Source organism: Sphingobium sp. WR1 (assembly GCF_059693745.1).
The window spans coordinates 57,672-115,342 of sequence record NZ_JCATID010000014.1; the positions used below are offsets into that span (position 1 = coordinate 57,672).

Genomic DNA, 57,671 nt, shown 5'->3' on the forward strand with positions numbered 1-57,671 from the left:
GGCGTTCGAAATATCTCATCACTGCGGCAGGGCGTGGCGGCAACCCCGAATTTGGTGAAGCCTATGGCCAACTCGACGCCTCGCTCAACATCACGCTGATGCCGGGCGTGTCCTTCTTCCTCGAAGGCGTGAACCTGCTCGATGCCACGCGCAAGGAGAATGCCAACAGCGTCTATCGCCGCACCATCATCGAAACCTTCGGCCGCAGGGTCTATGGCGGCGTCCGCCTGAAGCTGTGACGCCAGCCGCGTTCAACCGCCGGGCGATGCTCGCCGCGCTGGCTTCCCTGCCGTTGGCGGCGCGCGCGCCCGGTCGCATTCTCCATCGCGACGATTTCCGCCAAGGCCTCGACCAATGGCGGCTCGAAGCGGCGGGGAATGCCCATGTGGCGGCGGCGGGCGGGGTGCTCGACATCGACACGCCAGCCGGCCTCACCCTATGGTTTCGTGCTGCACTGGCCGGTCCGGTCGCGATCGACTATCAAGTCCGCGCGGTCGCGGCCGGCGGGCCGCATGATGCGGTCAGCGACGTCAATGCCTTTTGGATGGCGACCGATCCGGGCGCGCCGGACGGATCGGTGCTCGCCCATCCGCGCAATGGGGCGTTCGAGGCCTATGACCTGCTGCGCACTTATTATGTCGGTATCGGCGGCAACCGCAACACGAGCACGCGGATGCGACGCTATGTCGGCAAGGCTGGCGAACGCCCCTTGCTGCCCGAGCATGACCGGCTTGCCGAGGCGGACATGCTGGAACCGAACCGCTGGTTCCACCTGCGGCTGATCGCCGATGGACGGCGCATCGCGGTGGAACGCGATGGCGCAATCCTGTTCAGCATGACCGACGATGCGCCCTACAGGCGCGGTCATTTCGGGGTGCGCACGACGCAGAGCCATATCCAGCTACGCAATTTTTCGATCAGCCGGCCATAGACCGGGCCAAGAAGGAGGGGGCATGAAGGAGCAACTGACGGTCAGGCGGCGGGACATGCTGCGGCTTGGTCTTTTGGGCGGCGCGGCGGCGTTGCTGCCGCCCGAGACGGTGGCTGCAAGCCGTGGCGCGCATGGAGCGCCGCAGACGCCGGTGCGCTGGATCGACGGGGATGCGCCGGCGCTGAGTCTGGGCCAGACCTTCGGCGTGCCCTGGCCGCGCGGCGCCGTTCGGGCCAATGCGGCGCTCAGCCTGCGCGCGAGCGACGGCCAAATGCTTCCCTCCCAGCATTGGCCCCTGGCGACATGGCCCGATGGCTCGCTCAAATGGTCTGCTCATGCGCTGCCGGCGGGCATGGCGCAGCCCGCCGGTCTGGAAGTCCTGCCCGGCAAGCCGCAGGCTCCCGCTTCCCCAGTCTTAGTGTGGGAAGGCGCCGACGGCGTGGACATTCTGAGCGGCGCGACCCGCTGGCGCATTCCCCGGTCGGGCCATGCCGTCATCGCCGGCGCCTGGGCCGGCGATCGGCAGGTCATGACGGCCCTTTCGCTCGTCGCCAGTGTCGATGATTCACCCGAAGGCGGTCGGCGGACCCGCCTCACCGGCCGGATCGATCGGATCACGGTCGAGCAGAAGGGACCGGTCCGCGCCGTCGTCAAGCTGGAGGGCAGGCATGAAGGGCAGGGGCGGACGATGCTGCCCTTCACCCTGCGCCTCTATGCCTATGCAGGAGGCGAGCATCTGCGCATCGTCCACAGCTTCATCTTCGACGGCGACCCGGCGAAGGATTTCGTCAGCGGCATCGGCCTTGCCGCCACCGTCCCGATGACGGGCGCGCCGCACGACCGTCATGTCCGCCTGTCCACGGCCGACGGCAGTCTCTTTTCCGAAGCCGTGCGGCCGCTCACCGGCCTGCGCCGCGATCCGGGCGCAGCGGCGCGCGCCGCCCAGATCGCGGGCAAGGCGGTGGCGCTGGACGATATCTCTCCGGGTGTCCGTTCCCTGTTGGATCGCATTCCGACCTGGAGCGATTTCACGCTCGGTCAGTTGACGGCGGACGGTTTCGCCATCGCCAAGCGCACGGCGCCTGGCCATGCCTGGGTCGATTCCACCGCCGGCGCCCGTGCGCTGGGCCTGGCCTATGTCGGCTCACCACAGGGCGGTGTCGCAATGGCGGCGCGCTATTTCTGGCAGCGCCATCCCGCCCAGATCGATATTCGCGGTGCGGCGACAGACACAGCGGCGCTCAGCCTCTGGCTCTGGTCGCCCGATGCGAAGCCCATGGATATGCGCCCCTATCGCGGGGTGCTGGGCATGGAGGGCTATGACGCCCAGAATGAAGGGCTGGCCATCACCTATGAGGATTATGAGCCGGGCTGGGACAGCGCGACCGGTATCGCCCGCACCAGCGAACTGACCCTATGGGCCTGCGCCGCCACGCCGGAGGCCGAACGGCTTTCCGCCATGGCGCAGGCCAATGCCGTGCCCCCGCAACTGATGGTGACGCCCGCGCGCATTCACATGGCGGGCGTCTTTGGTCCCTGGGGTCTTCCCGACCGCTCCACACCGATCAAGGTCCGGATCGAGGACCAGATCAGCAATCTCGCCTTCTTCTACGAGGGTGAGGCGGATCGCCGCCGCTGGTATGGTTTCTGGAATCATGGCGACGTCATGCACACCTATGACGCCGACCGGCATCAGTGGCGCTACGACATTGGCGGCTATGCCTGGGACAATAGCGAGCTGTCGCCCGACCTCTGGCTGTGGCTGAGCGTGCTGCGGTCGGGCGATCCGAAACTGTTCCGTTTCGCCGAAGCAATGACGCGCCATACCGGCGAAGTGGACGTCTATCATCTGGGTCGCTTCAAGGGGCTGGGCACGCGCCATGGCGTCCAGCATTGGAGCGACAGCAGCAAGCAGCCGCGCATCAGCAACGCCATTTATCGCCGCATTTTCTATTATCTGACCGCCGACGAGCGGGTCGGCGACCTGATGCGCGATCTGCTCGATTCCGATCAGGCGCTCCGCCATGTCGAGATCGGCCGCAAGGTGCCGGGCGCCGAGCGAAAGCCGCTGCCCGACGGCGTCATCGACCTGAGCTTCGGCACCATGTGGTGTTCGGTTGCTTCGGCCTGGCTCACCGAATGGGAACGAACGGGCGATCGGACATGGCGGGATCGGCTGATGGCCGGCATGGACAGTATCGGGCGGCTGAAGCGGGGCTGGCTGGCGGGCAGCGCCCCCTATGATCTGGCGACCGGGCGTTTCATGGGGGAGGGAGACAGGATCAGCCTTTCGCATCTCAATGCCGTATTCGGGGCGCTGGAGGTGAATGCGGAACTGCTGCAACTGCTCGACGTGCCGCATTATCGCAAGGCATGGCTGGATTATTGCCGCTGGTTCAATGCGCCCAAGGCGGAATGGGAAGCGGAATTCCATGAGCCCTATAACGGACGCAACCTGAAGGAAGGCCATTCGCGCCTCACCGCCTATTTGGCTCGCGAAACCGGCGATACGGCGATGGCGCGCCGGGCCTGGGACGAGTTTCTGTCCGGCGAAGCGGGGCTTGGCCTGTCGCAGGGAGATCCGCGCGTGAAACTGACGGGGGCGAAGGTCATCGCGCCGACGGTCGAATGGCCGGATGTCTCCACCAACGCAGCGGCCCAATGGGGGCTGGCCGCGATCGAAAATCTGGCGCTCATCCCCGATGCGCTGCCGGCGCAAGGCTGAAGAGAAGGACAAGAGGATGAAAAGCGGCATTTCGGCTTTGGCATTGCTGGCGATCGCCTGGGGCAGCCATGTCCCGGCCAGGCCGGTGAGACAATGGACCGACGCGCTGACCGGGCATGAGATCGTCCAGATCACCGACCAACCGGGCGGCGCGGCCAGCCTCTATTTCCACCAGAACAGCTATACGCCGCAGGGCGACAAGATGGTCATTTCGACGCCGGAGGGGATCAGCGTCGTGACCTTGGCCGACTGGAGCATCAGGCCGCTGGTCAAAGGGACCGATCTGCAATTGCTCTTCACCGGCCGCAAGACGCGCAGCCTCTATTATGCCAGCCGTCGGCGCGACGATGGGGCGGGTGCGACCACCATCTTCGCCGCCGACATCGACAGCGGCACGGTGCGCAAGGTGGCGACCGTGGCGAAGGGATCGATAGGATCGATCAATGCCGACGAGACGCTGCTGCTTGGCCAGTGGGCAGCGAGCGACAGACCGCTCCAGCCCGACGGCACGGCCAAGGAACCAGAAATCAAGCAGCAGTTCGGCCAGGCCAACTATGCCGCGAACGGCCCGGACGGCAAGCCATTGAGCTTTGCCGAGGCGAAGGAAGTGCGCCTCAATGAGCGGCTGGAAGCGAAAATCCCGATGGAGATTTTCACCATCGACATTCGCACGGGCGAGCGCAAGATCGTGGTCGCGTCGACCGACTGGCTGAACCATGTCCAGTTCTCGCCCACCGATCCCGGACTCATCCTATATTGCCATGAAGGGCCGTGGCACAAGGTCGACCGCATCTGGACCATCCGCACCGACGGCACGGGGCAGCAGATCATCCACAAGCGCGCCATGAATATGGAGATTGCCGGGCATGAGTTTTTCTCGCCCGACGGCAAGTGGATCTGGTATGATCTCCAGACCCCGCGCGGCGAGGTTTTCTGGCTGGCGGGCTATGAACTCGCGACCGGCAGGCGCCAATATTATCATGTCGATCGCAATATGTGGTCGGTCCATTATAATCAGGCGCCCGACCTTCAGCGCTTTTCCGGCGACGGCGGCGACAGCGAGATGGTGGCTCATGCGCCGGACGGCAAATATCTCTACCTGTTCACGCCCAAGGCGATCCCGGACGTGGCGGGCATCCATGCGGACAATGCCGCCGACCTTATCGCGCCGGGCACGCTGGAGGCCGAGAAGATCGTCGACATGCGCCGCCACGACTATCGGCTGGAGCCGAACATCACGTTCACGCCGGACGGTAAATGGATGATCTTCCGGTCCAACATGGATGGCAGCAACCAGATCTATGCCGCGCGGCTCGCGCGCGCCGCATCCTCTGTCAGGCGATGAAGCGTGCCGTCAGCGCATGATCGCCCGGATAGATTTGCCGGACATAGGTGATCCGTTCCGCCGTGCGCCATGTCCAGCGCTCGACCGACAGGCAAGGCGCGCCTTCCGGCAGGTGGAGATGTCCGGCGATCGCGCGCGTGGCCGCGATGGCAGTGATGCGGTGCCGGGCATCGGTCCAGGGCACGTGGCCAAGCAGCCAGCGGCCGGGGCTTTCCACAACGAAGTCGACGTCCCGCGCCGCCGGGACGATCGCGAGGTTGACGAGTCTCTCTTCCAGCGCAAAAGGCAAACCGTCGGCGCGATGGAGGCAGGTCAGCGCAAGCACCGGGCCACCATCCATCGCCAGCAATTCCCGATCGCGCGATCCGGCCTCCCTTTCTGTCTGCTCCAGCATGTCCAGCTTATGGCTGTGGCCATGATCCTCGATCTCGGCGGCGATATCGGGAATGTCGAGCGCCGCGCGATGCACCTTGGGCGCGGCGACGAAGCTGCCCGCGCGCTTGCGCCGTTCGATCAGGCCCCGTTCGACGAGCGCGGAAATCGCCTTGTTCACGGTCATGCGCGAACAGTCATAGTCCGACATAAGCGCATGTTCGGGCGGGATGCGATGTCCGGCCTCCCAGGCTCCGGACATGATCCGGCTTTCAATGTCCTGACGGATACGGTCGTGCAGCGACGACGCCTTCATGCCAGAAGGTCGGCCAATACGCCGCGATAGCGGGCCGCGATGCGATCGCGATGGATATGGCGGCCTTTTTCGACCAGTCGGCGCCCCCGCCGCCACACGCTGCCGATGGCCGATCGACCCGCCGCAAAGAGAAGCCCATCCAGCAGGGCGTCGCCCTTTCGTCCGATCAGCGAGGGGTGCGCGTCGTCCAGCGTCAGGAAATCCGCCGGCGCACCGACCGTCAAGCCCACGGGCGCACCAAGCGCCTTGGCTCCGCCCCGAACAGCGTCGCGGTACAGCGTGCCGCCCGTCGATCCGCCCGCCGGGGCGAGAATGTTGCGTCCCCGCGCGACAAGCCGCTGGCCATATTCGAGCAGGCGCAATTCCTCGGTCGCGTCGATCAGGACGTTGGAATCCGAACCGATCCCGAAGACGCCGCCCGCAGCCAGAAAGTCAGGGGCGGAAAACAGGCCGTCGCCCAGATTGGCCTCCGTGATCGGGCAAAGGCCCGCCACCGCGCCGCTCGCCGCCAATGCCTGTGTTTCGGTCCCGGTCATGTGGGTCGCATGGACGAAGCACCAGCGGCTGTCGACGGGCATGTTGGCAAGCAGCCACGCGACCGGCCGCTGCCCGCTCCAGGCGATGCAGTCGTCCACTTCCTTCACCTGTTCGGCGACATGGATGTGGATCGGGCCGTCCGCCAGCGTCACCAGCCGACCCAGTTGATCCGGCGTCACCGCACGCAGGCTGTGGGGCGCGACGCCGAGGATCGCGTCGGGCAGCGGCGCGAGCAGGGTGCGGAGCCGATCCAGCAATCCGGCGAAATCATCCAGATCATGGATGAAGCGGCGCTGGCCTTCGCCGGGCGGGAGGCCGCCAAAGCCGGCATGGGCGTAGAAGACGGGCAGGTGGGTGAGGGCGATGTCGCTCTCCTGTGCGGCCGCAACGATCGCGGCGCTCATGGCGGCCGGATCGGCGAAAGCGCGCCCGTCCCGGTCGTGATGCAGATAATGGAATTCGCCGACGCGGGTGAAGCCGCCCTCCAGCATCTCCGCATAGGCGAGGGCCGCGATCGCCTGGAGATGGTCGGGCGTCAGCCGGTCGACGAAGCGATACATCGTCTCGCGCCATGTCCAGAAACTGTCGTCGCTGGCGCCGCGCCACTCCGCCAGGCCAGCCATGCCGCGTTGAAAGGCGTGACTGTGCAGGTTGGGCAAGCCGGGCAGGGCGACCCCGAGCATATTGTCACCCGCTTGCGGAGGAACGCCGGTGGCGAGGGACAGGATCATGCCGTCGCCGACAACGATCTGGACATCTTCCGCCCAACCATGGGGCAGGAGCGCCGATTCGAAGTGAAAGCTGTTGCACGGGTCTGCGTTCATCGGGTTGGCCTCCGCAATTATGTCTATACATTATCGAGGTTCGGTGCAATGCTTCGGGGCAGGGAGATTCGACATGCGATGCGATCGGCTTTGGAAGGATGCGCGGCTGGCGACGATGACGGGCGAAGGGCTTGGTATCGTCGAGCGCGGCGTCATCGCCGCAATGGACGGACGCATCGTCTATGCCGGTTCGGAGGCTGATGCACCGGGGTTCGATCCTAAGGAGACGATCGGGTGCGACGGCCGCTGGATCACCCCCGGCCTGATCGATTGCCACACCCATCTGGTCCATGCCGGCGATCGCGCCCATGAGTTCGAATTGCGCCTCGCCGGCGCGTCCTATGAGGAGATTGCGCGGGCCGGCGGCGGCATCGTGTCGACCATGAAGGCGACCCGCGCGGCCAGCGAGGCGGACCTGATCGCCAGCGCGCTGCCACGCCTCGACGCGCTGATCGCCGAGGGCGTCACCACGGTCGAGATCAAGTCCGGTTACGGCCTGACGCGCGACGACGAGATGAAGATGCTGCGCGCCGCCCGCGCGCTGGGCGATGTCCGGCCGGTTCGGGTTCGCACCAGCTTCCTGGGCGCCCATGCGCTGCCGCCTGAATTTGCAGACGATGCCGACGGATATATTGCGGCGCTGTGCGACGATATGCTGCCGGCGGCGGTCGATGCCGGACTGGTCGATGCGGTCGACGCCTTTTGCGAGGGGATCGGTTTTTCCGCCGCGCAAACGGCGCGCATGTTCGATGCCGCCCGGCGACTGGGGGTGCCGATCAAACTCCATGCGGAGCAGCTGTCGAACCTGCACGGGGCGCAGCTCGCCGCCGAGGCGGGGGCGCTTTCCGCCGATCATCTGGAGCATCTGGACGCAGACGGGATCGGCGCGATGGCGCGGGCGGGCACGGTTGCCACGCTGTTGCCGGGCGCCTTCTACTTCACGCGCGAGACCAGGCTGCCGCCGATCGACGGATTGTGCGCGGCGGGCGTTCCGATCGCGCTTGCGACCGATTGCAACCCCGGCACGTCGCCGCTCACATCGCTGCTGCTGGCGATGAATATGGGCGCGACCCTGTTCCGCCTGACCGTCGAGCAATGTCTGGCTGGCGTGACTCGCAACGCCGCCCGCGCGCTTGGGCTGGCGGAGGAGGTCGGCACGATCGAGGCAGGCAAAAGCTGCGACCTTGCCATCTGGGACGTCGAGCGCCCCGCGGAACTTGTCTATCGCATGGGGCTGAACCCGCTCCATGCCCGTATCTGGAAAGGCCTATGAGCGAGATCATCCTCACCCCCGGCGACACCGGGCTGACGCAGTGGCGTGCCATCTATCGCGGAGCGAAGCCGCGTCTGGATGCGTCGAGCGCACCCGCAATCGCCGCCAGCGCCGCGGCGGTCGAACGCATCATCGCCCGGCACAAGCCCGTCTACGGCATCAACACCGGCTTCGGAAAGCTGGCGAGCGTCAAGATCGGCGACGAGGATCTGGCGACGCTCCAGCGCAACATCGTCCTCAGCCATGCCGCGGGCACCGGCGATCCGTCGCCAGTGCCTGTGGTGCGGCTGATGATGGCGCTCAAGCTCGCCAGCCTCGCGCAAGGCGCATCTGGCGTGAAACCGGAAACCATTGCCCTGATTGAGGCGATGCTGCGTGCCGGGCTGACGCCCGTTGTGCCGTCACAAGGATCGGTCGGCGCCAGCGGCGATCTGGCTCCGCTCGCCCATATGGCCGCGACGATGATCGGCGTGGGGGAGATCGAGGTGGACGGGCAGCGCCGGCCCGCCGCCGAAGCGTTGGAGCGCGCCGGCCTGTCCCCATTGACGCTCGGCCCCAAGGAAGGGCTGGCGCTGCTCAACGGCACCCAGTTTTCGACCGCCAATGCGCTCGCCGGCCTGTTCGAGACGGAAATCCTGTTCCAGTCCGCGCTGATCACCGGGGCGCTCGCGACTGAGGCGGCGAAGGGGTCGGACACGCCCTTCGACCCGCGCATCCACGCATTGCGCCGCCAGCCGGGCCAGATCGAAACGGCCGATGCGTTGCGTCGGCTGATGGCGGGATCGGCGATCCGGGCAAGCCATCTGGAAGACGACGCCCGCGTGCAGGACCCCTATTGCCTGCGTTGCCAGCCCCAGGTGATGGGCGCCGTGCTGGACCTGATGCGGCAGGCGGCCACCACGCTGACGGTCGAGGCGAATGGCGTTTCCGACAATCCGCTGATTTTCCCTGAGACGGACGAAGCGCTTTCCGGTGGCAATTTCCACGCCGAGCCGGTCGCCTTCGCCGCCGACATGCTGGCGCTCGCCATCTGCGAGATCGGCTCGATCACCGAACGGCGCATCGCCATGCTGGTCGACCCGGCCTTGTCGGGACTGCCGGCTTTCCTCACGCCCAGGCCGGGCCTCAATTCCGGCTTCATGATCCCGCAGGTGACGGCGGCCGCGCTGGTGTCGGAAAACAAGCAGCGCGCCACGCCCGCCAGCGTCGATAGCCTGCCGACCTCAGCCAATCAGGAAGATCATGTTTCCATGGCCGCCCATGGCAGCCGCCGCCTGCTCGACATGGCGCGCAACGCCAGCGCGGTCGTGGGGATCGAACTGCTCGCGGCCGCACAGGGCTGCGATTTCCATGCACCGCTGACGTCCAGCGACGCGCTGGAGCAGGCGAGGGCCTGCCTGCGCCGGGAAGTGCCGATGCTGGAGGACGACCGCCATTTCCATCCCGACATGGAAGCGGCAAACCTGCTCGTCCGATCGGGCGCACTGATCGAGGCGGCCGGGATCGGCTTGCCGGGTCTGGCATGACCGGCTGGCTCGACATCCACCGCAGCGACGCGCCGCTGGTGATCGGCCTGCCCCATACGGGCGCTGATATTCCACCCGAGTTGGAAGCGCGTTTCGTGTCGCCCTGGCTGGCGCGCAAGGATGCCGACTGGTGGGTCGATCGCCTTTACGGCTTTGCGGCGGAGATGGGTGCGACGATCGTGCGGACCCGCATGTCGCGCAGCGTCATCGATGTGAACCGCGATCCGACCGGTCATTCGCTCTATCCGGGTCAGGCGACGACGGAGCTTTGCCCGACCACGACCTTTGACGGCGAGCCGCTCTATCGCGACGCGGCGCCCGATGCGGGCGAGATCGCACGGCGCCGCGAACGCTGGTTCGATCCCTATCATGCCGCGCTCGCGGTCGAGCTGGAGCGGTTGCGTGACGCGCATGGCAAGGTGGTGCTGTACGACGCCCATTCCATCCTGAGCCATATCCCGCGTCTGTTCGATGGGGAGTTGCCGCTGTTCAATATCGGTACGAATGGCGGCGTGACCTGCGACCCGGCGCTGGAAGCGGCCGTGACCGGCGCCGTCGAGGCGACCGGACGCAGCCATGTCCTCAACGGCCGGTTCCGGGGCGGCTGGACGACGCGGCATCATGGCCGTCCGGCCGACGGCGTTCACGCCATCCAGATGGAGCTGGCGATGCGCGGCTATCTGACCGAGCCGGCGCACCTGTCCCCCGACACTTGGCCGCCGCCCTTCGATCCCGCGCCGCCGCTGATCGGCGACCTCAAGACCATCATCGCGGCGTGCATCGCCTTCGCCCGCGCCTGAGCAGGAGACTTTCATGACCCGCCTCGACAACAGCCGTATCATCAAGCCTGCGACCGGAACGGATCTTTCGGCAAAGAGCTGGCTCACCGAAGCGCCGCTGCGGATGCTGATGAACAATCTTCATCCCGACGTCGCCGAACGGCCCGAGGAGCTGGTCGTCTATGGCGGGATCGGCCGCGCCGCGCGCGACTGGGAAAGCTATGACCGGATCGTCGAGGCGCTGCGGCGGCTGGAGGAGGACCAGACCCTCCTGATCCAGTCGGGCAAGCCGGTCGGCATTTTCCGCACCCATGCGGATGCGCCCCGCGTGCTGATCGCCAACAGTAATCTGGTGCCCAAATGGGCGGACTGGGAGCATTTCAACGACCTCGATAAGCGCGGCCTCGCCATGTATGGGCAGATGACCGCCGGCAGCTGGATCTACATCGGCACGCAGGGCATCGTGCAGGGCACCTATGAGACTTTCGTCGAGATGGGGCGTCAGCATTATGGCGGCGACCTGTCGGGCCGCTGGCTGCTGACGGCTGGCCTAGGCGGCATGGGCGGCGCGCAGCCGCTGGCGGCGGTGATGGCGGGCGCGTCCTGCCTGGCGATCGAATGCCAGCGCAGCCGGATCGAAATGCGCCTGCGCACCGGCTATCTGGATCGCGCCGCCGAAACGATCGAGGAGGCGATGGCGATCATCGCGGAAAGCTGCGCGGCCAAGACCCCGGTTTCGGTCGGTCTGCTGGGCAATGCCGCCGAAATCCTGCCCGAACTCCATCGCCGGGGCATTCGTCCCGACCTGCTGACCGACCAGACGTCGGCGCATGATCCGGTGAACGGCTATCTGCCCGCCGGCTGGACGGTGGCTGAATGGGTCGAGCGGCGTGAGCGGGAGCCGGACGCGGTGGCGAAGGCGGCCAAGGCCTCCATGGCGGTTCATGTCCGCGCCATGCTCGATTTCCAGGCGGCTGGCGTGCCGACCGTCGATTATGGCAACAATATCCGGCAGGTCGCGAAGGATGAGGGGGTCGCGAACGCCTTCGACTTTCCGGGCTTCGTCCCGGCCTATATCCGTCCGCTCTTCTGCCGGGGCGTCGGCCCGTTCCGCTGGGCGGCGTTGTCGGGCGATCCCGAGGATATCTACCGCACCGACGCCAAGGTGAAGGAATTGCTGCCCGACAATGCGCATCTCCACCGCTGGCTCGACATGGCGCGGGAGAAGATTCATTTCCAGGGGCTGCCGGCGCGCATCTGCTGGGTGGGGCTGGGGGACCGGCATCGGCTCGGCCTCGCCTTCAACGAGATGGTGGCGAAGGGCGAACTCAAGGCCCCGGTCGTGATTGGTCGCGATCATCTGGACAGCGGCTCGGTCGCCAGCCCCAATCGCGAGACGGAAGCGATGCGCGACGGGTCCGATGCGGTGTCCGACTGGCCGCTGCTCAACGCCCTGCTCAACACCGCCAGCGGCGCGACCTGGGTGTCGCTCCATCATGGCGGCGGTGTCGGCATGGGCTATTCGCAACATGCCGGCATGGTCATTGTCGCCGACGGCACCGAAGCGGCCGCACGGCGGCTGGAGCGTGTGCTCTGGAACGACCCGGCCACCGGGGTGATGCGCCATGCCGATGCGGGCTATCCGCAAGCGCTCGACTGCGCCCGCGACAAGGGACTGGACCTGCCGGGCATATTGGGATGAACGGGAGGCGCGTCGATGCGCCGTGCCTCAGCCCCTCCGTCGATAGTCGTCAATCTCGATTCCGTGGCGGTTGAGCTTGTCGTAAAAGGTCTTCCGCGGCAGTTGCAGGTTCGCCATGGCGGATCGCGCATCGCCCTGGACCTGCTCCAGCACCTTGCGCATGACCGCCGCTTCATAGCGCTCGACCCGCAGGCTGAGCGGCAGATGATCTTCGGCCTCGCCACCATCCATTTGCATACCGAGGAGGACGCGCTTGGCGTAGTTGGCGAGTTCCCGCACATTGCCCGGCCAGTCATGCTCGGCAAGCCATGCACGGACGTCGGCCCCGACCTGCGGCACGTCGCGTCCCAACTGCCCGGCCGCCTGATGCAGCAGATAGCCGAACAGCAATGGCACATCCTCCCGCCGGTCGCGCAGCGGCGGGATGCGTAGCCGCACCATGTCGAGCCGGTAGAGCAGGTCGGCCCGGAAGCGGCCTTCGGCGACGCTTGCCTCGATGCCGGGCTTGGTCGCCGCGATCACGCGCATGTCGAGCGGTTGCGGCTGATCCGCCCCGACGGGATGGATTTCCCGTTCCTCCAGCACGCGCAGCAACGACCCCTGAAGTCGCGCCGGGCTACTTTCGATCTCGTCGAGGAAAAGCGTGCCGCGGTGGGCGCGGGCGATCCGCCCCGACTGGGTGAGTTGCGCGCGGCCCTCCTGACCGAACAGGTCCGCCTCCGCGATCGTGTCGGGCAGCGACGCGCAGTTGATCGCGACGAACGGACGCCCCCGCCGCCGGCTCCAGCGGTGCAACAATGTCGCCACCAGCTCCTTGCCGGTCCCGGTCTCGCCCTCGATCAGCACGTCGACATCGGCGTCGGCGATCTGGCGCATATTTTCGCGCAGGCGGACCATGGCCGCGCTTTCGCCGATCAGCGGTTCGCCCGCCGCGCTTTCGTCCGCGGCCGCGCGCAGGCGGCGATTGTCGAGCACCAGTTGCCGCATCTCCAGCGCACGGCGCGCAGCGGCGATCAGATGATCGGTCGCGAACGGCTTGGCGATGAAGTCGAAAGCGCCCTGCTTGAGCGCCGACACGGCCATCGACACGTCGCCATGGCCGGTCATCAGTATGACGGGGATTTGATGGTCGATCGCGGCGATGCGGCGGAACAGTTCCAGCCCGTCCATGCGGGGCATACGAATGTCGGAAATGATCGCGCCGTCGAAGCCGGCATCCAGTCGTCCCAACGCCTCAGCCGCGTCGGCAAAGCAGCGAACCGGCAGGTCCGCGAGTTCGAACGATTGCGCCAGCGCCGTGCGCAGCGCGTCGTCATCGTCGATCAGCAGCAGGGAAGGGGCGTCGGTCATGCTTTTACCAATGTCATGCGGAACAGGGTGTGGAGATCGTCCGGGACGAGATCGAGCGCGCCGCCGAACTCGACCATGATGTCGCGCGCAATGTGGAGGCCCAGGCCCAGGCCGCCGGGCTTGGAGGTGGCGAAGGGCATGAACAGATCGTCGCGTAATGCTTCGGCTATGCCCGGCCCGTTGTCGCGCACCTCCAGGAACAGCCGGTCGCCGCGGTCGAGCAGCATCACGTCCACCCATCCGTCCGGCTGATCCGCAACCGCTTCCAGCGCATTGTGAAGCAGGTTCACCAACACCTGTTCCAGACGGATGCGGCCCGCGCGGACATGGATGGCCGGATCGGGCTGCGGCAGGGTCAGCCGCACGCCGGCGCTGCGGACCCGGTCCGCGACCAGCAGCCGGACGCCATCGATGGCGTCGGTGAGCGGCACTGGCCCGATCTCTCCGACACCCCGCCGGGCATAGCGCCGCAATTGCGCCGTGATGCTGCCGATACGGTCGGTCATGACAATGATTTCGCGCAGATTGGCGCCCGCCTTGTCGGGTTGATCGCGGTCCAGGAACAGGGCGGCATTTTCGGCGAAGGTACGGATGGTCGCGACTGGTTGATTGATTTCATGCGCGACACCGGCGGAGATGGTGCCGAGCGTCCCCAACCGGTTGGCGTGGGCCAGTTCTTCGCGCGCCTGCCGATAGCGGCGATCGGCGAGGGTGCGCGCCTCCATTTCATGCGCCAGCGCCTCTGTCCGCACCGCGACTTCCCGTTCCAGCCGCGCGCGGTCGCGCGTGGTCCGGCGCCGACGCGCCGCAAACCACATGCCTGCGGTGATGAGCAGAAGCAGCAGCGCCGCGAAGAGCAAAGTCGCAATCCGGGTCTGCCGTGCGACCGCGGCCAGGCCGGCATCGATCGGCACGACATGATAGAGTCGCCAGCCGGCAACCGGCACCGCCAGGCTCGACGTCATCGCCCGGCTACCGTCCCGCAGACGGGTTTCGCCGTCCGGCTGGATCGCCATGCCCAATGGCGTCAATGGCGCGCCGCCAAATTGGAGCGCACGCTGAATTTGGGCGCGCAGTTGCGGTGATACGGCATGAAGCGCGTGGAAGCGGCGGGAAGGGTCGCTGCTCAGCAGCAAGATGCCATTCTGGTCGGCAATGAAGGTCCAGGCGCTGCGATCGCTCCAGGCGCGCTCGATCGCGTCGAACTCGACCTTCACGACGATGACGCCGATCGGTCCCCCCGGCCCTTCGACCCGGCGCGACAGATAGAGGCCGGGGCGATGGCTGACCGTTCCCAGCGCGAAATATTCCCCGCCGCCCTTGCGCCAGCCGAGCTGATAATAGGGACGGAAGCTGTAATCCTGCCCGACGAAGCTGTCCGGCTGATGGGCATTGGAGGCAGCGATCGACAGGCCCGCCGCATTCAGCACATAGATGGCTGCCGCCCCAGTCTTGTCCGCGAGCGCGGCGAGTTTGTCATTGAGCGCCGCATCGATATGGCCGGACTGGAACGCGGTGCGCACATCCGAATATTCGCCCAGCACGACCGGGATCAGCCGGAATTTCTGCAATTCGGATTCGAGCAGGCGCAGCATCGACCGGGATTGCACGGCAGCGTCGCTACGCTGGTCCGCGAGAAACTGGCTGCGCGCACCCCGACCGTAGCGATCGGCGAACAGCCAGCAGGCCGCCGCCAACAGGACGATGAGGATTATCGGCCAAAGCCGCGAGACTCGGAACTTTCGCATTTGTGCGGATTATCACACAAAGTAATTATATGGGATGTCAAAATCTGCACGATTATGATCGCCATTCCATATCAATCGGAAATTTATGATTATAAATCAGCATGATATCATATTCGCCGATTTTCTTGTTTCCGGGTGATGGAGGCGCGAAGCTGAAACAGGTCGCAGGCAGTGATAGCCGCGACCATGGAGATGGAGCGCCTGTCATGATCACACAGAATTTTCCGGCCGCCACCGTGCCGTCAAAGAAGCGCGGCGTCGCCTCGCAGCTTTATGTGCAGGTGCTGGTCGCGATCATGGCGGGCGCGCTGCTGGGTCATTTCTGGCCGACCTATGGCGAGGCGCTCAAGCCGCTGGGCGACGCCTTCATCAAGCTGGTGAAGATGATCATCGCGCCCGTCATCTTCCTGACCATCGTCACCGGCATTGCGGGCATGAAGGAACTGGGGTCGGTCGGCCGTGTCGCCGCCAAGGCCTTTGCCTATTTCCTGACCTTCTCCACCCTGGCGCTGGTCGTCGGCCTGATCGTCGCCAATGTCGTGCAGCCCGGCGCGGGCATGAACATCGATCCGGCGACGCTCGATGGCGGCGCCGTCGCGGATTATGCCGCCAAGGCGCATGACAGCACATTGACCGGTTTCCTGCTGGACGTGATCCCTTCGACCCTGGTCGGCGCCTTCACGGGTGGCAATATCCTCCAGATACTGCTGATCGCCATCCTGTTCGGCATCGCCATCAGCCTGGTCGGCGAACCCGCCCAGCCGGTGGTGCATTTCCTGGAGCGCCTCAGCCTGATCGTCTTCAAGCTGGTGTCGATCCTGATGCGCGCCGCCCCCATCGGCGCGTTCGGCGCGATCGCCTTCACCATCGGCAAATATGGCATCGGCAGCCTGGCCAGCCTGGGTGCGCTGGTCGCGACCTTCTACCTGACCTCGGCCCTGTTCGTGATCGTGGTGCTGGGCACGGTCGCGCGGCTCACGGGCTTTTCGATCTTCAAACTGCTGCGCTATTTGAAGGCGGAGCTGCTGCTGGTGCTGGGCACTTCCTCTTCGGAAGCGGCGCTGCCCAATCTGATCGAGAAGATGGAGCGCGCCGGTTGCGAAAAGTCGATAGTCGGGCTGGTCGTGCCCACAGGCTACAGCTTCAACCTCGACGGCACGAACATCTACATGACCTTGGCCGCCCTGTTCATTGCGCAGGCGACCGGCGTCGAACTCACGCTTTGGCAGGAGATATTGCTGCTGGGCGTGGCGATGCTGTCGTCCAAGGGGGCGGCGGGCGTCACCGGCGCGGGTTTCATCACCCTGGCCGCGACGCTGTCGATCGTGCCGACCGTGCCGGTCGCGGGCATGGCGCTAATCCTGGGCGTCGACCGCTTCATGAGCGAATGCCGCAGCCTCACCAACTTTATCGGCAATGCGGTGGCGACCATCGTCGTCGCCCGCTGGGAAGGCGGACTCGACCGGCAGAAGCTGGACGACGCCCTGTCGGGCCGTCTGCCTGCGCCAGTTGCTACGCTGGACGGGCGAGAACTGGCGGCCGCCTGACACGAACTGAGATATAGAGGGACCGCGCGCCGCACAGACGACAGCGCCTCCATAGTGGAGAGGATGATATGATGGCTCGCCCGCTTTGGGGCCTGATGGCGCTTGCCTGCGCCAGCCCCGCCTTGGCGGAAACGCCGCCGCCCGCCAGCTACCCCGCCGCAGCGCAGGGTGATGGCGCCACCGTCAACGGCTATAATCTGTCGCGCTGGGCAGAAGACTGGCGCGCCTATCGCGATCCCGCCAAGCGTGACGACCTGCTCGACCGGCTCAAATATCTGCCGCTGGACGAAGACGGAGACATTTATCTGACGCTGAGCGGTGAGGCGCGGCTGCGCATGAACCTGACCAGCAACCCGCAACTGATCGAAGGACCTGAGCAGCGGCAGGACATCGTCCGACTGGTCGCGGGCGCGGACCTGCATGTGGGCGAGCATCTGCGCTTCTATGGCGAGGTCGCCCATGGCCAGATCGACGGCAAGAATATCGGCACGCCGTCGGGCACATTCAGCAACAGCTTCGTCTATCAGCAATATTTCGCCGAAGCGAAGGGGCGGATCGCCGATGTCGATCTGGGCATCCGCTATGGGCGGCAGGAATTTACCGACGGCCCCAATCTGCTGATTTCACAGCGCGACAACAATACTATCCGCTTCGTGCTGAACGGCACGCGCGTCTGGGCGCGGACGCCGACGATGCGCGCAACCTTGTTCGATTTCGAGACCACGGACCTGGGCAATGGCGGGCTGGGCGACGACGTGCCGGACAATAATCGGCGGTTCAGCGGCATCTCCGCCGGCTTCGTCGTTCCCCAACATTGGCTGGGCGGGTCCAAGCTGTTCTTCGATCCCTTTTTCTGGCGGCGGCGCAACCGGGTCGGCACCTGGGGTGGGGTGATTGCGCCAGCGGTACGCTATTATGCGGGCGGGCGGCTGTGGGGCGATGTGGGGCGACTCAACCTCGACTGGACGCTGGTCCATCAATATGGCGAGTTCCAGAACCGGCCGATCAACGCATGGCAGGCCTTTTTCGCGCAGAACTGGCGTCTGGGCGAAGACAAGACGGCGCCCCGGATCGGTGTGCATGTCGATTATGGCAGCGGTGGCGGCGGCTATGGCAAGGGGACGCTGCGCAATGCCTATGCCCCTTATGGCAACAATATCTATTTCAGCTACGGCCTGTTCCTGACCGCCACCAACATGATCGCGGTCGCACCGAACATCAGTTTCAACCCGACCGGCAAGCTGCGCGCCTCGCTGGAATATCAGTTCACCTGGCGCGATGACGAGAAGGACGCCGTCTACCGCGCCAATTACACCCCTTATGTCGGGACGGAGAAGGTCGCGGGCAAGGCCGTCGCCCAGCTCCTCCGCGCCCAACTGGTCTACAGCATCGCGCCCCGGCTGACGCTGACGACGCGAGCGGAATATCTGCGCGCCGATACGGTGCTGCGCCGCGCGGGCTATGCCAACTCCGCATTTCTGGGGAGTTGGATCAGCTTCCGATTCTGAACGGCATTATATGGGAGAAGCTGGCAACGCCCTTCCTGATGATCAGCCGCGTTTGCGGCTTCCCTCGATGTTCGGCAGGAAGGCCGCCAGCAGGCCGATCGCGGGCAGGAAGGCACAGATCTGATAGACGGTCTCGATGCTCATCCAGTCGGCCAGCCACCCCAGCAGAGCCGCGCCGACACCGCCCATGCCGAAGGAAAAGCCGAAGAACAGGCCGGAAATCATGCCGACCTTGCCCGGCACCAGTTCCTGCGCGAAGACGACGATGGCGGGAAAGGCGGAGGCCATGATCAGGCCGATCGCGATGGTCAGCGGCACCGTCCAGAACAGGTTGGCATAGGGCAGCAGCAGGGTGAAGGGCAGGGCGCCCAGGATCGAGAACCAGATCACATATTTGCGCCCGAACCGATCGCCCAGCGGGCCGCCCGCGACGGTTCCGACAGCGACCGCCGCGAGGAAAGCGAACAGGTACAATTGTGCCGTCTGCACCGACACGCCGAAGCGGTGGATCAGATAGAAGGTGAAATAGCTGGTGAGGCTGGCGAGATAGACATATTTGGAGAAGATCAGCGCCAGCAGGATGGCGATGCCGCGCCCGGCCTGTCCCTTGGGCAGTGCGATCGCCAGGGATGCGTGTCCGCCGGTCTTCAGCCGCGACAGCCCGTGATGACGATACCAGATCGCGACATTCCACAGCACCGCGCCGGACAGCAGCGCCAGCAGGGCGAAGAAGGCCAGGCTGGACTGGCCCCAGCGCACCACGACGAGCGCGGCCGCCAGCGGCCCCAGCGCCTGGCCGGCATTGCCGCCGACCTGAAACAGGGATTGTGCCAGCCCATGCCGCCCTCCGGCCGCCATGCGGGCGACGCGCGAGGATTCCGGGTGGAAGACCGACGACCCCATGCCCAGCAGCGCGGCACCGACCAGCACCAGCCCGTAGCTGTGCGCGATCGACAGGACGGCGAGGCCCGCCAGCGAGAACAACGTGCCGCCCGGCAGCGCCATGGGCGTGGGCCGCTTGTCGGCATAAAGGCCGATCAGCGGTTGAAGGATCGAGGCGGTGATCTGATAGACCAGCGTCACCAGGCCGATCTGCCCGAAACTGAGGCCAAGGTCGGACTTGAGGCCCGGATAGATGGCCGGGAGGAGCGACTGCATCATATCGTTGAGCAGATGGCAGAAGCTGATCGCCACGATCACGCCGAACACCGTGCCGTTCACCGTTGCCTGGGGTCTTGCCGTCGCTTCCATTATGTTGCGCATCATCTGCTCCTTTCGAGAGGTGCGATTAGCCTTTTCCTTCCTGTCCCGCTTCGGCATATGGGCCATTCGATTTTGAGAATGGGACAATGGTCGAGCCTCGCCATCCGGATGATTATGAGCATGTCGCGCGGCCGGTGGTCGGGATCGGCAACGACTATCCGCCATCCTTCGAGCTTGCCGAGCATCGGCATCGGCGTGGCCAGTTTCTCTACGCGGCGAGCGGCGTGGTCGCGGTCAGCACGCCCGACGGCGCATGGGTCGCGCCGCCGGAGCGGGGCGTATGGATACCGGGCGGCACGCCGCACGCCGTGCGGATGGTCGGCGCGGTGCAGACCCGCAGCGTGCTGATTGATCCGGCCGCCTGTCCGACCCTCGCCCGGTCGTGCCGTATCGTCGCGGTTTCGCCGCTACTGCGCCAGCTTCTGGTCGCGGCTGCCGATATTCCCGTCGACTATGCGGAGGAGGGGCGTGATGGCCTTGTCATGCAGTTGCTTGTCGCGGAAGTCGATCGGGCGCCGGTCATCCCGATCGCCGTGCCTTTTCCGCGCCATGCGATGCTGGCCGCCCGCTGCCATGCCTTCATGGAGCAGCCGCGCGCCACCGCCACGATCGACCAATGGGCCGATGGGCTGGCGATGAACCGCCGCCGCTTCACCCGCCTGTTCCGGCGGGAAACGGGGATGAGCTTTGCCGAATGGCGACAGCAGGCCTGCCTGTCGGTGGCGCTGCCACGGCTTGCGGAAGGCGAACCGGTCACGACGATCGCGCTGGATCTGGGCTATGACGGGCCGGCCAGTTTCTCCACCATGTTCAAACGTATAGTGGGCGTTCCTCCCAGCCGCTATCATCCGTCCTGAAGAGGATTCGACCGGGCGGAGGCTGGCGGCCTCCACCCGGTCATCGCCCTTACCAGTTGAACCGCAACGATCCCACCACGGTGCGCGGGCCACCATAATAGCAACTGTTGAGGAAGGGGCAGGCGCTGATATAGGTCTTGTCGAAGAGATTGGCCGCATTAACCGACGCGCTCCAGCCATTCAGCCCGATCTTCGACAGATCATAGCCCAGCATCGCATCGACCAGCGCGAAGCTTCCGGTATGGAAGCGCTGGAAGGTGGTCACGCCATTGATGACCGCATAGTTGGTCGTGCCGTCCGAACCGGTGACATAGCGCACGCCCGCGCCGAAGCTGAGGCCCGACAGCGGCCCCGCGACATTCTGCGCCTTGCCGAAATCATAGGAGAGGAAGGACGATGCGTTCCATTTCGGCGTCCCCAGCTGGCGGGTGCCGGTGGTCGTCGGCGTGCCGCTGTTCGTCGCGGTCGGCGCGATCGCCGCCGTGCCTTCGGTGATGACCGCATCGGTATAGCTGGCGGTTGCCACGATATCGAAGCCGGGGATGACTTCCCCGCGCCCCTCGAACTCGACGCCGCGCACGCGGGTTTCGCCGACCTGGACGGTGGCGTTGGCCGGGATGCCGTTCTGACCCGCGCGCGGATCGGATACCGGATTGCCCTGGCGCTTGAGCTGGTAGACCGACGCGGTGAACAGCGCGTTGATCCCCGGAGGCTGATATTTCAGGCCAGCCTCATATTGATGGCCGGTGATCGGGACGAAGGGTGCGGTTTCGGTTGCCGTCACATAGCGGTTGCCTGCCTGCGGCTCGAAGGATTCGGAATAGCTGACATAGGGCGACAGACCGAACTTGAATTCGTACAGCGCGCCCAGACGCATGGTGAAGGCGCTTTGCGACAGCTTCGTCACCGGCGCGGCGCGTGCCGCCGCGGTGGTCGGGTTGAGGTTGAGCGAGGTCTGCTCATACCAGTCCTGGCGGCCGCTGGCGATCAGTTGCAGCCGGCCGATCGCCATCTGGTCCTGGAAATAGACGCCGAGCTGGTCGCGCTTGCCATAGCTATTGGTATAGTTGGGCGACAGGATGGTGAGATCGAAGCTGGGCAGCGTTCCGCCATAGACCGGCGCGAACAGGCTGAGATTGGGGATGCTGGTCAGCGGATTGCTGGTCTGCCCGCTGTTGAACTGCTGCACATTCTCGCCCGTGATGCGCTGATAGTCGACGCCGACCAGCAGATTATGCTGGATGAGGCCGGTAGCGAACTTGGCGTTCAGATGATTGTCCATCGTCAGCGTGTCGAAATCCTCGTCCGCGCCGCCGCCGCCGCGGATGATGGTCGAATAGTCGCTGTTGCGGTTGGCCCCGGCGCCGGTCGTGGCGAAGCCCGACGTGTAGATCTGGCGATAGGATAATTTGTTGTTCTGGTAACGCAGGTTCGACGCGAAGCTCAGATGCTCGTCGAAATCATGGCGGAAGAAGGCCGCGATCGACTTCGCCTTGTGGTCGTAGCGCTCATAGCCCGGATCGCCCGTATTCATGTTGCGCGGGATCGTGCCGTTGGGGTTGGGCAGCACCGTGCCGGCGGCCGGGGTGCCCGAATAGCCGCCGCCATGGGGCGTATGCTGATAGGTGGCGATCAGGGTCAGGCTGGTCGCCTCGTCGGGGGAGAAGGTCAGCATCGGGCTGACATGCCAGCGCTCGCTGAACGTGCCTTCGGCCAGATTGTCGCCCTTCTGCCAGCCGCCGACGAGGCGGGCCTTCAGCCGGCCTTCGCTGTCGAGCGGCTGGTTGATGTCGCCTGCGAAACGGAACGTGTCATAATTGCCGACCTGACCCTCGAACTGGCCGAAGGCGATCGCTTCGGGCATCTTGCTGGTCAGATTGACCAGACCGCCGGGAGTGGAGTTGCCGTAGAGCACCGAAGCCGGCCCCTTCACCACGTCGATATGGTCGATGCGGTTGAAGTCGATCTGCGGCGTCGAATAGGGGCCGGCGATCAGGCGCATGCCGTCGAGGAAGATGCCGGGTGCAAAGCCGCGCAGCACCAGCTGGTCGTAGCGGGTTGCGAGCGCGCCGCGCTGGTTGGTCGATACGCCGGCGACATAGCCCAGCGCCTCATTGATCGACAGCGCGTTGCGGCGGGTCAGTTCCTCGCGATCGATGATGGTGATGCTCTGCGGCGTAGCGATCAGCGGCGTGTCGGTCTTGGTGCCGGTGCTGGTCTTGCTGTCGTTGATGCCGGTGACGATGATCGTGTCGGCGCTCGATTCGGCCGCATCCTCGGCCCTCGCGAGGCCGGGCGTCAGCAGATGAACGATGGCGGTGGCGGCCAGCAGCGCGGCCTTCCGATGATATGGCATGAACCCCCTTTCAAATTGCGAATAATAATGATTCGCGTTTGCTACTATGAGCGACTTTGGCTATGCGCAAGCCCACATGCCACAGGGGACCGGTATGAACCGCCAGAGCCTATCGTCATCCTTTCCGCCCTCGCGCCGTGTCTGGCGCATGGCCGCGCGTTGCGTCACGGCGCTGGTCGGCGGTTATGCCGCCGCCGCCGGAATCGCGTCTTTGGGCGCACGCTTGCTGCCGATCACCCGGGTCGAGGCGACGCTTTGGGGCATGATCCTCTCCTTCCTGATCTTCGCCTCCCTCGGCCTCTGGGCCTTTCACGAGCGGCGGTTGATGAAGGTCGCGCTGGTCATCTGGGGCGGCGCGCTGCTGTCGGCCGGCATCGCCGTCGCCATGGGAGTGCGGCCATGAGCAAGGCGGCGTCGCAGGAGAAGGGGCTGCGCCGGTCCATGGCGTGGATTCACACCTGGCTGGGCCTGCTGGCCGGCTGGATATTGTTCGCCATGTTCCTGACCGGCACGGCCAGCTATTTCCGGCCTGAAATCACCCGCTGGATGCAGCCGGAACTGCGGCTGGCGCCGGTCGCTCCGCGCCGGGCGGCGGAAACGGCGGTCGCGCATATGCAGGCGACGTCACCCGACGACCTGCAATGGTATATCTATCTGCCCGACGACCGCACGCCCGAAACGCGCATCTTCGCCATGCCCAAGCCCGATCCCGAGGCCAAAGGCCCGAGGAAACGGAGTGCCGAGATCAAGCTGGACCCGGCCACCGGCGAGCCGCTGAGCGCGCGGGAAACGCGAGGCGGCGAGCATTTCTACCGCTTCCATTTCCAGCTTCAGCTTCCCCATCCCTGGGGCCGCTGGCTTGCGGGCCTGTGCGCCATCTTCATGCTGGCCGCGATCATCTCCGGCGTGATCACCCACAAGCGCATCTTCGTCGATTTCTTCACCCTGCGCTGGAACAAGGGACAGCGGAGCTGGCTCGATGCGCATAATGTCTCGGCGGTGCTGGCGCTCCCGTTCCACGCGATGATCACCTATACCGGCCTCATCACCCTGGTCGTCATGTATATGCCCTGGCCGATCGCGGCCAATTACCCGAAGCCCGCCGCTTTCTACACCGACGCCTATGGCACCGAACCCGACGGCAAGGCGCTGGACCAGCCGGCGCCGCTGCGGCCGATCGGCCCGCTGGTCGACGCCGCCGCGCGTGAATGGCGGGGCGGCCGTCCGCGCACCATCATCATCCGCAATCCCAATGACGCGGCGGCGACCGTGACGATCCTGCGCAGCGGCGCGGATCGGCTGAACGCGCGCGGCGAATCCATCACCTATTCCGGGGCGACGGGGGCGAAGCTGTCGCAATCGCCGCCGCCCGGACCGGCGCTGACCACGGCCGGTGTGATGCTGGGCCTGCATCTGGGCCATTTCGCCGGACCGGTGCTGCGCTGGACCTATTTCCTGCTTGGCCTGATCGGGACGGCGATGGTCGGCACCGGCCTGCTGCTCTGGACCGCCAAGCGCCGCCAGCCGGGCGCCAGACCCTTTTTCGGATTCCGTCTGGTGGAGCGATTGAACATCGGGACCATCGCCTGCCTGCCCGCCGGCATGGCCGCCTTCCTGCTCGCCAACCGGCTGATCCCGGCCGGATGGGAGGGGCGGGCGGACATGGAGGTGAAAGCGATGTTCTGGACCTGGTTCGGAATGGCCGCGCTGACCCTGTTGCGCCCGGTGCGGCGCGCCTGGGTCGAGGCGCTGGCGCTGTCCGCCGCCGCCTTTGCGGCCTTGCCGCTGGTGAACATGGCGACGACCGATCGCGGCCTGTTCGCCAGCATCGCGGGCGGAGACGGGCTGTTCCTGTCGTTCGACGGAGCCATGCTGGCCATCGCCGCGCTGCTGGGGCTGGGCGCATGGCGCGCAGGTCGGATCAAGGCCGCGCCGATACGGCGGCGCAGGCGGTCCGCATCGCCCGTCATCGCCACGATGGCGCATGGCCGGGAGGTCGCTGATGTCGCTTGAAACCGGCCTGATCAGCTATGCCGCTTTCGCCAGCCTGGCGCTTGCCGTCAGGAAACACAGGCCCGCGCCCCCGCTGCCAGTCATGCCATCCGCGCGCACCGCGCGTCTGCTCGGCTGGCTGCTGCTGGCGATCGCCCTGATCGTGGCGATGCTGCGTGTCGGCCCGGCGCAGGGCGTCGTCGCCTGGATTGGGCAAATGTGCGTCGCCGGTGCGATACTGGTGCTGCTTCTGTCCTGGCAATCGCGGCTGGCGCTGATGCTGGCCGTGCCGACACTGATCCTGGCGATGATCTGCTTCGCTATCGGCTTGTGATCCGGTTTCCGGCTGCATGTCGATCAAAGGAATGAATAGATATGCTATTGCGAATCTATAGCGATATTATTAGGCCACCAGCAAATTTGAGGGGGCCTCCATGAAAGCATATCTGTCCATCACCGCCAGCCTGCTGGTGCTGTCCGCTCCATCGCTGACCGGTGCGGCCATGGCCGCCGCCGAGGAAACACCGGTGGGGCGTGACGACATCACGGTCACGGCGCATCTGCTCGAAGCGCCTGTCGCGGCGAAGGCGGACATCCCGCCGCTGGAAAGCAGCCAGGCGATCTCGATCGTCCCGCAGGAATTGCTGGAAGGGCAGGGCGTGCGCCGCATCGCCGATGCGTTGTTCAACGTCGCCGGCGTTTCCCGCAGCAATAATTACGGCTTTTTCGACGGATTCAATATCCGGGGGTTCAATGCGTCCACCGGCGCGACCTATCTGGACGGCCTGCTTGACGATACCGGCTATGGCACGTCGGAGATCACCGCGCTGGAACGGGTCGAGGTGGTCAAGGGGCCGGCATCGGGTCTTTTCGGCCAGGGTCCCATTTCGGGCATGGTGAATCTGGTCAGCAAGCGGCCCCAGGATCAGGCCTTCGTCGATGTGGGACTTGCGGGTGGTTCCTATGATTTCAAGGAAATCACATTGGATGCGAACGGTCCGCTGAACGCAGCCGGCACGCTGCTCGCCCGCCTGCCGGTCGTCTATCGCGATCAGGATTTCTTCGTCCATTATTCGGGGCAGCGCCGCATCTTCCTGGCGCCGTCGCTGACCTGGAAACCGGACGCCGACACCAGTCTGACGCTGCTCGGCCGCTATGTCGACGACCATATCAATCCCTGGTCCCCGACCACGGCCTATGGCACGGCGCTGCCTAATCCCAATGGCAAGCTCAGTCGCCGCCTGTCGATCAACGATGGCGAATATCCGGCGGTTCAGAATAATGACTACTGGAATCTGGGCTATGTCTTCGACCACAAGTTCAGCGAGACGATCGCCGTCCACCAGTCGCTGCGCTATCAGGATTTTCACAATAGCTGGGACAATTGGCTGTTCATCACCGGCATATCGGCCGATCGCCGGACGGTGACGCGCGCCTTCTATGGCCCCTATGACCAGCATGGCAAATATTTCCGCGTCGATACCAATGCCAGCCTGCGTTTCGATACCGGGCCGCTCAACCATTATCTGCTGATCGGCGTGGATTATGGCCGGCGATCGGCGCATGACACCAACATCTATGACACCAGTATGCCCTATGCGCTGGACCTCTATGATCCGGTCTATGGCACGGTCAGCGGTTATAATCCCGCCGTGCCGGCAACGACCTATGCCATTGTTTCCAAACAGCGCGGCATCTATGTCCAGGATCATATCAAGCTGGGCGACATGCTGACGGTCACGCTGGGCGGCCGCTGGGACAAGGCGATCAGCCGCACGAACAGCAATGGTGCGCCCAGCCCGGAAGTGAACGACAATGCCTTCAGCCCGCGGGCGGGCGCCACGCTGGCGCTGACCGACTGGGCGTCGCTTTATGTCAACTACGCCAAATCCTTCAATCCGCAGGGCACTTACAGGTCGGCGGACGGCACGCCCCTGCCGCCCGAACGCGGCGTCAATTACGAGGGCGGCGTGAAGCTGGCCCGCGCGGATGGCGGCTTGACCGGCATGGTCACGCTGTTCCAGCTTACCCGCACCAATGTGGCGACCGCGGACGCCGTGCTGCCCAACGTCTATGTGTTGACCGGCGAGCAGCGCACCCGCGGCATCGAGGCGGAGGCTGCATGGCGGCCCGCGCCGGGCGTGGAACTGACCGGCGCCTTCACCTATCTGGACGCCATCGTCACGGCCGACAACCGGTTGCAGGTCGGGTCCAGGCTCGGCTCCATTCCCCATTATATCGTCAATGGCTGGGCGCGTTACACCATTCAGCGCGGTCCGCTGGCCAATCTGGGGGCGGGCCTGGGCCTGCATCACGAAAGCAGCCGCATGGCGAGCACCGCGTCCGCCGTCGCCGGCGCGACCGCGCCCTTTTCGCTCAAGGGCTATATGCTCGTGGACGGCGCCCTGTTCTATACGATCGATGACTGGTCGGTGCAGGCCAATGTCCGCAACATCTTCAACGCCCGCTATTTCCCGACCGCGTCGCTGACCCGCACGACGCCCGGTGAGCCGCGGACGTTCATGATCAGCGTGAACCGGCGGTTCTAGGCGGCAGTTCCGAACCGGCGGCTGGAAGCCTTCGCGCTGCTTATCGTGCGCGTCCAATGGTCGAAGAGGGCGGGCAAATTGAAGGAGGCTTGATCGAGATCGTTGCGGCAATTCGTTCGCACGTTCAGAAGCGGCGATCATGACGAAAATGCGCACCGGTCACTTCGATTCGTTTCAGGGTTGGCTTTATGCGGGCTTGGGCCTGCTGTTGCTTCTTCCTTTCCTTGCAGACCTTATTTTCCCGTTGGGAACGGCCGTCTGGGTCGCTTACCTCCTTCCGGTCGTGCTGGCCTATCTGGCGCGGCGACCCTATATCCCCCTGGCCGTTGCGGCGATCGCGAGCGTGCTGACGGCTATCGGCTTCTTCCTGGCGCCCGCAGGTGTCGATCCGCAGGTCGCCATCGTCAATCGTGCGCTGGGCGGTGGGATAGGCTGGATACTGGCGGTCATCGGCCTGCTGTTCATCCGCAACAAGCTGGCCATCGCGAGGGAAGAATGGATGCAGGGCGGGCAGGTCGGCCTTTCCAAGGCGGTGCGCGGCGAGCAGTCGCTGGCGGACCTTTCCGCAAACGCGCTGACATTCCTGGCGGACTATCTGGATGCCCAGGCCGGCGCCCTCTACATCGCCGATGGCGAAGGCTATCGACGCTACGCCACCTATGCCGTTCCGGCCGATGCCGGCCTGCCGGAACGCTTCGCGGTTGGCGACGGTCTGCTGGGTCAGGCGGTGGCCGATCGCCGCGCCTTCCATCTGAACGCCGTGCCGGACCATGATCTGGTCTATGGCTCGGCGCTTGGCCGGTCCAGACCGCAGAGCCTGGTGATTTCCACGACGCAGGCCGACGGCGCGATCAACGCCGTCATCGAACTCGGCCTGACGCACGGCCTGGGGCAGGGCGCGCTGGCGCTGCTTGACCGCGTGTCGGACCAGCTGGGCGTCGCCATCCGGTCCGGCAAATATCGCGCGCGGCTGCGCGAACTGTTGGAGGAGACGCAGCAGCAGGCCGAGGAGTTGCAGGCGCAGAGCGAGGAACTGCGTGCCAATAATGAGGAACTGGAGCAGCAGAGCCGCCAGTTGCAGGAATCGGCCGCGCGGCTGGAAGCCCAACAGAGCGAGCTGGAACAGAATAATGCCCAGCTGGAGGAACAGACCCGTCAGCTCGAAATTCAGCGCGACGACCTGACGCGCGCGCAGACCTCGCTCAAGCACCAGGCGGGCGAACTGGAGCAGGCCAGCCGCTACAAGTCCGAATTTCTTGCCAATATGAGCCATGAGCTGCGCACGCCGCTCAATTCTCTGCTGATCATGGCGCGGCTGCTGGCGGAAAATCGTGACGGCAACCTCAGCCCCGAACAGGTGCGCCATGCCGAAACGATCGAGACTTCGGGCAATGACCTCCTGAACCTCATCAACGATATTCTCGACATTTCCAAGATAGAGGCGGGCAAGCTGGAGCTTCAGCCGCGCCGCATCCGCATCGGCGCGATGCTGGACAAGCTGAATGCCATATTCGGGCCGTCCGCCACCGCCAAGGGGCTGTTGTTGGCGACGCGGACGCAGGATGGTGCGCCGCTGGAAATGGAGAGCGACCCACAGCGCATCGAACAGGTGCTGAAGAATTTCCTGTCGAACGCGATCAAGTTCACCGAACGCGGCTCGGTATCGCTGGAGGTGGAGCAGCGGACGGACGGGCGTATCGGCTTCACGGTGCGCGATACCGGCGTCGGCATCCCGGCTGACCAGCAGCAACTGATCTTCGAGGCGTTCCGTCAGGCGGACGGGACGATCAGCCGCAAATATGGCGGCACGGGCTTGGGCCTGTCCATCTCGCGCGAACTGGCGCGGCTGCTGGGCGGCGAAGTGCAGGTCGTCAGCACGCCTGGCGAAGGCAGCGCCTTCACCCTGATCCTGCCCGATCGATACGATTCCGCGATCATCACCCCGGCCGCCCCGCTCGCAAGTCCCGCCCCCTTGCGCGCGCCGCCGTCCAATCCCAAGCCCGCACGGGCGCGCGCCGGCCCAGCCGCGCGGGACGATCGCGAGCATCTGTCCGGGGATTCGCGCGTCATCCTGATCGTGGAGGATGATCCGGTCTTCGCGGGCATCCTGCGCGACATCGCGCATGAACTGAAATTCCAGTGCCTGATCGCCGGCACCGCGGATGAAGGCGCGCTGATGGCGCGGCAATATGTCCCCAATGCCGTCATTCTGGACATGAACCTGCCGGACCATACCGGCCTTTCGGTCCTCGATCGGATCAAGCGCGACGTGCGCACCCGCCATATTCCGGTGCATGTCGTGTCGGTGGATGACGACAGCCAGGCGGCGCTGTCGAGCGGCGCGATCGGCTATCTCTTCAAGCCGGTGAAGCGCGAGGCGCTGATCGACATGCTCGAAGGACTGGAAGCCCGCATGGCGCAGCGGGTGCGCCGCGTGCTGGTGGTCGAGGACGATGCGCAGCAGGCCGAGAGCGTCAAGCTGCTGCTCGGATCGCGCGATGTCGAGACGGTCGAGGCGCACAGCGCCGCCCAATGTTTCGAGCTGTTGGGCCGCGAGACGTTCGACTGCATGGTGCTGGACCTGAACCTGCCCGATGCGTCGGGGCTGGACCTGCTCGACCGCCTGTCGGTGGATGAGGCGGTCGGCTTTCCTCCGGTGATCGTCTATACCGGCCGCGATCTTTCCCATGAGGAGGAAATGCGGCTGCGGCGCTATTCCAAGTCGATCATCGTCAAGGGCGCCAAGTCGCCCGAGCGGCTGCTGGATGAAGTGACGCTGTTCCTGCATCAGATCGTGTCCGACCTGCCCGCACCGCAGCAGGCGCTGATCGCCAAGTCGCTGGGGCGCGACGCCGCGCTCGACGGGCGGAACATCCTGGTGGTGGAGGATGATATCCGCAACGTCTATGCGCTCACCTCCGTCTTCGAGCCGCACGGCTCCAATGTCCGCATCGCGCGCAACGGACGGGAGGCGTTGCAGGTGCTGGATGAGGCGGCGCGGGGGCTGGCCGATCCGGTGGATCTGGTGCTGATGGACGTGATGATGCCGGAGATGGACGGGCTGACCGCGACGCGCGAAATCCGCACCAAGCCATGGGGCAAGCAACTGCCGATCATCACCCTGACGGCGAAGGCGATGGCGCGCGACCAGCAGGACTGCCTGGATGCGGGCGCGAACGACTATCTGGCCAAGCCGCTGGACGTCGACAAGCTGCTGAGCCTGGCCCGTGTCTGGATGCCGCGATGAGCGAGGAAATCTTCGCGCCGCACGAGGAACTGGAACTCGACCTGCTGCTGGAGGCGATTTTCCGCCATTATCATTATGATTTTCGCGGCTATTCGCGTGGATCGCTGCATCGCCGCCTCGCCCGCGCGCAGCAGCGCCATGCGTGCGAAAGCCTGTCGCAGCTTCAGCATCTGCTGCTCCGCGATCCGGCGGTCTTTGCCGACCTGATGGGTTTCCTTACCATTCAGGTGAGCGAGATGTTTCGCGATCCCGCCTATTTCCGGGCTTTGCGCGAACAGGTGGTGCCGCATCTGCGCACATGGCCTTCGCTCAAGGTCTGGATCGCCGGCTGCGCCAATGGCGAGGAATTCTACTCGCTCGCCATATTGTTCCGCGAGGAGGGGCTGGAGGCGCGCACCATCTTCTATTGCACCGACATCAGCCCGGCCGCGCTGCAAAAGGCGGAAGCCGGCATCTACGATCTCGATCGCATCGCGCAATTCACCGAAAATCACAGGCTGGCCGGCGGCAAGGCGTCGCTGTCGGACTATTATACCGCCGCCTATGGCGCGGCCGTGTTCGACAAGAGCCTGCGCCGCCGCGCCGTGTTCGCCGAACATAATCTCGCCAGCGACCAGGTCTTTGCCGAAGCGCAGCTGGTATCCAGTCGCAACGTCCTCATCTATTTCGACCGCGCCCTGCAGGACCGGGCGCTGGGCCTGTTCGGCGACAGCCTGGCGCGCGGCGGTTTCCTTGGGCTTGGTTCCAAGGAGACATTGCGCTTTTCCCGCTATTCCGACGGCTTTGACGATTTCAGGGAGCATGAGAAAATTTACCGCCGTAACCGCATGGATCTGAGGATCTTCGACAATGCCGCCTGAACCCGCGAAAATCCTGTGCGTCGACGATGTTGAGGAAAATCTGACCGCGCTGGAAGCCTTGCTCAAGCGCGACGGGGTGGAAATCGTCAAGGCGCGATCGGGGATGCAGGCGCTGGAAATGCTGCTGGTCGAGGATGTCGCGCTTGCCCTGCTCGACGTGCAGATGCCGGGCATGGACGGTTTCGAACTGGCCGAACTGATGCGCGGGACGGAACGGACGCGGCGCGTGCCCATCGTCTTCCTGACGGCCGTGGGCACGGACGAACAGCGCCGCTTTCGCGGCTATGAAAGCGGCGCGATCGACTATCTGTTCAAGCCGGTCGATCCCGACATATTGCGGCACAAGGTCGCGATTTTCGTGGAACTGTTCCACCAGCGGCAGGAACTGGCGCAGGAGCGCGACCGCCATGCCGCCGCGCTGGCCCGGCTTCAGGCGCATGGCGACAATAGCCCGCTGGCGATCGTGGAGTTTGACGCGGGGCAGCATATCATCGCCTGGTCCGCCGGGGCCGAGCGGCTGTTCGGCTGGCGCGCGTCCGAGGTCGCCGGGTTTCGCGCGCAGGACCTTGATTGGCTCGATCCGGAGGACGTCGCCGGCTTCGCCGAACTGATTGGTGACATGATCGCAGCCCGGCGACTGCGCGACATGCAGCCGCTGCGTATGCGCACAGCCGAAGGCGTGACGCTGGAATGCGAATGCTATTGTTCCGCGCTGTTCGACGGTCGGGGCAGGCTGGTATCGGTCAATCTCCAGATCCTGGACGTGACCGATCGGAAACGCGCGGAAGAAACGCAGCGCCTGCTGATCGGCGAACTCAATCATCGGGTGAAGAATACGTTGGCGTCGGTCCAGGCGATTGCGGTGCAGACGCTGCGCCATTCGTCCGGCCCGTCGGATTTCGCGCCGACCTTCACCGGGCGTATCCATGCGCTGGCCCGGGCGCATTCGCTGCTCAGCAGTTCGACATGGCAGGGCGCGCGACTGCGCGATCTGGTCGACGGCCAGATCGACATCGGCACGGTCGATCTCAGCCAGCTGCATATCGATGGCCCGGAACTGGAACTGGCGCCGGAACTGGCGCTGCACCTGGCGCTGATCCTGCACGAACTGGTCACCAACGCCCATAAATATGGCGCGCTGTCGGTGGCCGAAGGACGGGTCGACCTGCACTGGGGCATCGACGCGGATCGGCTTGTCATCTCCTGGCGTGAAAGCGGTGGCCCGGCCGTGGCCGAACCGAAGCGCAAGGGGTTCGGCACCGCGCTCATCGAACGCAGCCTGAGGGCGGAGGGCGGGAGCGCCACGGCATCCTATGCGCCCGACGGCCTCTGCTGGACGCTCAGCCTCCCAGACGGGCCGCGTATCAACCTGGTGAGCATTGCCGCTCCCCGGATCGATGCGACGGTATCGGACGGCCCGGCCCAAGCCGGCAATCTTGACGGCAAGACCTTCCTGATCGTCGAGGACGAGCCTTTGGTCGCCATGGAAATCGCCCAGTTGCTGGAAGATCATGGCGCCGCCGTTCGCGCGGTCGCGGCTACGGAAACCGAGGCGCTGGAACTGATCGCGGGCAAATGTTTCGACGCCGCGCTGGTCGACGGGAATCTCCAGGGGCGGTCGGTGAACCGGATTGCGGCCGCACTGGCCAAAAGCCGCATCCCCTTTGCATTCGTGACGGGATATGGCCGCGAGAATTTGCCGGTCGGCTTCGAGGATCGACCGCTTGTCGGCAAGCCGTTCGACAGCGCGAGCCTGATCGACTGCGCGGCGCATTTGATGATATCCCAGAAGGACAGGCTCCGGACCGTCCAGCCGTTGAACCCCGGAGTTTGATAATAGGGGTGCGCGCCGGCAAGCCCGTCCAGGGATCCGCCGACGACGATGGGCTGGCCGGCATGGGCGGGACGTCAAGCCGATATCGGCTGATCCATCCTATTTGCGCGGCGCCAGTCCGTTCGTGACGATGTCCACCATCGATGCGGCGATATCCTCGACGGACGCCGGACCGGCGGGATGGTGCCAGCGCGCCGGCCAGTTGAGCGCACCCGCAAGGGTGAAGGCGGCCAGCTTCACATCGACCGGCGCGATCGATCCGTCGGCAATCCCGCCCTCTATCAGGCCGCGGAGCGCCATGTCGATCTCCCGCTTGCGCGCGCGAAACAGCGCGGCGCCTTCGTGCGAAAGAAATTCATCGCCCGTGCGCACCACGCAGCGGCCGAAATCCTCCATATTGATCTGCGCATAATGGCGCAGGAAACGGCGGAGACGGTCAAGGCCGGTTCCCGGCTCGTCCTTTGCCGCCTCGGCGGCAAGGCGCAGCGGTTCCAGCCCGCGCGTCACGCATTCGATCAGCACTTGCTCCTTGTTGCCCAGATAATGATAGATGGTCGGCTTGCTGATTCCCAGCGACGCGGCGACGTCATCCAGCGACGTGGCATGGAAACCCCGCGCATTGAACATGCGGACCGCCGCGCGCAGCACGGCTTCGCGTTTCTCCTCGCGCTCCCGGACCTTTTCCTCACGCGTCCTGAAGGGGGAGGGCGTCGCGGCAAGTGGACTTGTGGGCAATGAAAACTCCTCCGCCTGACCATTGACAAAAAACGCCGTAATAAGCAATCTACTCGTCAGTAAATTATAAACGAGTGGGTTTATGCTGACCGATATCCAGCTTTCCATCCGGGAAATGGTGAGGAATTTCGCGCAGGAGATGATTCGTCCCCACAGCGCCCGATTCGAGGCGGAAGGGGGCTATCCGTCCGCCCTGTTCGAGGAGATGGGCGCGCTTGGCCTATGGGGCATGACCGCACCGGAAGCCTATGGCGGCGCGGAAGCGGACGCCGTATCCTATGCATTGGCCCTGATGGAGCTGGCGGCGGCGGACGGCGCATTGTCGACCATCGTTTCGATCCAGAACAGCATCATGGTCGGCGGCCTGCTCAAGGACGGCAATGACGCGCAGAAACAGCGTTTCCTGCCCGACCTGATCGCCGGCCGCACCATTGGCGCCTTCGCGCTGACGGAGGCCGATGCGGGGTCGGACGCCGCCGCGATCCGCACCAGGGCGGTGAAGGTCGACGGCGGCTGGCGTCTGAATGGAGCCAAGCAGTTCATCACCTCCGGGAAGATCGGCCGTCTTGTCATGGCGATCGCCGTCACCGATCCCGAAGCCGGGAAAAAGGGTCTGTCGGCTTTTCTCGTTCCCACCGACAGGCCCGGCTATATCGTCGACAAGGTCGAGCACAAGATGGGGCAGGGCGCGTCGGATACCTGCGCGCTGCGCTTCGAGGATATGTTCGTGGAGGACGAACTGCTGCTGGGCGATCCGGGGCAGGGCTACCGCATCGCGCTGGCGAATCTGGAGACGGGGCGGATCGGCATCGCCGCACAATGCGTTGGCATGGCGCAGGCCGCGCTGGAAATCGCGATCGGCTATGCGAAGGACCGCCGCTCCATGGGCAAGGCCATCATCGAGCATCAGGCCGTGGGTTTCCGCCTTGCCGATCTCGCCACCCGGCTGGAGGCGGCGCGGCAACTGGTGCTGTCCGCCGCCGCGTTGCGCGATGCGGGCCAGCCCGCGCTGACCCAGGCGTCCATGGCCAAGCTGTTCGCGTCGGAAACGGCCGAGGCGGTGGTGTCGGGCGCGATGCAGACGCTGGGCGGCTATGGCTATCTGGAGGAATATGGCGTCGCCAAAATCTATCGCGATGTGCGGGTCTGCCAGATTTACGAGGGAACATCCGACATCCAGCGCATGGTCATCGCGCGCAGTCTTTAACAGTGATTTGGCTCCGAAAGGAATTCACGATGCACAATGATCCGGTCGTCATTGCGGGCTATGCCCGGACCCCCATGGGCGGCTTTCAGGGCGCGCTTTCGCCGCTCAAGGCCACCGATCTCGGCGCGGCGGCGGTGAAGGCCGCGGTCGAGCGGGCCGGGATTTCCGCCGATACCGTGGACCGCATCTATATGGGCTGCGTGCTGCCCGCGGGCCTTGGGCAGGCGCCCGCGCGTCAGGCGGCGCTGGGGGCGGGCCTTGGCCTCAACACCCAAGCGACCACGGTCAACAAGATGTGCGGTTCGGGGATGCAGGCCGCCATCATGGCGCATGAGGCGCTCGCCGCCGGTTCCGCCGACATCATCGTCGCGGGCGGCATGGAGAGCATGACCAACGCCCCCTATGCCCTGCCCAAGCATCGTTCGGGCGCGCGCATCGGCCATGACCGTATCATCGACACGATGATGATGGACGGGCTGGAGGACGCTTATGAGCCGGGCAAGGCCATGGGTGTCTTCGCCGAGGAAGCGGTGCGAGACTATCAGTTCAGCCGCGCCGATCAGGATGATTATGCGCTCCGTTCGCTCGCGCGCGCGAATGAAGCGATCGCCAGCGGCGCCTTCGCCCGTGAAATCACGCCCGTCACCGTTTCGGGCCGGGGCGGCGATATCGTCGTCGACACCGACGAACAGCCCGGCAAGGCGCGCCCCGACAAGATCCCGTCGCTCAAGCCCGCCTTCGCCAAGGACGGCACCATCACCGCCGCCAACGCCTCTTCCATTTCGGACGGAGCCGCCGCCCTCGTCATGACGCGGCAGAGCGTTGCGGAGAAACTGGGCTTGCCGATCGTGGCGAAGGTCGTCGCCACCGCCGCCCATGCCCATGAACCGGCAAAATTCACGACCGCGCCGGTGCCTGCCATGCGCAAATTGCTGGAAAGGGCAGGCTGGTCGGTCGACGATGTCGATCTGTTCGAAGTGAATGAAGCTTTCGCCGTCGTCGCCATGATCGCCGCCAGGGAATTGGACATCCCGGCGGACAAGCTGAACGTCAATGGTGGGGCGACGGCGTTGGGGCACCCGATCGGCGCGTCGGGCGCCCGCATCCTGGCGACGCTGATCGGCGCGCTGGAAAATCGCGGCCTCAAGCGCGGCGTCGCCAGCCTCTGCATCGGCGGCGGCGAAGCCACCGCCATGGCGGTGGAACTGGTCTGAGGAAAGGGAGCGACATGGAGATTCAGGGAAAGGCCGCCATCGTGACCGGCGGCGCGTCGGGGCTGGGCAAGGCGACGGCGCAGATGCTGGCGGCGAACGGCGCGAAGGTCGCTATCTTTGATCTCAATGAGGAAGCGGGCAAGGCGGCGGCGGCCGAGATTGGCGGGGTCTATATCGCCGTCAACGTGGCGGACGACGCCAGCGTCGCGGCCGGCCTCGATGCCGCCGCGCAGGCCCATGGCGTCGCGCGCATCCTCGTGAACTGCGCGGGCATCGCCCCTGCGGTGAAGACGGTGGGCAAGGAGAATGTCCCGCACCCGCTCGACACATTCACCCGGACGATCCAGGTCAATCTGATCGGCACCTTCAACGTCATTGCCAAATTCGCGGCCCGCGCGGCGGCGGCGGAAGAAATGGACGGCGAACGCGGCGTCATCGTCAACACCGCTTCGGTCGCGGCCTTTGACGGCCAGATCGGCCAGGCGGCCTATAGCGCGTCCAAGGGCGGCGTGGTCGGCATGACCCTGCCGGTCGCGCGGGACCTGGCCCAGCACAGGATTCGGGTCATGACGATCGCGCCGGGCATCTTCCTCACGCCTATGGTGGAAGCCTTTCCGCAGGCGGTGCAGGACGCGCTCGGTGCGCAGGTTCCGCATCCCAGCCGCCTCGGCAAGCCCGCCGAATATGCGCAACTGGTGGAGTCCGTCATCCGCAATCCGATGCTGAACGGAGAAGTCATCCGCCTCGACGGCGCGATCCGCATGGCGCCGCGGTAAGCGCGACGCCGATCGCCCTTTCCTGCCGCGCGACGACGGCGGTGACGGTCAGGTTGGCGCTGGCGCTGGCGACGGTGCGGGTCATGTCGAGCAGTCGGTCGAAGGGCAGGATGAAGCCCACCACCAGCGCGGTCTGTTCGGGTGAGATGCCGACGGCCGAGAGCACGGCCGCCAGCATGAAGAGCGAGGCGGACGGGATCGGCGCGGTGCCGAAGGCGGCGAGCGATCCTGTCAGCAGCATGATCGCCAGCATTGCCGGATCAGGATGCACGCCCAGCGCCTGAAGGCTGAAGATGCTGAGCAGGCCGACATACATGGCGGTCCCGTCCTTGCCGATGCTGGCGCCGATCGGCAACACGGTGGAGGCGACGGCGGGTTCGATGCGCAGTTCCTCCAGCGCGACGCGCAGCGCGACCGGCAGGGTGGCGGCCGAGGAGGCGGTGGAGAAGGCGACCAGCAGCGGGTCGATCGCCGCACGGAAGAAACGGCGGACCGAAAGGCGCGCGACCAGTCTGATGAGCGGCAGATGGACCAGCAGTATCTGCGCGATCACGCCCAGCAGGACACAGAGCGCCAGCCAGCCGATATTGGCGAAGACCGCGACGCCATTGTCCGCGACGGCCTTGGCGATCAGGGCGAGCACGCCGAAGGGCGTGATTTCCATGACGATGCGGACGAGGTGAAACAGCACGCGGCTCGCCGATTGCAGCATGTCCGCCATCGGCCGCCCTTCCTCCCCGGCCAGGATGACGCCGAATCCGAACAGCATGGCGAAGAAGATGATCGCCAGCATGTCGCCTTCGGCCAGCGACTGGACGATGTTGACGGGGACGATGCCGATCAGCTGGTCGTGCAGCGACTTGGCCTCGCCCAGCGCATGGGGCGCCGCCTTGCCCAGCGCCGCCCCGGCGCCGGGGCCGACCAGCAGCCCGAGCGCCATGCCGACCGATACAGCGCAGGCGGTGGTGAAGGCGAAGAGAAGGATCGTGCGTCCGCCGACCGATCCCAGCCGTCGCGGATCGGCGAGCGCGGTCACGCCCGAAGCGATCGAGACGAAGACGATCGGGACGACCAGCATACGGATGAGCCGGACGAAGACTTCGCCGATGAAGGCGATCCAGGGCGCGGCGGCGGGCCAGAAAAGCCCGAGCGCAACGCCGACGATCAGCCCGGCCAGCACGCGCTGCCAGAGCGGGATGGCGAACCAGCGACGGGCGAGCGCTGCCATGGGCGCCTTACAGCCCGCCCCAGAAGCCAGGCTGCGGGGGCAGCAGATGGCCGCGATCCCCGGTGACCCCGCCGTCGCGGTCGGCCGACAGCCAGAGCGGCCCGTCGAGATCGACGAAGGCGCTGCCCGCCGCGATCGCCCAGGCCGGCGCGATCGAGAGCGAGGAGCAGATCATGCAGCCGGTCATGACGCCAAGGCCGCGGGCGCGCGCCGCTTCGGCCAGGTCCAGCGCTGCGGTGAGGCCGCCGGCCTTGTCCAGCTTGATGTTCACCACGCCATAGCCGTCGGGCAGGCTTTCGAGGTCGGCGGCGACATGGACGGATTCGTCGGCTGCGATCGGGATGGCGGACTGGAAACCGCTCAGTTCGCCATCCTCATGCGCAGGCAAGGGCTGTTCCAGCAGGTCGATGCGCAATTCCCGCATCAGCGCCTGAAGGCCGCCGACCTCCGCGATCGTCCAGCTTTCATTGGGATCGACGATCATGCGCGGCTTTGGCGCGGCGGCGCGGACGGCGCGCAACTGGGCGGTGGGATCGTTGCGGTCGACCTTCACCTTGATGAGCGGCACATCGGCCAGCGCGGCGGCGGCCAGCCCCATCGCGCCGGGCGCATCGAGGCCGACGGTCATGGCTGTCGCGATCGGGCGCAGCGGCTTTTCAAGGCCGAGCGCGGTCGCGATGTCGCTGCCCGCCCGCTTCAGTTCCAAATCCCAGAGCGCGCAGTCGACCGCATTGCGCGCCGCGCCTGCGGGCAGGATGTCGAGCAGGTCGCGGCGGCCGACGCCCCTTTCCAGAGCCTCCCGCACCGCCTCGATCTCGGCAATGCTCGTGTCGACGCTTTCGCCATAGCGCGGATAGGGGACGCATTCGCCCCGCCCGGCGATGTCGCCCTCAGCGATGGTGACGGTGACGACCTCCGCGGCGGTCTTGACGCCGCGCGAGATGCGGAACGGCGTGGCGAGAGGGAAAGTCTCCCCCAGAAGGGTCAGCGTGCGGCGCATGGGATTCAGGCATTCTCCGTGACGGGGGCGGCTGTCGCGGCGTCGCTTTCCAGCAGCCGGTCGAGGATCGCCTCCACACCCATGCGATAGGGATCGGAACAGGGCAAGCCGAACTCTTGCGCCGTGCGGGCGCACAGGGCGATCGCGTCGGCCTCTTCCATTGCGGAGGTGTTGAGCGCGATGCCGACGACGCGAACTCCCGCATTGGTGAGGCGCGCGGCGCGCAGATTCGCCTCCAGACATTCGGCGAGGCCGGGCGGCGTGTAATGGGGCAGGCCGCGCATGGTCCGGCGCATCGGATCATGGCAGAGGACGAGCGCGTCGGGCTGGGCGCCGTGCAGCAGGCCGGTCGACACGCCGGCGAAGGAGGGGTGGAAGAGCGAACCCTGCCCCTCGATCAGGTCCCAGCCACCGTCATGGCGATCGGGCGAAATCTGCTCGATCGCGCCGGAGATGAAGTCCGCCACCACCGCGTCGAGCGGCACGCCGTCACCCGCGATCAATATGCCGGTCTGGCCGGTGGCGCGGAAATCGGCGGGGACCCCTCGCGCCGCAAGCGCGCGGGCGAGGCAGAGCGTGGTATACATCTTGCCCACCGAACAGTCGGTGCCGACGGTGAGCAGACGCTTGCCCGCACGCTTCCTGCCGTTGCCGACCGGAATGTCGGGGCGGGGATCGCGCACATCATGCAGGGTGCGGCCAAGGCGCGCGGCGGCTTCCACCAGACGGGGTTCGTCCTTCAGCCGCTGGTGCAGGCCCGATGCGATGTCGAGGCCGGCTTCCATAGCGGCCAGCGCATCGCGCACCAGATCCCCGCCCAGCCTGCCCCCGGCATTGGCGATACCCAGCACCAAAGTCCGCGCGCCCGCCGCATGGGCCGCGGCGAAGTCCATGCGGGGCAGGCCCAGCGTCAGCCCGCAATCGTCATGACGATACTCGCCCACGCAAATGTCGGGACGAAACACCGCCAGGCCGCGAGACGTCTTGATGCCGATCTCGTCATTGCTGTGGCCAAGATAGAGGAGATAGGGCGTGGCAATCATCATGTCCGAACCTGTGTGCTGAAGAGAGGTCCGCTTTATCGCCCCGCCCCGGCCAACCCCAATAGCAAGGCCCACATAGGCTATAGCCTGACGCTATAGGCTCTCAATCACCTCCGACAGCAGGGCCAGAAATTCGGATGCGGTGTTGGATGGCGGCCGGTTCTGCAGATAGACGGCGTTGATGTCGAAGGTGATGGCCGGCTGAAGCGGGCGGCTGGACAGGCCCGGCGTCGTGGAGGCGTGGGCGGTGAAATTGTCGACGATCGCCATGCCCACGCCTGCACGGACAAGTGCGGCGGCGATATAATAGGTGCGGGCCGAAACCACCTCGTCCAGTTCGACGTCGAGGCGGTTGAGTTCGCTGGAGAGGACACGGCCGATCGGGCCGCTCTGGACCGGGCTGATGAACTTGTGATCGCGCAGTTGCTCCAGATGAAGACGGCCGGGCGCGTCGGGCATATCCTCCTCGCGGTAGAGGACGACCAGTTCGCCCTCTCCGATCACCTGATGGGCGACGGGGGCAGACAGCGGCACTTCGAAGCTGATCGCGATGTCGGTTTCGCGTTCGTAAAGTTTGCGCACCATTTCATCATGATGCAGCGTCTGGAGGTCGAACATGATGTCCTCATGCCCGCGCAGGAAGCGCGCGACGGCATCGGGGATTGCGCCAAGGCCCAGCGAGGGGAGGGCGGAGACGCGCAGCAGCGCGCCGCGCCCATGGCGCATATTCTGCGCCGCCTGGCGCAGGGAACGGACCCGGTCCTGAATGTCGGAGACTTCGGCGAAAAGAGTGCGGGCATCCTGTGTCGGGATCAGCCGGCCCTTGGCGCGCTCGAACAGGGGCAGGCCGATCGATCGTTCGGCATGGCGCAGCACCTTGGTCACGGCGGGTTGCGACACGTTGAGCGCGCGCGCGGCGGCGCTGACCGTGCCGTGCAGATAGACGGCGTGGAAAATCTCGATCTGGCGCAGGTTCATAGGCGTTATCCCCTCTGGCTGCGGCCCGTCCTTGCATCCAACGACAGTGGCGCGTCGATCCGCTATGACATCCGGTTATAGGCGGCGCAACAGGGCGCTCTGGCGGCCACGACTTAACGGCGTCATGTTGCCGATAAGGCTCAGCTTCCAAGGACTTCACCATGCCGTCTTCCTCCCTTTCGCCTCGCCTTCGGTCCCTGTTGCTGGCGGGCGGCCTTGCCGCCGCGGCCGCGGCCGGGAACGCGGCGCCGCCGGAGAAGGTGGACGTCCTCATCAGGGGCGGCACCATCTATGATGGCGGCACGGGCAAGCCCTATGTCGGCGACGTCGCGCTGAAAGGCGACCGGATCGTCCATGTCGGCCGTGCATCGCGCCTGACGGCCACGCAGGTGATCGACGCCAAAGGCATGATCGTCGCACCCGGCTTCATCGACGCGCATACCCATGCCGACAGCTTCATCCGTTCGCCGGACCGGGCGATGCGGGTCAATGCCGCATGGTTGGATCAGGGCGTCAGCACCGTGGTCATCGGCGTAGACGGCTATGGCACGCCCGATGTCGCCGCGGATGCGGCGAAGCTGCAAGCGTCGGGGATCGGCACCAATATCGTGCCCTTCATTGGTTTTGGCGCGGTGCGCGAGCGGGTGCTGGGCAAGGATGCGCGCGCGCCCAAAGCGCAGGAACTGGGCGCGATGCGCGCGCTGGTGGCCAAGGGCATGTGCGAGGGCGCGACGGGCTTTTCTGCCGGGCTGTTCTATCCGCCGCAAAGCTTCGCCAAGACCGATGAGGTGATCGCGGTCGCCCGCGAGGCGGCGATGCGGGGCGGCCTCTACGATACGCATCAGCGGGACGAATCCAGCTATAATATCGGCCTGCTGGGGTCGGTGAAGGAAGCGATCACCATCGGCCGGGAGGCAGGGATGCCGGTTCATTTCGCGCATCTGAAGGCGCTGGGCGTCGATGTGCAGGGGCAGGCGCCCGCTGTCATCGCGGAGATCGAGGCAGCCCGCAAGGCGGGGCAGGATGTGACCGCAGACCAATATCCCTGGCTGGCGTCGGGATCGAGTCTGGATGCGTCACTGCTGCCCGGCTGGGCGGTGGATGGCGGCGGCGAGGCGCTGGTCAAGCGGCTGGACGACCCGGCGCTGCTGGCGAAGATTCGCGACGAGATGCAGAACAATATGCGTCGGCGCGGCGGGGCCAAGGCGCTGTTGCTGATCGCGCAGGATTTCCCCTGGACCGGCAAGACGCTGGAGCAGGTGGCGGCCGAATGGAAGCTCGATCCGCGCGATGCGGCTTTGCGCATCATCCGCCAGAGCATCGAGACGAAGGAACCGGGCAGGAAAGGCAAGGGCGCGGCGGTCGCCTCCTTCAACATGGCGCAGGCCGATGTCGACCTGCTGATGCAGCAGCCCTGGGTCGTGACCTCGTCGGACGGGTCGGACGGCCATCCGCGCATGTTCGCGACCTTTCCCGAAAAATATGTCCAATATGTCCGGGACCGGAAGGTCATCAGCCTCCAGACCTTCGTCCGCCAGTCGACAGGGCTGACGGCGGACATCTACAAGCTGGATCATCGCGGCTATCTGAAGCCGGGCTATTATGCCGATGTGGTGGTGATCGATCCCGCCAAATATGCGCCGCGCGCCGACTATGTGCATCCGCGCGAATTGAGCGTGGGCGTGGCCAGGCTGTTCGTGAATGGCGAACTGGCGGTCAGCGACGGCCGGACGACCGGAGCGACGGCCGGCCGCGCGCTGCTGCGGCCCAAGCCTGCCAATTGCCCATCGGCCCCAGAGTGATTGCGAGCCGGATGGAACCCGGTCCGGCGTAGCCGATCATGTGGCGAGCCGAAGCTAGGTCGTGAACTCATAAAGTCGATGCGGGCTGTTGGCAGGGCGCAGCATCGGGTTTAGCATCACCCAATGCTGGCAGTGGTCGTCCCCGTTTTATTTCTTGCCGCTGGCGGCACGACCAACGACCAGCAGTTTGGAGCGTGGCGGGCCACGGAGGGTTGCGCCCATGACGCCGACAACTTCGGCTGTACGAGAACCCTCAGCCAGTCGAACCCGAACTTGGATGTTATCCTGATCTTCCGGGACAGTTTCGCCATCCGGGCAACGGTTAGAAGCTGCGATCAGGAGGCAACCCGGGTCAGCTTCATGCCTGATCCGAAGGAGTGGAAGCGGCTAACCCTCGCGGGACGGATAGATCAGACGAAGCGGTTATTGACGCAATGGGCCGAGGCGTCGGTCATCGGATGTGGCCATCCTGCGGCGTTGTCGTTCGACGGCTTTGAGAACGGGTTCTCCCGCCTGGATGCTGCCGCATCGGCTGATGTCGCGGTGCCCTCAAAATAGCTTCACTCTCGCTTCGACATCTGATTCAGCATCGGCATGAGCCGTTATGACCTGACCGACTTCGAGTGGTGCGTGATCGAGCCGCTGTTGCCCAACAAGCCGCGAGGTGTGCCGCGCGTCGATGATCGTCGTGAGCTGAACGGTATCTTTTGGGTGCTGCGATCCGGTGCACCGTGGCGCGACCTGCCAGAGCACTATGGCCCTCGCACCACCTGCTACAACCGCTTCGTGCGATGGCGGAAGGCCGGGGTGTGGGACCGGATGATGGATGCCATCGCCGCCGCCCACGACGGCGACATCCAGATGATCGACAGTACATCCATTCGCGCCCATCAACAGGCCGCGACGGCAAAAAGGGGGATCGAGATCATTGTCTCGGTCGCTCCCGAGGCGGCTTCACGACCAAAATCCACGCGGTCGTCGATGCGCAGGGGCTCCCGATCCGGCTCGGCCTGACCGCTGGGCAAGCCCATGACGGGCAGATCGCCGCCACGCTGCTCGATCATCTCGGACCGCGAACCATTGTGCTGGCTGACAAGGCCTATGATGCTGACCGCATTCGTGGTCTGATCGAGGAGCAGGGAGCCACGCCGAACATCCCGGCCAAATCCAATCGAAAATGGAAGCCTTGCTTCAGCAGGCGGCTATACCGCGAACGCAACTTGATCGAACGCTTCTTCTCCAAGCTGACGCACTTCCGTCGCGTCGCCACTCGCTACGACAAGCTCGCAGCCAACTTCCTCGCCATGGTCCAACTCGCCTCAATGCGGCTGTGGCTGCGTGCTTATGAGTCTACGACCTAGTGGATTGATTTTGACATTTGCGCGCCACTTTGCCGATAGGGATGCAAATGTCAGAAGCGGACCACTTGAGTGTGATGACTTCACTTCGATCCGCCCGTCATTGCGAGCGAAGCGAAGCAATCCATGGGAGTGCCATTGGATTGGTTGGGCTTCCCCGCCTTCGGCTCGCTTCGCTCGCGACGACGATTCAGAAAAATCTCTTCCGACCGCTGAGACATTGCCTGACAAATAATTGAAAATAAACAATTTTTATATTAATCACTCATTCATTAGTTAGCAAACTAACCATGAATAATGGCTTGCAATTGTCTATTTCGCTGTCGCCCTTGACCGGACGGATGCGGCCGATAGGGGCGGCGAACCATTTGGTCCGCCGCCCCTTCCTGCCTGATGCTCCCGCTCAGTTGGTCTTGAACCGCACCCCCACGCGGAAGGCCCGGCCCAGCAGATCACTGAAGGTCGAGTTGGCCGACAGGCCGGTTTCGGGCAGCAGGATCGGATCCTTGTCGAACAAATTGGTGATGTTGAAGAAGAGTTGACCGTCGGACCCGCCGACCTTGATCTTCGCGGTGAAGTTGAGGTCGGTGTAGAAGGTGCCGTTGATATGGTTGCTGTCGATCGTCGGATTGGCCGCCGTGCTGGCCGGGCAGTTCGACGAGCAGACGATGTAGCTGTTATTGTAGGTGCCCGAACTGACGCCGCGGCCGACCGCCGTGATCGAGTAGCTCGGCGTGTCGAAGGTGGCTGACAGACGGAAAATCCAGTCGGGCGTGCCGCTCAGCTGACCGCTATTTTGACCGACCGAATCGATCGGCGCCGACACGCCATTGTCGACCAGATTTTCCAGATAGTTGGTCGCGGTGCCGCGCAGCGTCAGGCTGCTGGAACTGCTGTTGAAAATCCGGTCGAGCGGGACGCGGTAGCTGGCTTCATAGTCGATGCCGCGCACCTTGATCTTGGCGAAGTTGAACGGGCTGGCCGAGACGAAATAGTCACGGTCGCCCAGCGGATCGACGACAATGGCGTCGCAGAAGGATTGCAGCCCTTCGGTGCAGCGCTGGGCGATATCATCGGCGAAGAACTGGTTAATCGCATCCTTCACCTTGGTGCGGAACCAGTCGACCGAGAAGGAGAAACCCGGCAGGAAACGGGGTTGCAGCACCGCGCCCAGGGTCAGCGTGTCGGCCTTTTCAGGCTTCAGCGCCAGGTTGCCGGTGGTGAGTTCGCGGAAAGTCCTGCCCGCAAACTGGCCATAGGCGGAAGCGGTGCTGAAAGTATTGGTGCGCGACGTGCCCGACTGGAACAGTTCGTTGAGGTTGGGCGCGCGAATGTCGCGCGAGCGGGTGCCGCGCAGGCGGATATCCTCGATCGGCTGCCAGGTCAGGCCCGCCTTCCAGGTTTCGACCGTGCCCGACGTCGAATAGTCGGTCACGCGCGCCGCGCCGTTGAACTCCGCGCCCAGGCCCAGCGGAATGACGGTTTCCAGATAGGCTTCCTTGACATTATAGCTGCCGAAGGTGGGGCGGAAATTGCCGACAGACCAGCCGGCCTGATATTCGGCGGGGACATAGCCCGACACTTCCTCCTTGCGATATTCGCCGCCGACCGCGACGCTGACATCGCCGGCCCAGGTGGCGAAGGGCGTGGCGGAGAGGTTGAAACCCGCGACCGTCTGTTTGAACTTCTGGTCGCGATAGGGATCGCCCATCACCCAGTCGACCGCCGCCGGATTGGCGACGCCGACGCCCAGGCGGTTGAGTGGGATACAGCCGTTGGTTGGAGCGGTCAGGGTCGAACGGCAGACGATCGATCCGTCGGGCGCGAAGACCGCATCGGTAGCGAGCGCCATGCGCGACGTGTTCATGATGTCGCGCAACAGTTCATGCGTGTCGGTCTGGCCATATTGGGCATAGGCGTCCCACACCGCCTTGTTGCCGAACATCTGGAATTCGCCGCCCGCGCCGATGGTATAGCGCTGCACCTTCCGCGTGCTGTTATTCTTGCGATAGGGCAGATCGGCGGCCGAGGTGCCGAGCGTGACGTTCGTGACGCCGGCCAGCGCCGCGCTGCCAAGCGCCTGCTGCAAATAGGCATTGTCGCCGGTCAGGGTGAAGGTCGCCGCCTGCGGACCGGCATTGAACAGCGTCTTGTTCCAATTATAGGACGCTTCGCCAAAGACCTCGATCCAGTCGGCCAGTTCATAGCTCAAGCGGCCAAACACGCCGCGACGGTCGTCGGTGGCGTCGAGACCGATGCGCCGCGACGTGTCATTGATCTGCCAGTCGCCGCCGACGGTCTGCGACGAGTCGGTCAGCGACCCGAACTGATATTGTCTGGCTATGCCGCCCCGGTCGAAATAGGTGCCGCGCAGCGCCGTCGCGCCGCCGGTCTGCGAGCGGATGATGCTGCCCGGCGTCGCATTCCAGGTGCCCGCGCCCCGCACGACCAGATTTTGCGGCTGACCGTTGGTGGGAGTGTAATTGGGGTTGATGAGGGTGCGATAGCCTAATTGGTTCCAGTCGCGGTCGACCTCGAAAATGCCGTCGCGATGGGCATATTCGCCCGCGATCAGGATATGACCGCGTCCGCCGGCGAAGCTTTTGCCGATGGCGCCCGAAAAGCTGTAGTTGAAACCGTCGCCCTTGTCGGTGATGCCGGCGTCCGCGTCGATCTTGAACCCTTCATATTTCTTGTCGAGCACATAGTTGACGACGCCCGCGACGGCATCGGAGCCATAGGCGGCCGATGCGCCGCCGGTCACGATCTCCACACTCTTCACCAGCGATTGCGGAAAGGTGTTGATGTCGACCAGACCGGTGATGGTCGAGCCGACCGACCGGCGGCCATCGAGCAGCACCAGCGTGCGCACTTCGCCCAGGTTGCGCAGGTTCATCGTGTTGATGCCCGCAAGCCCCGAGCTGATCGCCAGCCGCGAATTGGCAGGGCGAGTGCTGCCCGCCAGCGCCGGGATCTGGTTGACGAAGTCGGCGATATTGTTGGTCGGCGACTGGTTCTGAATATCCTCCTGCGTCATGACAGTCAGGGGCGTGGGTGATTGGAAGCCATCGCGCACGATGCGGGTGCCGGTGACGACGATCTGGTCGACGGGGGCCGCATCGGCGCTCTGTTGCGGCGCGGCCTCATCCTGTGCCAGTGCGGGAGCGGCTTGGACCAGGGCCAGAGCGGTCATCGCCAGACCAAGGCCGCGCTGACGGCCGAGCGACCGACGGAATCGTCTGAAATCACGCATGAACAAACCCCCTTTGTCAGAGGATGGGGCTGCGCGCGGCTATTGCGTGCGCGGCGTCAGAGCGCCGATCTGGCCCGACCCTTCCCTTCACTACATGACCGCGCGGGGCAGGCATGATGCCCTTTTTCCATTCCCCACCGTCACCAGGATACCGACCCTCCTGACGAGCGGGAAAAGTCGGTTCCATGACGGGGAGGTTACAGGGCGGTCACGGCTGGTCAATAGATTTGGTATTACTTTGATCGTATAAAGGTATAGCCTGAAGGAATGGCGGGTCGAAATGCGCCGATCGTCGCCGTGACAGATAGCTTGCAGTTATGGGCTGCGATCGGCTTACTATATGCCGTGCCCATGATCCTGCGATAATCGTCCTATTTCAATCCTATAGTCGGGGAGGCTGTGTTGATCCAGCGTCGTGCGTTCCTTCTGGCCTCAGTGGCCGCGCTGGCCCTGCCGGGTGAGTTGATGGCGAAGCCGCTGGTCAGGGGCAGCAAGACGTCGCGGCTTCGCCTGGCTGGGGCGAAAGCGCCGATCGAAATTGTCGAGGATGAACTGGGCGTGCCGCATGTGCGGGCGCGGTCGCCGCACGACGCCTATTTCGGGCAGGGCTATCTGGTGGCGCGCGATCGGCTGTTCCAGATCGACATGGACTATCGCCGCGACATGGGGCGAATGGCCGAAGCCTTCGGCCCGCGTTTCGTGGCGGCAGACAAGGCGGCGCGGCTGTTCCTCTATCGCGGCGATATCGACGCGGAACTGGCGGCGCTGCCGACGGGCGTGCTCGAATGCGCGAAGGGCTATGTCGCGGGCGTCAATGCGCGGATCGCCGAGTTGGAGGCCGATCCGGCCCAAATGCCGCTGGAATATGGGATATTGGACCTGAAGCCGCTGCGGTGGGACGTGCGCGACCTGGTGCGCAACCGGGGCATCGGCATGGGCGACGCTGATGACGAGATTCGCCGGGCGCAGTTGCAGGCACGCGGGCTGCTGGAGGTGGACCAGTTGATGGCGCCGCTCCGCCCGGCCTGGTCCTTCACCGTGCCCGAAGGGCTGGACTGCGCGGCGGTGAGCGATGCGGATCTGGGGATATTGGACCCGTCGGCGCGGCCGGTACCGTTCGATGCGATACAGGAGGCGGCGCTCGATCGGGTCGAGCGCCGCGCCGATCGCTTTGCGCAGGGGAGTAACGCCTGGACGATCGCAGCCTCGCGCAGCGCGACCGGCCGGCCGATCCTGGCGAACGATCCGCATCTGGGCATCGGCGGCAACAGCCCGCGCCACATGGTCCACCTGACTGCGCCGGGTCTGGACGTGATCGGCGCGGGCGCGCCGGGGTTGCCGGGGATCATGCAGGGGCATACCGATCGCTTCGCCTTCGGCCGGACCAATTATCATATCGACCAGACCGACCTGTTCATCCTGCGCACCGACAAGGACGACCCGGAGCGTTATTGGCACAAGGGGCGATGGAAGCGGTTCGAGACGTTCGAGGACGAGATTGCGGTCAAGGACGGACCGGCGCAGCGCGTGACCTTGCGCTATGCGCAGGGACGGCCGGTGGTCGCGCAGGATGCGGCAAGGCAGCGGGCCAGCGCCTTCGCCACGGTCAGCATGTTGCCGGGCGCGAACATGCGCTTCGCGATCATCGCGATCAACCTCGCCAGGGATTGGGAATCGCTGCGGCAGGCGTTCCGCATCCATGTATCGCCGACCAATTTCCATTATGCCGATATCGACGGCAATACCGGCTGGCAGACGATCGGCTTCACGCCCAGGCGGCCGAAACATGATGGACTGTTCCCCGCGCCGGGCGACGGGGATTTCGACTGGACCGGCATCCTCCCGGTGGAGGAGATGCCCCATATCCTCAACCCGAAGAAAGGTTGGTTCGCGTCGGCCAACCAGTTGAATATCCCGGCGGATTACCCCTATGCGAAAAAGATCATCAGCTTCGACTGGAGCGATCCCTTCCGCTACGATCGCATATCCGAGGTGCTGCGCAGCCAGCCCAGCCACGGACTTGAGGACAGCATCGCGCTCCAGCATGATGTCCAGTCCTTGCCGGCGCGCGCGCTGGTGAAGCTGATCTCGGACAAGCTGCTGCCGGAAGCGGCTCCTGCGGCTGCCCTGCTGAAGCGCTGGGATTGCGGGCTGGAGGCGGACAGCGGGGCGGCCCTGCTCTATGAAATGGTGATGCCGGAGCTGCAGAAGGGGTTTCGCGATCTGGTCGTGCCGGCTGCGGCGCGGGAATTCATTCCGTCGGTCAATCTGTTTGAAATGCTGCGGATATTGGCGGCGCCGGACAAGAGGCTGGGGCCAGTCCCCAACCTCGCCCGCGATGCGCTGATCGAACGGTCGCTGGCGGCGGGGTGGAAGAAGGCGCTGGAGCTGGGTGGCCCCGATCCCGCGCAATGGCGCTGGGGCGATCTGCACCGGGTCACGATCAGCCATCCGCTCTCGTCCCTGCCAGCGATTGCGGCGGCGTTCCCGAAAATCGAGGGCGGCCGGTCGGGCGGCGACGGCTATACGCCGATGGCGCGGGGCTTCAACACGAAGCGCGGCTATCAGGTGTCGCATGGGGCAAGCTATCTGCTGGTCGCCGATGTGGGCGCGTGGGACAATAGCCGCTTCCTGCTGCTGCCCGGCCAGTCGGCAGATCCCCGATCGGCGCGTTATCGCGACTTCTATCCGCGCTGGCTAGCGGGGCAGATGCAGCCGCTCTGGTTCAGCCGCGAGGCGGTGGAGCGCCATGCGGCTGCGCAGATGGAGATATTGCCGGGCTGAGCGCTACAGCGCCTCGGCAATGGCGACCAGCATTCGGTCGACTGCGGCGCTGGCCTGCGCGTCGGTGCCGTCGGGCATGTCGTTGGCGAGCGCGGAAAAGGCCAGGGTTCGGCCGCTCTTCGTCACCAGATAGCCCGACAAGGCGCGCGACGCATTGAGCGATCCGGTCTTGGCGAACAGCCTGCCCTCCAGCGGCGTCCCCTTGAAGCGGTTGCGCAGCGTGCCATCCCGCCCGGCGACCGGCAGCGTCTCGCGCCAGGCCATGCCCCAGGGCTGGCGCGCGATCCATGTCAGCAGCGTGACGGCGGCGCGGGGGGTGATGCGATTGTAGGAGGACATGCCTGAGCCGTCGGCAAAGCTGTAGCTGCCTTTGGCGAGGCCTGCCTGCGCCATCAGCCTGTGCAGCGCGGCCTGTCCATCGGCGATGGAGCCGCTGCCGGTCGCGCGCGACACCCGGCGCAGCATCAGGTCGGCGTGAAGATTCTGGCTCTGCTTGTTGATGATGCGCACGTCGTCCGCCAACGGCAGGGCCGGCAACTGGGCCAGCATGTCCGGTGCGGGCGGCTGGGCGGCGGGCGCGCCCTTGCGGATCGCCGGGTCGTCGGCCGGCGCGAGCGGGCGGTGGCGGACCATAATTGCGCCATCAACCCTCACGCCGCGCGCGCGGAGAAGCTGGCGCAGTCGCCAGGCGGCATAATGGGCCGGGTCGTCGATGCTGAAATGGAGCGTGGTGGGCTGGGCTTCCAGGCCGATCGTTCCGGTCAGGCGGACCAGGCGGCTGAACGGGGCGCGCTCCGCGACGATCGCCTCGCTATTGCCGGGGACGGTCGTGATGCGATTGTCGATTTCATAATATTCGGACGCGGTGATGGAAGGGCTGGAACCGATCGCGATCGGCGCCACCTTCGCCGTCATCTCATTATCATCCAGTGTCAGCGCGGAAATGCCGGTGCCGTAACGCGACTGGATATTGTTCCAACTCATCCCCGGTCCCCAGCGCTCGTCGGGAAACCAGCTGTCGTCGCCCACGATATTGCGGACATGGCGGGTCTTTGCGGCGACCGCATCCGCAAGTGTCTGGAGGCAATCGAGGATACAGCCATCCGCGCTGGAAAGCCGGGCATCGCCGCGCCCGTAGAGGATGACGTCGCCTTGATCGAGCCGGAGGCCAGTGCCTTTCGCCGTCCGATCGAGCGCGGGCAGATCGGCATAGGCGGTGGCGGTGGTGAACATCTTGGTGTTGGAGGCGGGGATGAAGCGCTGGTCGGGCGCGATGGCGATGATCGGGTCGTCCTCCAGTGTGGAGACGAGCAGGCCATAGCGCGTGCCCGCCGGACCTTCGGCCAATTGACGCTCGACTGAGGCGAGCAGCGGCGGCTCGGCATTCCGGGCAATGGCGGCCAGCGGGACGGTGACGGCCAGGAGGGCGGGAAGGAGCAGAACAGGACGCATGAACCGCAGCATAGACCGGAAAAAGACCGGTTTGACAGGGGCGTCGATCTTCATGATCCATAACCTGCGGCAATGTGTGGCGCTTGCCTAGGCCGCATCCCAGGCGTGGATCAGCGCCTCGCCTACCGCGGGGCGCAGGGTGAAGATGCCGCTGTCGGCATGGCGCGTGGGATGGACGCGGTTGGTGAGCAGGGTCCAGGCAAGGCCGCGATCGAAATCGATCCAGAGGCCCGTGCCGGTGAAGCCGGTATGGCCGATCGTCTCTGCCGAGCAGGCGTTGCCCCCCGACCATCCGGCGAAGGCGCGCTCCCAGCCGCAGGTGCGATGGCCTGCCTGCGCGGTGCGGGCCGCCGCAAGCATCGTCGGGGACAGCATGGCCCCGTCGAGCATCGCCTTTGCAAAGCCAAGGACGCCATCGACCGTGCCGAACAGCCCGGCATGGCCCGGCGCGCCGCCCAGCGCGAAGGCGTTTTCATCATGCACTTCGCCCTTCATCACCCGGCCGCGCCAGCTACATGCTTCGGTGGCTACGGCGGGGCCTGGAGGCGGGCCGTAGGACAGGCCGGTGCCCAAGGACCAGGCGGAGAGCGGCGCGCCGGTGACGCGCTCGATCGCGATGCCCAGCAGGATGAAGTTGATGTCGGAATAAACCGGCGGGCCGTGCCGCCATTCGCGCTGGAGCACGAAGGCGCGCAGCCGCGCGGGATCGTCGCCAAAGGTGTAGATCGGCTCCACCGCCGGCAGGAAACTGCGATGGACGAGGCAGTCGCGGAAGGTCAGCTTCCGCTCCGCCGCATTGGCCACATCATATTGGCGCAGGTCTGGAATGGCGTCGGTCAGCGGCCGGTCGAGGTCGATCCGGCCCTGATCGGCCAATTGCAGGATCATGGTGGTGGTGGCGATCACCTTTGACACGGAAGCAAGGTCGAACCAGTGGTCGCGGGTCAGCGCTTCCCGCTCCGGCAGAATCGCGGCCGAGCCTGCAAGGCGGACGGCGCTGCGGCCATCGGCGCTCACCACGCCCAGCGTCGCGCCGGGAATGGGGCCATTCGTTACGGCTTCGGCGGCGAGCGCGAAGGCGGCTTCGCAGATTTGCTCGATCATGGAGCGTCCTTATGCGGTTCGGGGCCGAACGCGCATCACGATCGGCAGGAAGAAGATGGCGGCGAAGCTTAGCGCGCCCGACAGGATGAAGAAGCCGTCATAGCCGATCTGCTTCTGGATCGCGCCGGCCGCACCGCCGATCAGCCGCGGCAACAGGAAGGCGAAGCCCGAAAGGAAAGCATATTGGGTGCCGGGATAGCGCGGGCTGACCAGCATGGAGAGGTAGACGACGAACACCGCGCCCTCCAGTCCATGGCCGAACTGGTCGACGCCGGCGGCGACATAGAGGACGAAGGCGGAGGGTTCGGCATACCAGAGCCAGACGAACACCCAGTTGCCGATCGCCGATGCGCAGGCGCCGATGATGAGCGCGACCGTCATCGGAAGTCGCGCGGCGCAAAGTCCGCCCATCGCCACGCCCGCCATGGAGCCGGTGAGCGCGACCACGCCATCCGCTACGCTGATCTGTTGGAGGCTGTAGCCCGCCGCATTCCAGAGCGGGTGCGACAGCGTCAGCGTCAGCACGTCGCCCATGCGATAGAAGGAGACGAAGGCCAATACCGGCAGCACGGCATAGCCATAGCGCCAGAAAATCTCGACATAGGGGGCGATCAAGCCCGGCATTTTTGACGGCGCGTCGGCGGGCAGACGGCGGATGCGGGGCAGGGCGATGGCGAGCGCGAAAAAGGGCAGAAGCGCGACGGCCAGCACGATCGGCGTGACATTGGTCTTGGCGGAAAAGCCCGCGCCCTGCACGGCGGAGAGCAAGGCCCAGCCGATGAGCGCGGTGGCGAGTCCGGTTACGAGCAGGATGGCGAGGCTGATGATGGTGCCGCCGATGAGCGCGCCGGCGCGGCCCTTCGCGCCCTCCTGTTCGGGGCGCATCCCGGCGAGGATGGGAAAGGGCAGGAAGGCCGCGACGGCGATGGCAAGATAGGCCCAGGTCCAGTCGGCCCAGGCGGCGACGAGCACGGCCCCGCTGCCCGCCGCGACCATCGCGCTGCGATAGCCCCAGAGGTTCGCCGCGACGATCGGCCCCTGTTCAGCCTGGGTGGGCGCGAGTTCGATGCGCCAGCCATCGGCCGCGACCTCCAGCGTGGTCGTCCAGAAGGCAAGCAGGATCGCGAAGAGGGCAGTGAGCGGCAGGCTCTGGTCGCTGGAGGTGAACGCCATGGCCACCATCGAAAGGAAGATGCCGAGCTGCGACAGCATGATCCAACCGCGCCGTCGCCCCCAGAAACGGGAAAAGCCGGGGACGCTGTAGCGATCCAGCAGCGGCGCCCAGACGAATTTGAAGGTCGGCAGCAGCGCGATCCAGGCGAAGAAGCCGATGATGACGATGTCGATGCCATGGCGCGCGAGCCGCAGCGTCAGCACCGCATTGAACATGTAGAAGGGCAGGCCGGCGGAAAAGCCGAGGAGGAGGTATAGACCCAATATGCGCATCGGCGGACGCTTGGCCGCAGGCGCCTCGGTCATGTCGGGGGCGTCGGCGGCGATCGTAGCGGTCATCAGCCGATTTCCTTGAGTTCGGTCACGAAGTCATAGCGGTCGCCGCGATAGACGGAGCGGGTGAATTCGACCGCCCGGCCGCTGGGGATGCGGGTCAGCCGCTCGATCCGCAGCACCTCGCTGTTCTGGCGGACGCAGAGCAGGCCCGCCTCGGTCGGGGTGGCGAGCGAGGCGCGGACCCGCTGCGTGCCCGATGTCGGGCGAAAGCCGCTGCGCTGCATCGCCTCATAGAGGGAGTCGCCGATCGTGGAGAGATCGGGCAGACAGTCGGCCGGTACGACGGCATGTTCGATCGCCAGCGGCTCCCCGCCCGACAGCCTGACCCGACCGAGCCGCGCCACGCGGGCGGAGGAGGAAATGGCGAGCGCCGCGGCTTCCTCCTCGGTCGGCTGGGCGTAATTTTTCATCATCCAGATCACGCCGGGATCTTCCCCGCGTGAGCGGGCGTCGCTGGTAAAGCTGGAAAGGAGGGAAGCGGGCGCTTCGATCCGGCGGGCGACGAAGGTGCCCGATCCCTGCTTGCGGAACAGGACGCCTTCCTCAATCAGCTGCTCGATCGCCTTGCGCACGGTAACACGGGAAATGCCGGCCATTTCGCTGAGATCGCGTTCCGACGGCAGGGCATTGCCGGGGGTGATGCCGCCATTTTCGATATGGTCGCGCAAATTGCGCGCCAGTTGCAGATAAAGCGGCGTGCCGTCCGCACTGCGCGCGCTGAGTTTCTCCCGCATATCGCTACCCCGCCCGTTGCACAGCCCGTATCGCTTCCGACAGATGCTGGCCATGGGCGTCCAGCAGCCGTCGGGCTTCGTCGGTCGTCACCCCCATGGCGACGAGCACCGCCTGTTTGATGTCCTGCCCGACCGAGTCCAAGGCCCGTGCCGCCGCGTCCATGTCGACGCCCGCAATATCGCGCACCATCGCCTGGCCGCGTCCACGCAGCTTTTCGTTGGAGATGCGCATATTGACCATCAGCCCGCGATAGACGAGGCCCATGCGCAGCATGATGGCGGTGGACAGCATGTTGAGCATCGCCTTCTGCGCCGTGCCCGCCTTCATCCGGGTGGAACCGGCTACGATTTCCGTGCCGGTTTCTGCGACCAGCATGTGGTCGGCGACAGCGAGCAGGGCGGTGCCGTCATTATTGGCGATGCCGATACTCAGTGCGCCTGCATCGCGCGCGGCGGCGACGGCGGCGACGGTGTAGGGTGTGCGGCCACTGGCGGCGACACCGATCACGACATCTTCCGCGCCGATACCCGCTGCCGCGATTTCGGCGCGGGCGGCGTCAATATCATCTTCCGCGCCCTCGGCCGCTTCGGTCAGTGCGGCGATGCCACCCGCCATCAGAAACAGCAACCGATCCCGTGGCCAGTTATAGGTGGGGTAGAGCTCTACTCCGTCCTGCACCGCGATACGGCCCGACGTTCCCGCGCCGACATAGATGAGCCGCCCCTGCGTCCCCAGTCGGACGGCGGCGGCATCGGCGGCATCGGCAATTCGCCCGATCTGCGATCCGACGGCGGCGATGGCGGCCATCTGCCCTTCGAGCATTGCCTCGACGGCTCGGACGGTCGGCCACTGGTCGATATCGACATAGCGTGGATCGATGGCTTCGGTACTCATGGACCCTCCGTGGCCGCGACATGGACGCCATGGCTGCGATCGGTTCAGCTTGGGGCCGGATGGACGCGGAGCGCGCACCGTTCGGCTTCATTCATGTGGTATTATCTTTCCGACGCATTGATGCAACCAAATTAATTCCAATTGCCCTATTCCCGTCATTTGGTATTGTTTCGGCATGATCGACCATCCAGATGAGAGCGTGATGACCATCATGGCGCGCGAGATCGCAGAGGCGCCGGCGCGGTGCGAAGCGCAGATTGCGCGCAATGCCGATCTGGTGCGCGAGGCCGGGCGCCGGCTGCGCGCGCTCGCGCCGCCCTTTGCCGCGACATTGGCGCGGGGCAGTTCGGATCAGGCGGCGGCCTTCGCGAAAATGTTGCTGGAAACGCGCGCGGGCGTTCCTACGCTCAGCCATGCGCCGTCGATCGGTTCGCTTTATCGGGCGACCTCGCCGCGCTTCAGGGACGTGCCTTTGATCGCTATCTCCCAATCGGGGCGTAGTCCAGACCTGATCGCTGCGGCGCAAGACGCGCGGCGACAGGGCGCGCTGGTCGTCGCGATCGTCAATGACGAGTCGTCGCCGCTGGCGGAAATGGCGGACATCTGCATCCCCATCCATGCGGGGGCAGAAACCAGCGTCGCGGCGACGAAGAGCTTCATCGGGACGCTGGTGGCGCTGACCCAGCTGGTCGCCCAATGGAGCGGCGACGCGGCCCTGGCCAGGTCGTTGCCATCGATCGGCGATGTGCTGCGCGACGCAGTGGCGGCCGACTGGACCGGCGCCGTGCCGCTGTTGCGCGACGCAAACACCATGCTTGTGCTGGGGCGTGGCTTCACCCTGCCCATCGCGGGCGAGGCGGCGCTGAAGCTCAAGGAAACGTCGCGTCTCCATGCCGAAGCCTTCAGCATCGCCGAGGTTGCGCATGGGCCGATGACCCTGATCGGGGAGGGCGATCCGGTGCTGGTGTTCGGGCCGGCCGACGAGGCGCGGGCGGGCCTGCGTGAGCGGTTGGCGGATTTCCACGCGCGCGGGGCGCAGGTCATCGCGGCCGGCCACCCCGATGATGCCGGCGCCGCGACGATGGCGCTGCCCAGCCAGTGGGGCGTGCATCCGGTGCTGGGGGCCATCGCCCAGATCCAGAGCTTCTATGGGCTTGC

General features: G+C 65.4%; 43 protein-coding genes and 1 pseudogene (2 of these 44 cut by a window edge). 27 read left to right on the plus strand and 17 right to left on the minus strand.

Annotated features, from left to right (window positions below; genetic code table 11):
* The 4 genes in view from AC58EF_RS16530 to AC58EF_RS16545 are tightly spaced (at most 26 nt apart) and all read left to right on the plus strand, a layout consistent with a single transcriptional unit that may run on beyond the window.
* Nucleotides 1-239, plus strand: partial view of a TonB-dependent receptor gene (locus tag AC58EF_RS16530; protein WP_497277467.1) — the end only. The gene continues 2,452 nt to the left of window position 1, outside the view; 239 of the gene's 2,691 nt are visible here — the last part of the coding sequence; its start codon lies off the left edge, out of view; it ends in the stop codon at nt 237-239.
* A 26-nt stretch (nt 240-265) separates the two neighbouring features.
* Nucleotides 266-931, plus strand: a complete 666-nt coding sequence (locus AC58EF_RS16535) for a DUF6250 domain-containing protein (protein WP_497277533.1) — start codon at nt 266-268, stop codon at nt 929-931.
* A 22-nt stretch (nt 932-953) separates the two neighbouring features.
* The gene (locus AC58EF_RS16540) at nt 954-3,656 is read left to right on the plus strand and encodes an exo-rhamnogalacturonan lyase family protein (protein ID WP_497277468.1); all 2,703 of its coding nucleotides are present in this window, start codon (nt 954-956) and stop codon (nt 3,654-3,656) included.
* A gap of 16 nt (nt 3,657-3,672) precedes the next feature.
* Entirely contained in the window at nt 3,673-5,001 is a 1,329-nt protein-coding gene (locus AC58EF_RS16545) for an oligogalacturonate lyase family protein (RefSeq protein ID WP_497277469.1), read from the plus strand.
* Here AC58EF_RS16545 and hutC read toward each other — a convergent pair.
* Nucleotides 4,991-5,689, minus strand: coding sequence for a histidine utilization transcriptional repressor HutC (gene hutC / locus AC58EF_RS16550; protein WP_497277470.1), 699 nt, complete (start codon nt 5,687-5,689; stop codon nt 4,991-4,993). The genes AC58EF_RS16545 and hutC overlap by 11 nt on opposite strands.
* Nucleotides 5,686-7,050: a formimidoylglutamate deiminase gene (locus AC58EF_RS16555; protein ID WP_497277471.1), complete on the minus strand. Its 1,365-nt coding sequence runs from the start codon at nt 7,048-7,050 to the stop codon at nt 5,686-5,688. Before AC58EF_RS16555 ends, hutC begins: the two co-directional genes overlap by 4 nt.
* Nucleotides 7,051-7,123: 73 nt before the next feature.
* Between AC58EF_RS16555 and hutI the strand changes: the two genes are divergently transcribed.
* Genes hutI through hutU form a run of 4 tightly spaced genes read left to right on the plus strand, consistent with a single transcriptional unit; the run spans nt 7,124 to nt 12,330 of the window.
* Nucleotides 7,124-8,323, plus strand: coding sequence for an imidazolonepropionase (hutI, locus tag AC58EF_RS16560; RefSeq protein WP_497277472.1), 1,200 nt, complete (start codon nt 7,124-7,126; stop codon nt 8,321-8,323).
* Nucleotides 8,320-9,849 carry a histidine ammonia-lyase gene (gene hutH, locus AC58EF_RS16565; RefSeq protein ID WP_497277473.1) on the plus strand — a complete coding sequence of 510 codons (1,530 nt, stop codon included), beginning with the start codon at nt 8,320-8,322 and terminating at the stop codon, nt 9,847-9,849. Before hutI ends, hutH begins: the two co-directional genes overlap by 4 nt.
* Nucleotides 9,846-10,649, plus strand: coding sequence for an N-formylglutamate deformylase (gene hutG, locus AC58EF_RS16570; RefSeq protein WP_497277474.1), 804 nt, complete (start codon nt 9,846-9,848; stop codon nt 10,647-10,649). The genes hutH and hutG overlap by 4 nt, the downstream gene beginning before the upstream one ends.
* 13 nt (nt 10,650-10,662) lie before the next feature.
* Nucleotides 10,663-12,330: a urocanate hydratase gene (gene hutU / locus AC58EF_RS16575; protein ID WP_497277475.1), complete on the plus strand. Its 1,668-nt coding sequence runs from the start codon at nt 10,663-10,665 to the stop codon at nt 12,328-12,330.
* Nucleotides 12,331-12,357: 27 nt separating this feature from the next.
* On the opposite strand, the gene AC58EF_RS16580 is transcribed toward hutU, so the two are convergent.
* Nucleotides 12,358-13,680: a sigma-54-dependent transcriptional regulator gene (locus tag AC58EF_RS16580; RefSeq protein WP_497277476.1), complete on the minus strand. Its 1,323-nt coding sequence runs from the start codon at nt 13,678-13,680 to the stop codon at nt 12,358-12,360.
* A complete protein-coding gene (locus AC58EF_RS16585; RefSeq protein WP_497277477.1) occupies nt 13,677-15,428 on the minus strand; it encodes a sensor histidine kinase in 1,752 nt (583 codons plus the stop codon). Before AC58EF_RS16585 ends, AC58EF_RS16580 begins: the two co-directional genes overlap by 4 nt.
* A gap of 206 nt (nt 15,429-15,634) precedes the next feature.
* On the opposite strand from AC58EF_RS16585, the gene AC58EF_RS16590 reads away from it, so the two are divergent.
* Both AC58EF_RS16590 and AC58EF_RS16595 read left to right on the plus strand, forming a co-directional pair.
* On the plus strand, nt 15,635-16,975 hold the full coding sequence (locus AC58EF_RS16590; RefSeq protein WP_497277478.1) for a dicarboxylate/amino acid:cation symporter: 1,341 nt from the start codon (nt 15,635-15,637) through the stop codon (nt 16,973-16,975).
* Between the two features lie 71 nt (nt 16,976-17,046).
* Nucleotides 17,047-18,483 (plus strand): alginate export family protein, encoded by a 1,437-nt coding sequence (locus AC58EF_RS16595; protein ID WP_497277479.1) that lies wholly within the window; start codon nt 17,047-17,049, stop codon nt 18,481-18,483.
* A 42-nt stretch (nt 18,484-18,525) separates the two neighbouring features.
* Here AC58EF_RS16595 and AC58EF_RS16600 read toward each other — a convergent pair whose 3' ends face one another.
* Nucleotides 18,526-19,734 (minus strand): MFS transporter, encoded by a 1,209-nt coding sequence (locus tag AC58EF_RS16600; protein WP_497277534.1) that lies wholly within the window; start codon nt 19,732-19,734, stop codon nt 18,526-18,528.
* Nucleotides 19,735-19,832: 98 nt separating this feature from the next.
* On the opposite strand from AC58EF_RS16600, the gene AC58EF_RS16605 reads away from it, so the two are divergent.
* Entirely contained in the window at nt 19,833-20,603 is a 771-nt protein-coding gene (locus AC58EF_RS16605) for an AraC family transcriptional regulator (RefSeq protein WP_497277480.1), read from the plus strand.
* A gap of 49 nt (nt 20,604-20,652) precedes the next feature.
* Here the strand turns inward: AC58EF_RS16605 and AC58EF_RS16610 are convergent, their stop codons facing one another.
* Entirely contained in the window at nt 20,653-22,959 is a 2,307-nt protein-coding gene (locus AC58EF_RS16610) for a TonB-dependent siderophore receptor (RefSeq protein ID WP_497277482.1), read from the minus strand.
* Nucleotides 22,960-23,053: 94 nt separating this feature from the next.
* Here AC58EF_RS16610 and AC58EF_RS16615 point away from each other — a divergent pair, with 94 nt between their 5' ends.
* The 7 genes from AC58EF_RS16615 (at nt 23,054) to AC58EF_RS16645 (ending at nt 33,441) form a co-directional block, all read left to right on the plus strand.
* On the plus strand, nt 23,054-23,362 hold the full coding sequence (locus AC58EF_RS16615; protein ID WP_497277483.1) for a hypothetical protein: 309 nt from the start codon (nt 23,054-23,056) through the stop codon (nt 23,360-23,362).
* Nucleotides 23,359-24,972 carry a PepSY-associated TM helix domain-containing protein gene (locus AC58EF_RS16620; protein WP_497277484.1) on the plus strand — a complete coding sequence of 538 codons (1,614 nt, stop codon included), beginning with the start codon at nt 23,359-23,361 and terminating at the stop codon, nt 24,970-24,972. The genes AC58EF_RS16615 and AC58EF_RS16620 overlap by 4 nt, the downstream gene beginning before the upstream one ends.
* Complete coding sequence (locus AC58EF_RS16625) at nt 24,962-25,285, plus strand: DUF3325 domain-containing protein (RefSeq protein ID WP_497277485.1); 324 nt, start codon at nt 24,962-24,964, stop codon at nt 25,283-25,285. Before AC58EF_RS16620 ends, AC58EF_RS16625 begins: the two co-directional genes overlap by 11 nt.
* A gap of 100 nt (nt 25,286-25,385) precedes the next feature.
* Nucleotides 25,386-27,500, plus strand: coding sequence for a TonB-dependent siderophore receptor (locus AC58EF_RS16630; protein WP_497277486.1), 2,115 nt, complete (start codon nt 25,386-25,388; stop codon nt 27,498-27,500).
* A gap of 148 nt (nt 27,501-27,648) precedes the next feature.
* Nucleotides 27,649-30,747: a response regulator gene (locus AC58EF_RS16635; RefSeq protein ID WP_497277535.1), complete on the plus strand. Its 3,099-nt coding sequence runs from the start codon at nt 27,649-27,651 to the stop codon at nt 30,745-30,747.
* Complete coding sequence (locus AC58EF_RS16640; RefSeq protein WP_497277487.1) at nt 30,744-31,607, plus strand: CheR family methyltransferase; 864 nt, start codon at nt 30,744-30,746, stop codon at nt 31,605-31,607. Before AC58EF_RS16635 ends, AC58EF_RS16640 begins: the two co-directional genes overlap by 4 nt.
* A complete protein-coding gene (locus tag AC58EF_RS16645; protein WP_497277488.1) occupies nt 31,597-33,441 on the plus strand; it encodes a response regulator in 1,845 nt (614 codons plus the stop codon). The genes AC58EF_RS16640 and AC58EF_RS16645 overlap by 11 nt, the downstream gene beginning before the upstream one ends.
* A 99-nt stretch (nt 33,442-33,540) precedes the next feature.
* On the opposite strand, the gene AC58EF_RS16650 is transcribed toward AC58EF_RS16645, so the two are convergent.
* Nucleotides 33,541-34,176 carry a TetR/AcrR family transcriptional regulator gene (locus AC58EF_RS16650; protein ID WP_497277489.1) on the minus strand — a complete coding sequence of 212 codons (636 nt, stop codon included), beginning with the start codon at nt 34,174-34,176 and terminating at the stop codon, nt 33,541-33,543.
* Nucleotides 34,177-34,258: 82 nt separating this feature from the next.
* Between AC58EF_RS16650 and AC58EF_RS16655 the strand changes: the two genes are divergently transcribed.
* From AC58EF_RS16655 to AC58EF_RS16665, 3 genes are read left to right on the plus strand one after another with little or no spacing between them, the layout of a single operon-like run.
* Nucleotides 34,259-35,383, plus strand: coding sequence for an acyl-CoA dehydrogenase family protein (locus AC58EF_RS16655; protein ID WP_497277490.1), 1,125 nt, complete (start codon nt 34,259-34,261; stop codon nt 35,381-35,383).
* A 29-nt stretch (nt 35,384-35,412) separates the two neighbouring features.
* Nucleotides 35,413-36,597, plus strand: coding sequence for an acetyl-CoA C-acyltransferase (locus AC58EF_RS16660; protein WP_497277491.1), 1,185 nt, complete (start codon nt 35,413-35,415; stop codon nt 36,595-36,597).
* Between the two features lie 14 nt (nt 36,598-36,611).
* Nucleotides 36,612-37,373 carry an SDR family NAD(P)-dependent oxidoreductase gene (locus AC58EF_RS16665; protein ID WP_497277492.1) on the plus strand — a complete coding sequence of 254 codons (762 nt, stop codon included), beginning with the start codon at nt 36,612-36,614 and terminating at the stop codon, nt 37,371-37,373.
* On the opposite strand, the gene AC58EF_RS16670 is transcribed toward AC58EF_RS16665, so the two are convergent.
* The 4 genes from AC58EF_RS16670 to AC58EF_RS16685 form a co-directional block, all read right to left on the minus strand.
* Nucleotides 37,333-38,601, minus strand: a complete 1,269-nt coding sequence (locus AC58EF_RS16670) for a dicarboxylate/amino acid:cation symporter (RefSeq protein WP_497277493.1) — start codon at nt 38,599-38,601, stop codon at nt 37,333-37,335. The two genes, AC58EF_RS16665 and AC58EF_RS16670, sit on opposite strands and share 41 nt — an antisense overlap.
* A gap of 7 nt (nt 38,602-38,608) precedes the next feature.
* Nucleotides 38,609-39,601 (minus strand): N-acetyl-D-Glu racemase DgcA, encoded by a 993-nt coding sequence (dgcA, locus tag AC58EF_RS16675; RefSeq protein ID WP_497277494.1) that lies wholly within the window; start codon nt 39,599-39,601, stop codon nt 38,609-38,611.
* 5 nt (nt 39,602-39,606) lie between these two features.
* Complete coding sequence (dgcN, locus tag AC58EF_RS16680) at nt 39,607-40,644, minus strand: N-acetyltransferase DgcN (RefSeq protein WP_497277536.1); 1,038 nt, start codon at nt 40,642-40,644, stop codon at nt 39,607-39,609.
* Nucleotides 40,645-40,737: 93 nt separating this feature from the next.
* The gene (locus tag AC58EF_RS16685; RefSeq protein WP_497277495.1) at nt 40,738-41,622 is read right to left on the minus strand and encodes a LysR family transcriptional regulator; all 885 of its coding nucleotides are present in this window, start codon (nt 41,620-41,622) and stop codon (nt 40,738-40,740) included.
* Between the two features lie 161 nt (nt 41,623-41,783).
* On the opposite strand from AC58EF_RS16685, the gene AC58EF_RS16690 reads away from it, so the two are divergent.
* The 3 genes and pseudogenes from AC58EF_RS16690 (at nt 41,784) to AC58EF_RS16700 (ending at nt 44,785) form a co-directional block, all read left to right on the plus strand.
* On the plus strand, nt 41,784-43,424 hold the full coding sequence (locus AC58EF_RS16690) for an N-acyl-D-amino-acid deacylase family protein (protein WP_497277496.1): 1,641 nt from the start codon (nt 41,784-41,786) through the stop codon (nt 43,422-43,424).
* A gap of 123 nt (nt 43,425-43,547) precedes the next feature.
* Nucleotides 43,548-43,982, plus strand: a complete 435-nt coding sequence (locus tag AC58EF_RS16695; RefSeq protein WP_497277497.1) for a hypothetical protein — start codon at nt 43,548-43,550, stop codon at nt 43,980-43,982.
* A 36-nt stretch (nt 43,983-44,018) separates the two neighbouring features.
* A pseudogene (locus AC58EF_RS16700) lies at nt 44,019-44,785 on the plus strand (IS5 family transposase).
* A 400-nt stretch (nt 44,786-45,185) separates the two neighbouring features.
* Here AC58EF_RS16700 and AC58EF_RS16705 read toward each other — a convergent pair.
* A complete protein-coding gene (locus AC58EF_RS16705) occupies nt 45,186-48,035 on the minus strand; it encodes a TonB-dependent receptor plug domain-containing protein (RefSeq protein WP_497277498.1) in 2,850 nt (949 codons plus the stop codon).
* 402 nt (nt 48,036-48,437) lie between these two features.
* Between AC58EF_RS16705 and AC58EF_RS16710 the strand changes: the two genes are divergently transcribed.
* Nucleotides 48,438-50,819, plus strand: a complete 2,382-nt coding sequence (locus tag AC58EF_RS16710) for a penicillin acylase family protein (RefSeq protein ID WP_497277499.1) — start codon at nt 48,438-48,440, stop codon at nt 50,817-50,819.
* A 3-nt stretch (nt 50,820-50,822) separates the two neighbouring features.
* Here AC58EF_RS16710 and dacB read toward each other — a convergent pair whose 3' ends face one another.
* The 5 genes from dacB to AC58EF_RS16735 all read right to left on the minus strand — a co-directional run bounded on the left by dacB (nt 50,823) and on the right by AC58EF_RS16735 (nt 56,513).
* A complete protein-coding gene (gene dacB / locus AC58EF_RS16715) occupies nt 50,823-52,271 on the minus strand; it encodes a D-alanyl-D-alanine carboxypeptidase/D-alanyl-D-alanine endopeptidase (RefSeq protein WP_497277500.1) in 1,449 nt (482 codons plus the stop codon).
* Between the two features lie 87 nt (nt 52,272-52,358).
* A complete protein-coding gene (locus AC58EF_RS16720) occupies nt 52,359-53,375 on the minus strand; it encodes a serine hydrolase domain-containing protein (RefSeq protein ID WP_497277501.1) in 1,017 nt (338 codons plus the stop codon).
* 9 nt (nt 53,376-53,384) lie between these two features.
* Nucleotides 53,385-54,887 (minus strand): MFS transporter, encoded by a 1,503-nt coding sequence (locus AC58EF_RS16725; RefSeq protein WP_497277502.1) that lies wholly within the window; start codon nt 54,885-54,887, stop codon nt 53,385-53,387.
* A complete protein-coding gene (locus AC58EF_RS16730) occupies nt 54,887-55,618 on the minus strand; it encodes a GntR family transcriptional regulator (RefSeq protein WP_497277504.1) in 732 nt (243 codons plus the stop codon). Before AC58EF_RS16730 ends, AC58EF_RS16725 begins: the two co-directional genes overlap by 1 nt.
* A gap of 4 nt (nt 55,619-55,622) precedes the next feature.
* Nucleotides 55,623-56,513, minus strand: coding sequence for an N-acetylmuramic acid 6-phosphate etherase (locus AC58EF_RS16735; RefSeq protein WP_497277505.1), 891 nt, complete (start codon nt 56,511-56,513; stop codon nt 55,623-55,625).
* Between the two features lie 29 nt (nt 56,514-56,542).
* Here AC58EF_RS16735 and AC58EF_RS16740 point away from each other — a divergent pair, with 29 nt between their 5' ends.
* Nucleotides 56,543-56,692 carry a hypothetical protein gene (locus AC58EF_RS16740; RefSeq protein WP_497277506.1) on the plus strand — a complete coding sequence of 50 codons (150 nt, stop codon included), beginning with the start codon at nt 56,543-56,545 and terminating at the stop codon, nt 56,690-56,692.
* A protein-coding gene (locus AC58EF_RS16745) for an SIS domain-containing protein (protein ID WP_497277507.1) crosses the window boundary here: on the plus strand, nt 56,689-57,671 show its 5' portion. Its footprint extends 76 nt past the window's final position; the window shows 983 of its 1,059 coding nt (coding positions 1-983); its start codon is at nt 56,689-56,691; its stop codon lies beyond the right edge, outside the window. Before AC58EF_RS16740 ends, AC58EF_RS16745 begins: the two co-directional genes overlap by 4 nt.

Excerpts from the sequence above, each read along its gene's own strand:
- AC58EF_RS16535 (WP_497277533.1), top strand. The coding sequence starts at position 266 with ATGCTCGCCGCGCTGGCTTCCCTGCCGTTGGCGGCGCGCGCGCCCGGT.
- AC58EF_RS16540 (WP_497277468.1), top strand. The coding sequence starts at position 954 with ATGAAGGAGCAACTGACGGTCAGGCGGCGGGACATGCTGCGGCTTGGT.
- AC58EF_RS16545 (WP_497277469.1), top strand. The coding sequence starts at position 3,673 with ATGAAAAGCGGCATTTCGGCTTTGGCATTGCTGGCGATCGCCTGGGGC.
- hutC (WP_497277470.1), bottom strand. The coding sequence starts at position 5,689 with ATGAAGGCGTCGTCGCTGCACGACCGTATCCGTCAGGACATTGAAAGC.
- AC58EF_RS16555 (WP_497277471.1), bottom strand. The coding sequence starts at position 7,050 with ATGAACGCAGACCCGTGCAACAGCTTTCACTTCGAATCGGCGCTCCTG.
- hutI (WP_497277472.1), top strand. The coding sequence starts at position 7,124 with ATGCGATGCGATCGGCTTTGGAAGGATGCGCGGCTGGCGACGATGACG.
- hutH (WP_497277473.1), top strand. The coding sequence starts at position 8,320 with ATGAGCGAGATCATCCTCACCCCCGGCGACACCGGGCTGACGCAGTGG.
- hutG (WP_497277474.1), top strand. The coding sequence starts at position 9,846 with ATGACCGGCTGGCTCGACATCCACCGCAGCGACGCGCCGCTGGTGATC.
- hutU (WP_497277475.1), top strand. The coding sequence starts at position 10,663 with ATGACCCGCCTCGACAACAGCCGTATCATCAAGCCTGCGACCGGAACG.
- AC58EF_RS16580 (WP_497277476.1), bottom strand. The coding sequence starts at position 13,680 with ATGACCGACGCCCCTTCCCTGCTGCTGATCGACGATGACGACGCGCTG.
- AC58EF_RS16585 (WP_497277477.1), bottom strand. The coding sequence starts at position 15,428 with ATGCGAAAGTTCCGAGTCTCGCGGCTTTGGCCGATAATCCTCATCGTC.
- AC58EF_RS16590 (WP_497277478.1), top strand. The coding sequence starts at position 15,635 with ATGATCACACAGAATTTTCCGGCCGCCACCGTGCCGTCAAAGAAGCGC.
- AC58EF_RS16595 (WP_497277479.1), top strand. The coding sequence starts at position 17,047 with ATGGCTCGCCCGCTTTGGGGCCTGATGGCGCTTGCCTGCGCCAGCCCC.
- AC58EF_RS16600 (WP_497277534.1), bottom strand. The coding sequence starts at position 19,734 with ATGGAAGCGACGGCAAGACCCCAGGCAACGGTGAACGGCACGGTGTTC.
- AC58EF_RS16605 (WP_497277480.1), top strand. The coding sequence starts at position 19,833 with ATGGTCGAGCCTCGCCATCCGGATGATTATGAGCATGTCGCGCGGCCG.
- AC58EF_RS16610 (WP_497277482.1), bottom strand. The coding sequence starts at position 22,959 with ATGCCATATCATCGGAAGGCCGCGCTGCTGGCCGCCACCGCCATCGTT.
- AC58EF_RS16615 (WP_497277483.1), top strand. The coding sequence starts at position 23,054 with ATGAACCGCCAGAGCCTATCGTCATCCTTTCCGCCCTCGCGCCGTGTC.
- AC58EF_RS16620 (WP_497277484.1), top strand. The coding sequence starts at position 23,359 with ATGAGCAAGGCGGCGTCGCAGGAGAAGGGGCTGCGCCGGTCCATGGCG.
- AC58EF_RS16625 (WP_497277485.1), top strand. The coding sequence starts at position 24,962 with ATGTCGCTTGAAACCGGCCTGATCAGCTATGCCGCTTTCGCCAGCCTG.
- AC58EF_RS16630 (WP_497277486.1), top strand. The coding sequence starts at position 25,386 with ATGAAAGCATATCTGTCCATCACCGCCAGCCTGCTGGTGCTGTCCGCT.
- AC58EF_RS16635 (WP_497277535.1), top strand. The coding sequence starts at position 27,649 with ATGCGCACCGGTCACTTCGATTCGTTTCAGGGTTGGCTTTATGCGGGC.
- AC58EF_RS16640 (WP_497277487.1), top strand. The coding sequence starts at position 30,744 with ATGAGCGAGGAAATCTTCGCGCCGCACGAGGAACTGGAACTCGACCTG.
- AC58EF_RS16645 (WP_497277488.1), top strand. The coding sequence starts at position 31,597 with ATGCCGCCTGAACCCGCGAAAATCCTGTGCGTCGACGATGTTGAGGAA.
- AC58EF_RS16655 (WP_497277490.1), top strand. The coding sequence starts at position 34,259 with ATGCTGACCGATATCCAGCTTTCCATCCGGGAAATGGTGAGGAATTTC.
- AC58EF_RS16660 (WP_497277491.1), top strand. The coding sequence starts at position 35,413 with ATGCACAATGATCCGGTCGTCATTGCGGGCTATGCCCGGACCCCCATG.
- AC58EF_RS16665 (WP_497277492.1), top strand. The coding sequence starts at position 36,612 with ATGGAGATTCAGGGAAAGGCCGCCATCGTGACCGGCGGCGCGTCGGGG.
- AC58EF_RS16670 (WP_497277493.1), bottom strand. The coding sequence starts at position 38,601 with ATGGCAGCGCTCGCCCGTCGCTGGTTCGCCATCCCGCTCTGGCAGCGC.
- dgcA (WP_497277494.1), bottom strand. The coding sequence starts at position 39,601 with ATGCGCCGCACGCTGACCCTTCTGGGGGAGACTTTCCCTCTCGCCACG.
- dgcN (WP_497277536.1), bottom strand. The coding sequence starts at position 40,644 with ATGATTGCCACGCCCTATCTCCTCTATCTTGGCCACAGCAATGACGAG.
- AC58EF_RS16685 (WP_497277495.1), bottom strand. The coding sequence starts at position 41,622 with ATGAACCTGCGCCAGATCGAGATTTTCCACGCCGTCTATCTGCACGGC.
- AC58EF_RS16690 (WP_497277496.1), top strand. The coding sequence starts at position 41,784 with ATGCCGTCTTCCTCCCTTTCGCCTCGCCTTCGGTCCCTGTTGCTGGCG.
- AC58EF_RS16695 (WP_497277497.1), top strand. The coding sequence starts at position 43,548 with ATGCTGGCAGTGGTCGTCCCCGTTTTATTTCTTGCCGCTGGCGGCACG.
- AC58EF_RS16705 (WP_497277498.1), bottom strand. The coding sequence starts at position 48,035 with ATGCGTGATTTCAGACGATTCCGTCGGTCGCTCGGCCGTCAGCGCGGC.
- dacB (WP_497277500.1), bottom strand. The coding sequence starts at position 52,271 with ATGCGTCCTGTTCTGCTCCTTCCCGCCCTCCTGGCCGTCACCGTCCCG.
- AC58EF_RS16720 (WP_497277501.1), bottom strand. The coding sequence starts at position 53,375 with ATGATCGAGCAAATCTGCGAAGCCGCCTTCGCGCTCGCCGCCGAAGCC.
- AC58EF_RS16725 (WP_497277502.1), bottom strand. The coding sequence starts at position 54,887 with ATGACCGCTACGATCGCCGCCGACGCCCCCGACATGACCGAGGCGCCT.
- AC58EF_RS16730 (WP_497277504.1), bottom strand. The coding sequence starts at position 55,618 with ATGCGGGAGAAACTCAGCGCGCGCAGTGCGGACGGCACGCCGCTTTAT.
- AC58EF_RS16735 (WP_497277505.1), bottom strand. The coding sequence starts at position 56,513 with ATGAGTACCGAAGCCATCGATCCACGCTATGTCGATATCGACCAGTGG.
- AC58EF_RS16740 (WP_497277506.1), top strand. The coding sequence starts at position 56,543 with ATGGCTGCGATCGGTTCAGCTTGGGGCCGGATGGACGCGGAGCGCGCA.